This is a genomic window from Methanomassiliicoccales archaeon (assembly GCA_036504055.1).
Taxonomy (GTDB): Archaea; Thermoplasmatota; Thermoplasmata; order Methanomassiliicoccales; family UBA472; genus DASXVU01.
In genome coordinates, this window is record DASXVU010000021.1 from 1 (window position 1) to 44,191 (window position 44,191).

The following is a 44,191-nucleotide window of genomic DNA, read 5'->3' on the forward strand; positions in this document are numbered from 1 at the left end:
CTTTTCCGCTCATTTTCCTCCTCCTGTACGAGTTTCGTCGACGTATATCAGAATATTCGCCGACGCCTGAAAATTGAATCAAGATTTATGGTATTTAATATTTACTATTGTCAAAGTTTGTTCATTTTATTTAGTATATAAACATATCTTTTTATATGTTATGACCTGTAACATCTATATTTAAAACTATCTTTTAATAGCTTATAGTTATTAATACTAAAATGAAGATGATAGTTTTGCAACTAAAAACCCATTCTATGTGGAGGAGTGAAAAGTGGACAACAAAAAGGAGATATTGGCTAACCTGAAGAAGTCAATCGAAACGTGGAACATCGAACTGGCTAAGCAATCGGCTCAACAGGCTCTCGATGCCGGAATCGATCCGGCAGACGCCGTCGAAAAGGGGCTTGGCATGGGCATGCTAACAATCAGTCAGCTCTTCGATGAGGCTAAGATTTACCTGCCGCAGGTTCTAGCTGCATCCACCGCAATGGAATCCGCGTTGAAGGTTCTCGAGCCCGCCATGGCAAAGGGTACGACCCTATCCAAGGGAACGATCGTGATCGGCACGGTCCAGGGTGACATTCATGAAATCGGCAAGAATGTCGTCGGTGCGATGCTCCGCGGTGGCGGGTATAACGTCATCGACCTAGGGAGGGACGTCTCTCCGGAGAAGTTCGTTGCAACGGCCCGTGATATGAAGGCCAACCTTGTAGGGGCTTCTGCCTTGATGACTACCACCGTAACGGTCCAGAAGGACATCGTTGTCATGCTGAAAGAGGAAAACGTGGTCGTCAAGACAATCTTCGGAGGCGCACCATGCAACCCTGAGTGGGTCGAGAGCATCGGCGGAGACATGTACTGTCCTTCCGGAGCAGAAGCAGTAGCCCTAGTCAACCAAATGATGGGGAGGTAATCAAATGTCCGCGCAGAGACCAATCGACATCTTCGAAACCTATGAGCGCTCTAAGGCCGGAAAGAAATGTCCAGAGGCTGACTGGGACTACAAGGTCATCCCGACCAACGCCGCGTTAATGAAGGAAAAGTACCAAATCAAGTTCGGCAAGGAGATCATTCCAGAGGACAAAGGCCTAATGAACAGGCTATTCCAGGCAGGTCTGGATATGCTGGTCACCAGTGGGTTCTACAACTCCGATCTGGGAAGGGTCATAACCTTCACTGAGGACGAGGTTTGGGAAGGCATCAAGAAGACACCAAAGAAGTTGGTTCTTGGAGAGCACAAGGATGCCGTCGACTTCGTCCCGCGCCACGGCAACGAGGCGAGAAAGCCGGTTATTCAGGGTGGACCGACAGGTGCACCAGTGTCCGAAGAAGTATTCATCCAGATCATGCAGAGCTATGCCCAGGAGGCAACCGTCGATCACCTGGTGAACGGCGTCATGGCTACCATCGAGGGACACCCAGCCACCACTAACACCCCCTGGGAGATTCGTGCCACCATGGCCGAGCTAAGGGCAGTCAGAGAGGCGCGTATCCGCGCTGGCCGCCCGCACATGGGCATATAGGGCCCGGAGACCCCGCTGTCCGCAGCGGGACGTCTCGCTGGTGATCTACTCGGCGGTCAGAGGAACTGTGACGCTCACGAGGTATCGCAGCTCAACGAGCTCAAGATAGACATGGCCGGATTGAACATGATCGCAGGATGGACGGCAAACGGTGACACCATTATGGTCGAACAGATGCCGATCTTCGGAGGATATTGCGGCGGCATCGAAGAGACAGCCATATGCGATGTCGCTACGACGCTGGCATCATTCTCGCTGTTCAGCGGGAACTTCCATCTGGATGGACCAATCCACATCCGCTGGGGCATCACCACTTCAAGGGAAACCTTGCAGATCGCGGCCCATGCGGCGGCGGCCATCGATGCCAACACCGACCTCCTACTGGCCAACCAGTACTATCCGGTCGCAGGACCATGCACAGAGATGTGTCTGCTCGAGACCGCCGCACAGGCGATTACCGACACAGCGTCTGGCCGTGAGCTACTTTCGGGTTCCGCGGCTGCCAAGGGCGTCGTGATCGACAAGACCACCGGTATGGAAGCGAGAGTCATGGGAGAGGCGGCAATGGCGACGGCAGGCATGAAGATCTCCAAGGTCAATGAGATACTGGAGAACCTGATCAGCAGCTACGAGAAGAACTACAACAAGGCTCCGACAGGCAAGCGCTTCCAGGAGTGCTACGACGTCAAGACCGTCAAACCGACCGACGAGTATCTTAAGGTGTATGATGACGCCAAGGCGACCTTGAGGAACTTCGGTCTGAATATGAAATGAGCTACAATAGATATGTCTATCCCCCAGATAGAAAACTACTCCAACAAACCCTTTATGTAGCTCAATTTTTTTCCTGCACCTCGGAGGTCCCTGGCAAGGGGCCAGGGACCTCCCCAACCATTTATTGATTTGTTAAAACAAATCAAGACGAAAATATAATCGTCTGGAGTAAAAAGCAAGGGGATTTCGTAGAACAACAATGAAACCGTTTCGGTCATTGTATATCGAGACCAAGATTTCTCAGTGCGATGCAGGTCTTCTCGTATATCTCCAAGTACTCTTTGTTGGGGAGCACTTTCTTTACATTGTAGCATTCCTGGAACCGTTTTCCCTGAGGGGCACGAGGGAAGGACTTCTGGTATCCGCGGACCAGGTTGTCAAGGATCTTGTTAACATCGTCGATCTTCATGCCGGCGGTGGCGATAGCCGCCTCACCCATCATTCGGGCTTCCATGCCGGTGGTATAATCCTCCGCCACTCCCTTAGCAGCAGCGCAGCCGGATACGAGCTCCCTCCCGCTAGCGGTATCTACCATTGCCTGAGCCGCCGTTTCCAGAAGGCACATCTCAGTGCATGGCCCAGCAATCGGGTAATATTGGTTAGCTATCAGAAGGTCGGTGTTCATATCAATGGCGGCGGCGACGTTGGCTGCGATCATAAGCGTCTCCTTGGCCGTGGTTATTCCCCAGCGGATATGGATGGGGCCGTCCAGATGGTATGACGCATTCAGAAGGGTGAAGGACGTCAAGGTGGTGGCCACATCACATATGGCCGTCTCTTCCATGCCTCCGATGTAACCACCGAAGATCGGCATCTGCTCCACCATGATGGTATCTCCATTGTGCAGCCATCCCGCGATCATGATGAGGGCAGAATTGTCGATCTTCATCTCATTCAGCTGAGAGACCTCATGGCTGTCCCCCGGTCTTAGGCAGTCCTTGAGGTCGCTGGCGAGACGCCCCGCAGCGGAGAGGGGCGTCTCAGGTCCCTATATGCCCATGTAGGGTCGGCCAGCACGATTGCATGCCTCGCGGATCGCCCGGATCTCTGCCAAGGTGGCCTTGATCTCGAACGGGGTGTTGGTAGTTGCAGGCATGCCGTCGATGGTTGCCATGACCCCGTTGACGATGGTGTCGATAACCGGTTCTTGAGCATAGCTCTGGATCATCGGGAGAAAGACATCTTCCGAAACGGTGGCTCCAGTCGGACCCCCCTGGATCACTGGTTTTAAGGATGAGTTACCCTTCCGAGGCTCCATGTGCGCCGCATCCCGGTACTCACCGAATACCAGTCTTTTCGGGGCCTTCTTGATGCCCTCTTTGACCTCGCTCTCAGTGACCTTGACCACCCTGCCAGTGTCTGCGTTGAAGATGCCCGTGGTAACCAGCATCTCAAGCCCCGCCAAGTAAAGGTTCTTTATTAATTGCTTATCCGTAGGGATGATCTCAGAGCCGAACTTTATCTGATATTTTTCCTTCAGCATTGTGGCTGTTTCGGGGACAACTTTGTTGTCCCAATGGCTCTCCGGCATTTTGATGCCTTTCTCGGACCTGAGATACGTCTCATAGACCGTCAATGCCTTGTCCACGACGCTCATTTCAATCCTTTGCCTTTCTCAGTAAACTCTCAACAGTGGCTACGACCTCTCCGCCGCTTGGGCAGTAGGCGTCACCCCCAATGCTGTCAACCCATCGCTGGGTGACCGGAGCTCCCCCAAAAATCGTTTTAACGTTCAAGCCAGCCTCCTTAATTTGTTCCACTATTTGAGCCTGACCCAACATTGTCGTGGTCATTAACGCAGAAGCCCCTACAACATCTGCCTTAAATTTGATTGCCGCTTCTATGTAATTTTCCGACGGCACATCACGACCGAGGTCGATGACATTGTACCTGGCCCCACGGAGGAATGCACATACGACATGTCTGCCGATCTCATGAACGTCGCCCTGTACCGTGCCGATTACGATTGTTCCATTGGTCTGGACCGGTGAACCTTTCATCAGCGGGGCGAACTCCTCCAAGGCCGCTTCCATCGCTTTGGATGCAGCCAATACCTGAGGCAGGAAGATCTTAGCCTCATCGAACCTCGCGCTGATGCTCACCATTCCCTCTCCAAGCCCGTTGACGACCGCCTCGGTAGGATCGATACCCTGCTCTATCGCCTGCTTGGCAGCGAACCTGGCCAAATCTATGTTCCAGGTCTCGACGGCTATCTTCAGCCGATTCAGTATCTCCTCTTTCCTACTCATCTCAGCGATCCTCAGCCATATCGGGCTATTATTTTCCCCAGGCGATTCAATTTCAAATGATGTTCATTCCTCGGGATGTTATTATGAATCGCGATTTTGGTATAAAAAGAAGATAACCTTTGGGCTTTTTAGGTGGCTCCCTCTTGAGGATACGAGCATCCGAAAATGGAGTCAGGGAATTTGAAATGTCTCAAACTAGCCAAGTTTATATGCAACTTCAATTTCGAGCCTTGGTTCTTGCCATATCCAAACCATTCTCAAGCATCCGCAGGTCGCAGGAGCGGCACTCGTGCCGCAGTTCCAATTGGTCAGCGAATTCCTTGGAAAGCGATTCCCATTTATCCCTCTCCGGCACACCAGTATCCAGGAATAGGCATCGTTCATACCCCTCGAACATCATCCTCAGGAAGTAAATCGGTTCATAGCCCTGATCCTTCAGACAATCGAGATGGAGCTCTCTGTTGGCACCTTCTAAGCCCAGCTCAGCCCAACGCGGGCTGTTGAACCAGGTTCCAGGGCATTTTTCCTTTTCGTTGGCATATTCGGCAGGAGTAAGGAAGACACCTATGCAATCATCTGCATCCAGCATGACCGTCGGAATAGGAAGCTCGTTGACGATGCCCTTCAGGGATTGGCACACCGCATACCCTAGGAAGACAGCGTCCGCCTTGCCCACCAACGCATTGACCTTCTCCACTATCCTGGCCTTGAGGTCATCAGGATGATCGTGCAGAGCGAACTCCAGGTATTCCTTGTGGACTATGTTCGGATCGTTCCCGATCAGCAAATCAAGCTCCTTCTGGAATATGTCGCAGGCGATCACCGCAATTCTCAGGAATTTCACCCCGATGATAATACAAATTACTATCCTGAATTGGTGATATGGATATATGGTAATATCTGGAAGAATGGAAGATCAGCTGTCGATCCCGCACGTCATTCCGTTCATCTCATTGGCGTTCCAATCCTTCACTCTTTTATGGTGCTTTCCGTCCGGATCGCTCTCGGTCTGGATTGCTTTCTCGAACCTCACCTTGACCATCAGCCTCTCGACCATCTCCACAACCTCAGCTCCATTTGGACAATATACATCTCCGCCAAAACTGTCCACCCATCTGTGGTTGCAGGGAGCGCCTCCGAAAATGGTGCTGGTTCGCAGACCCTCATCCCTGATGCCCTCAGCGATCGCCCTCTGTCCCCATAGGGTCGTCGTCATCAGCGCAGAGGCTCCTACCATGTCAGCGTCCGATTTCTTACACTCATCAACGAACCGCTTGATCGCTACGTCCCTTCCCAGGTCGATGACCCGATAGCCAGCGCCACGAAGCATGGCGCCGATGACGTTCTTTCCGATCTCATGTACGTCCCCTAGGACGGTGCCTAGGACGACCGTTCCCTTCCCAGCGACACTATTGGCACCCATTACCGGATCCAATATCTTCATCGCCTCTTCCATGGCGTTCGATGCCGCCAGTAACTGAGGCAGGAAGATGACCGCTTCGTCAAACCTCTGGCTTATGCTGGTCATGCCTTTGCTAAGCCCCGCCTCGATCGCTTCCGAAGGAGAGATGCCAAGGTCCAACGCTTCTCGTGCTGAGCTCCTGGCCAACTCCACATCCCAGCATTCGACCGATCGTTTAAGATTTTCGAGTACTTCTTTCTTGATCATCACGGAATCCACCTCATCACGTGCTTCCGACCCTTACAGAATGGCACATACCATCTGCCAGCTGATTGGAGAGATATGAATTGAAAAAGGGAAAGGGTTTGATTAGGGGGTCAGAGTTACTTCGAGGTCACCTCGCCTGTGCGGATCCTGATCACCTTCTCGACCGCGCTTATGAAGATCTTTCCGTCGCCGATATCTCCGGTCCTGGCTGAGGCGACCAGCGCATCGACCACCTTCTGGCAGTCGGCATCGTCCACGACGATCTCGATCTTCGTCTTTGGAAGCAGGTCGACCCGGTACTTGCCCGCCCTGTGGGTGAACTCCAGGCCTTTCTGCTCTCCCCGGCCATGCACCTCGTAAACGGTGATTCCGAGGACACCGATCTGTTCCAGTGCGGTTTTTACGGGATTGAGCTTCTCGCTCCTGATTATTGCTTCGATCTTCTTCGACATTTCAGGTCACCTCTCAGCTGTAAGCGCTCTCCCCGTGCTGGATGATATCAGCACCGATACGTTCCTCGTCCTTTGTCATCCTCAGCGGGGTTATCTTGCCCAGCACCTTCAGTACGATGAATGTCACACCGAACGCGAACGCCCATACCGTTGCCACAGCGATCAGCTGATAGCCCAGCAGGGTGAAGCTCCCGCCAATGAACAGGCCCTGCGTAGATTCGGATACCAATCCGTTCACTGAGTGGGAAGCGAACAGGCCAGTAGCGATGGCACCGAAGGTACCGCCGATACCGTGAACGCCCCATACATCAAGCGAATCGTCGAATCCAAGGCGCTTTCTCGCCAGAATGCCACCATAGCAGATCACACCCGCGCCGATACCGATGACAATGGCGCCAGTTGTGTCAACGTAACCGGATGCCGGTGTGATGGCGACCAGGCCTGCTATGCCACCAGATATCAGACCAAGTACGCCCGGTCTGCCCTGGTGCAACCAGGATACAATACCCCATGTTATGGCAGCCAATGCTGCTGCGATGTGGGTATTGGCGAATGCCTGAGACGCGATACCGTTGGAAGCCAAAGCGCTGCCGCCATTGAACCCGAACCAGCCCATCCACAGAAGGCCGCCACCTAGGACCACCATCGGGATGTTGTGCGGGTGTTCGCCATTGCCTGCCTGGGCTGAGAGTCTCTTGCCAAGGACGATGGCTGCCGCCAATACCGAGACACCTGCGGTGATGTGCACAACTGTACCGCCTGCGAAGTCCAACGCCCCCATCTTCGAGAGCCAGCCGCCGCCCCATACCCAGTGGGCCACCGGTATGTAGACAAGGACAGTCCATATGCCTAGGAACACGACCATGGCTTTCAGCTTCATCCGCTCCGCGACACCGCCGATGATCAGAGCAACGGTGATGATGGCGAACATCAGCTGATACATCGAGAACAATATCGCTGGAATCGAGACAGCATAATCCGTGTTAGGTAACTGCCCAACGCCATGCAATCCGACGAAGTCAAAGTTACCTATCAGGTCTGACTTGAACCCGCCGAATGCGAGCGAGTAACCGAACAGGACCCAGATCAGAGTAACCATTCCGGTGATGATTATTGTCTGACCGAGAATGGAAAGGAAACTTTCCTTCCTCAGCATACCGCCGTAGAAGAAGCCTACAGCGGGTGTCATGATAAACACCAGTGCAGTCGCGACTAACAACCATGCAGTATCGCCGCTGTTGATATCGGTAGCCAGCCCGTCCGTTGCCACTGCAGACGTGGACAAGGCCGGCAGTACCATGACCACCAGGGCCAATAACAATCCGATTTTTATTGCGTTGGACTTTTTCATCTTGTCACCTCAGCCGACTCCAGGTCGGAACGTGCGAAACAACGAATTCACATTCCAAGTACTCCTTTAAGGGGTTATCGGAAGAGAATCCGGTGATTGTCTCACACATTGAAACATCGATAGACAAAAGGCTAATAAAAGCTTTTCGTGCGCATCAAATGAATAGTAGGCTATTAAAAACTAGACAAGTGTACAATAAGAATCAGTCGGTTATTAGAAGAAATTATGAAAAATACCAAGAAAATTAGATATCTGGCTGTCGGAGGCAATTGAATGTTCTCATTATTCTACATAATCTTCGACCGTTTGGTTTTTGATTCTTAACGGAATCCATGCGTTCTGCATCAGAAAATGCAACGGGTTTGGACAAAAAGAAAGGAAGTTGTGTGATTCCTTTTCGGTATCTCAATTGTGAACAATCCTATTCCGTTCCAGGCAACTTTTACCTCATCCTTACAGAATCGGACCATCAATGGAATGTTGTCAGGCGATTCCTGATGGCTGGATCGGCCATCTTTTCCATCGGTCTTTGTCTTCAATGAACTGGCATCGGATAGAATAACCCAGAACGATGGTGGGTGCTCATTTGTCGAGGAGGAAATCAATTAATGCTAACAGATACAATAGAAGGCCGGTTTGATGAAGGAATATGAGCTTATCGTGATCGGGTCCGGAGCCGGGATGAACGTCGTCTCGAAGGCGAGGAACGCCGGTCTGAAGGTAGCCCTGGTGGAGAACTGGGTCATGGGGGGGACGTGCCTCAACCGAGGCTGCATACCGAGCAAGATCCTCACATATCCAGCCGAAATGGTCCGGCATATCGAGCATGCAAAGGAGATCGGAGTAAACGCCAAGATCGAATCGCTCGACTATGAACTGGTCCGCAAACGCATGTGGGAGCTGGTACTGAGGGACCGGCATGGAATGGAGGAAGGAGTGGCGGCTGATTCCGGTCTGGATTTCTACCATACCACTGCACGCTTCATCGGACCATACACTTTGCAGGTCGGACAGGAACAGATCAAGGCACCGAAGATCGTCCTGGCCATTGGAGTCAGGACGTTCATTCCCAACATTCCCGGGCTCAGGGAAACGGGTTTCGAGACCTCCGAGAGCATATTCGATATGCAGGCCCTTCCCCGCTCCCTGATCATTCTGGGGGGTGGCTACAAGGCATGTGAGTTCGGACATTTCTTTTCGGCATTCGGCACCAATGTCTCTATCGTGGGACGCAATCCCCGCATCCTTCCCCGCGAAGAGGAGGAGGTCAGCGACCTGGTGCTGGCCAAGATGATGGAATATCTGAACCTGAAGGTCAACCAGGAGGTGATATCGGTCAGGAAGGGGGTGAAGGGCAAGATCGTCGTGATAAAGGACCGAACGACCGGCATCGTGGAGGAGCTGGAAGCGGACGAGATCCTTCTTACGACCGGCGTTCAGAGCAACGCGGACATGATTGACCCGGAAGCCACGGGCATCAAGACCGATGTGGGCAGATACATCATTGTCAACGACTTCCTTGAGACAAACGTCCCTGGCATCTTTGCGATGGGAGACATAATCGGAAGGACGATGTTCCGTCATACCGCCAACTATCATGCCCAGCTAGTATGGGTCAACGCCTTTGCCAAGAACAAGATCAAATTGGACGAGCACGCCGTACCCCATGCGGTCTTCGGCTATCCCGAGGTGGCCTCGGCAGGAATGACCCTAGCAGAGGCCAAGGCCAAAGGCATCAAGGTGCTGGTCGGGCTGAGCGAATACTACGACTGCGCGAAGGGATATGCAATGGGTGAAAAGGATTCCTTCGCCAAGGTGGTGGTGGACATGACATCCTTCCAGATCATCGGTGTTTCCGCCGTCGGCACGAACGCCTCGATATTGGTGCAGGCCATGGTCTACCTGATGAACGCTGGCGACCGCACCTACATGCCATTGGCCAGGAGTCAGACGATCCATCCAGCCCTCAGCGAAGTGATGGTCAATGCCTTCGGGAACCTGCATGATCCCGATCATGTGCATGTCCATGAGCATAATGATGACTAGAAAAAGGCCCTAGGGCGAGAGAGTAGGGTGCCCGGGGAAGGGCGCTCCCGCCTTCGGAATCAGTTTGTTCAGCTTCATCCCAGTGTGTTATATTTATACTGGAAATCGCGCTCCTTGATCAGGTTCTTCAGTTCTCCATCGGCGATCAGCTTGAACCCGTAACGGATGACGGCCTCATAGAACTCGCAGTAGGGGGATTTGGCCATGATGGTGCCCTTCTCGGCGAACACCTCTCCCGGGCAGGGTGCGCCGCAAACGTTGCGCAATGCACACGACTGACAGACCGGTATGTTCTCCGCCCTGCGCTCCCTGACCATCCTGAGCCTCTCCGATTTCACCGCCTTTTCCACCCCGTTGATCTCGAAGACGCTGTGTGTCTGGAACTTCTCCAGGCCGAGGAACTCGGAACAGGGGTATATGGTGCCGTTCGAACTCACCGAGACGAAGCAGCGCGCCCCGCCGCATGGGGTGATGTCACACATCAGCCGACGGCCCATCGGGGCCACTATTCCCAGGATGAGGTTGGAGAAATCGGCGATGGTGATCCGATGCCCATTCTTGGTGTGGTACACCGCACGGTCGATGGCGCCGATGAAGTTTGGGATCAGGTATTCGTTGGCCGGCCGCAGCTTCCGGGCCACTTCCTGCGTTCCCCTCACCGGGTTCATCAGGACGCTCGGTACCTTCTTGTCCACCAGGAAATCGATCATCTGGGGCAGCGTATTGACGTTCATCGAGCTGATGGTGCAGATGACGCTCATCGCCCGGTATCCGTTAAGGTGTTCGATGGCGTGCACTGCTGAGTCATAGGTGCCACCGCCACCGCGCAAAGGCCGTATCCGGTCGTTGACCTCGTTGAACGGAGAGTCTAGCGATACGCCCACCGATACCCGGTGGTCCATGAAGAAGTCGGAGGTCTTGTCATCAAGATGGTATCCGTTGGTCTGTACACCGAAGGAGAAACGATCCGAGAACTCCTCCACCGCTTTCATGATGTTATCCTTGACCAGCATCGGCTCGCTACCATGGAAGACGATCACTGGCTTTTTACCGTCCGCATTCCGGGAGACCGATCCGGGATAATTCTCGAAGAAATCATGCAGATTGGTAAGGGCCATGTGGATCTGGGGATATGACATATGGCTGGGCTTGGCCCTTAGATCGTCCGGAAGGTAACAGTACTGGCAGTTCGCATTGCATGTCCCTGTCGGATTGAAGTAGACCGCGCTGAACCTTTCCTCAGACCGGAACTTTTCCATTTCCTGGGACATCGCCGCGGAATGGAGCCGGTAGTTAGGCAGGACCTCCTCCTCCATGACCTTACCCATGTCCGCCCTCTTCGGGACCATTGCCCAGAACATGCTTTCGGGTTCGATCAGAACCCAGGAGTTACCTACGTCCATCAGGGATAGTTTAGGTCCCTCGCCGGAGTTCAGTCTCAATGGCATTATCGACGCGTTTTCCGATTCAGTGGTCGTGGTTGAGTTCATCGTAAGCACCTGGTAAAAAAAAGGTTTAGAAGGGGAACTCCCCTTCTGCCGCATCGTAGATGATGTAGTGGCTCAGTCCGTTGCCATCCACTTTGCAGTCCAGTCTGCACATTATTGCCGACATTTCTTTCAACTCCTTGCTGGTGTTGGATTATACATCCAACTCCAAAAATATCGAAGTCGAGGTTAGTATATGATGCTATCTTTGGATAGATTGGATGGAACAAATCTACCACAATTTGTCTCCATCATGCAACAAATGACGCAGATCGATTTTCCCATAGGATCTGGAAAAAACCATTTATTGAAATATCATTTATGGCCAGACACAGAAAATGATGGGAGCGGCAAAATGCTTACTTTGTTGCACTGTGCTTTCTGGTGGCCTCGGAGTTCTTCGCATCCACCGTATGGTTCCACTTCTTCAAGATCTTCTCCGAGGTGATGCCTACCAGGTACGGGATCGGCGGGGTAAGATATAGGAGTGAACCGAATAGGGTCATGATCTTCTTCGAGAATGCCATGTTCTTGACGATCTTGATGATGGGGTCATCGGGATCATCCTCTCTGAGCATCCCGAAGAACGACTTGAGAACCAGCTTGTCGGCGTAAATGACGACCCCTATGCTCCACTTGACACCCCGGTCCAGGGTGGTGCTCGACCCATAGGGTTGTGTGGTCTTGTTGAGGATGGATGCTCTGAGGTCCGCTGCGGTCTTACCTTCGAACATGGTACAGCAGCATCCCAGCTGACCAAGGGCATGTGCGTCGCTGCCAGCAACGCAGGCCCATCTGCCGCATTTGGACCGCTCCAATGCCTTGTTGTTCGCGATGCCATCGATATGTCCGCCGTTTATGACCTCGATGCCGTCGATATCTAACGTTTCGATCAGGTTTCCGATGGCCGAGACATGCCCGGAATAGGGATGGGGCGCGAGCACCACTCCTCCCTGTTTCCTGATCCTTATTATGGTCTCTTCGGCAGATAGGTCCATGGGTATCTCCTCGGTCAGGAAGAGCCCGATGATCTCCCCGTCCCGGGTGCTGACCTCTTCGCCGATGACGACCTCGATCTCCGGGTCGTTCTTGGCGTACTCTGCCGCTTTCAATGCGCCTGCGATGCTATTGTGATCGGTAATGCAGAGAACGGACAGCCCGACCTGTTTGGCGATCTTCACCACGTCCTCCGGGTTTGATGCTGACTCCGGGAACTTCAGGAACTTGTAATGCGCCAAGCCTGAGTACTTGGTGTGGACGTGGACATCCGCCTTGCTGAGCATCGCCTGGTTCAAGGTGGTTCTGCGTTTTAAAGCATTCGGGAAAGACATCGATCCCTGAGCCATGTTACGAACTTTAGAAAATGGTTAAGGGCGGAAGCTATGCTGCTATGATGTCTTTGAGCCACCAGAACCCCTAGCCTATCGACTCAGCCGTTCAATATCTTCTGGGCTATCTGTTTCCCGAAATCCCGGCACCTGTTCCTAGCAGCTTCGTCCGGCACGAACTGGACCTGCAGGTCCTCGAACGGAAGTTCCATCCCGCTCCCGTTGAGCAGGTCCCTCATCTGCTTGGCCGTGCCCGCCCCCCAACCGTAGGAGTTGAAGATGGCCGCATAGTGGCCTTTGGGCTTGAGGCCCTTAATATACGTCCCTATGTCAGCCACGGACGGGAACATGCCGTTGTTCAGGGTGGGCGAGCCAAGTACTACGGCCCGGGACATCATCACCTCTCTCATGATGGTACTGCGCGGTGTGTCGGATATCCTCATTACCTTTACCGGGACGCCTTCCTTAGCAATGGCTTCAGCTATCGTCTCCGCCATGATCTGGGTGGAGCCCCACATGGTGTCGTACACGACCACCGCCCACGGTTCGGTGTGGTATGTCGCATAGGCCACGTATTTGTCTACTATCTTGGTTATGTTCTTGCGCCAGAGGATCCCATGGGCGGTGGCCAGGAGCTTCAGGTCCAATCCCTTCAGGCGATCTAGGGCCTTGATGACCTGAGGCCCATATGGCATGACTATGTTGGCATAGTATATCTCTGCCTCTTCGAAAAGGACGCCTTCATCGACCTCGTCATCGAAGCGCTTGGAAGAGGCAAAGTGCTGGCCAAAAGCATCCATGGAGAACAGTATCCCCTTTTCCGGGACATATGTCATCATCGAGTCCGGCCAATGCACCATCTGGGTATAGACGAACTTGAGAGTGTGCTTGCCGAGCTTCAGTTCCGAACCGTCCTCCACAACGGTCACATCCATTTCCCCGAAGTTCATCCTCAGGTCCTCCTTTCCCATCTTGGAGCAGAACAACTTCGCCCCGCCGGTAAGGGTCTGGGCCATCCTAAGGCCGGATGCGTGGTCGGGTTCGGAGTGGTTGGAGATGATGTATTCGATCTTGCGCGGATCGATTACCGACCGAATCCTCTGGGCAAGCTGGGAGAAGAACGGGGCCTTGACCGCATCGATAAGGGTGGGATGCTCGTCCAATATCAGGAACGAATTGTAGGAGGTGCCCCGGGGCGTGTCATACCCGTGGAAATTTCTTGAGTTCCAATCGATCGCCCCAACCCAATAGATGTCCTCAGCTATCTTTACTGCTTCCATTTGTTCACTCGGCGAAATATTGCACGAGGGCATATCTATCGTTTGCTGTCCTCGCCCCGATTTCTTCATGTCTGAAGTTGACCGGATATGTTTATAGGCGTAATCTTGATTGCCTGTCCGATGGGAATAATCGAATGGGCCATCGAGCTGATCAAGCAGCTCATCGAGATCGGCGGATACGGCGGCATCTTTGTGCTCATGGCGCTGGAAAGCATGTGCCTTCCTATACCCAGTGAGATCGTCCTGCCCTTCGGAGGATGGTTAGCCTTCGATGGAAAGATGGATTGGATCCTGGTCGGATTGGCCGGCACCTTGGGTTGCACGGCCGGTTCCATACTGGCCTATTGGGCCGGAATGAAGGGCGGCAGACCGTTCATATGCAAGTACGGCAAGTACATCTTCCTGAACGAGGGACACCTGGATTCTACCGAACGCTGGTTCAAGAAATACGGTACCCCCATGATCTTCCTGACCCGTGTCATGCCCATCGTCCGCACCTTCATCTCCCTTCCAGCGGGTATGGCCAGGATGGACTTCAAGAAATTCGTCGTCCTGACGATAATCGGGTCGGCCATCTGGTGTATGGCACTAGCTTACGTCGGATTTGCCCTAGGCACCAACTGGAACACGTTGGAAGTATGGTTCCGGCAGGCGGACATCCTTATCCTCGTGGCCTTCGTGGCATTGCTGGGATGGTGGTACCTGCGCCGGAGAAAGAGGCAGAAGACCCGAGAAGAGTATTGCAAGGTCGACTGAACGCACAGGCCGTAAAAAGAATGGCCTGGCTCAATCCTTCTTCTGCAGTTCTTTGAAATAGTAGTATTCCCCGGCGGATTTCTGCTCGCGGTCCAGCCTTGATCCGGGCTTGTTGATCCTCGGGCGGTTCGTGTCATTGTCGCGGCGGAACGTGACGTCCACGTGCTTGAGGAACATGTTCATGCCTCCCCGCATGTCGAACGGACCTTTGCCGTGGCCGCTCAGTCCGGGAACGCCATCAAACACCATCATCGAATCGGAGACCATGTCCAGGAAGTATATGTCGTGGTCGACGACCATGGCCGAACGGCCTTTCTTCTCCATGACGCGGCGGATCGTCTTGGCCGCCTCCATCCTCTGGTTGGAATCGAGGTAGGCTGACGGCTCATCCAGCAGGTAGATGTCCGCTTCCCTCGCCAGGCATAGGGCGATGGATGTCCTCTGCAGCTCACCGCCGGACAGGTTCTTGACGTTCTTCTCAAGGAGCGGCTTCAGTGTCAGCGGATGCTGGATCTCGGTCTGGAAGAAACCGGACTCGAAGAAGTCCTTGACGTAGGTGTTGAACAGCTCGGCTACGGTGCCGTCGAAATCGGGTGTGATATACTGTGGCTTGTAGCTGACCTTGACCTCCTGCTCGACCTTCCCCGAGGTCGGTTGCTGTACTCCTGCCAGCATCTTGACGAAGGTGGTCTTGCCGATGCCGTTCGGACCGACGATGCCTACCGTCTCTCCGACCTTGATGGCCCCCGCGTCGACCTTCAAGGTGAATGCCGGGTATTTCATCTCCAGCTCCGGGTACTCCAGAAGATTGACCGATTGGAACGATTCTCGCGGAGGATGGGATTCGAACCGGATCGGCGTGTCCCTGAACCGGATGTTCTCCTCCTTTGCGTAGCCGTCCAGATAGACGTTGATGGCAGACCGGACCTGGCGCGGTTGGGCGAAGATACCATAGGCCCCTTCGGAACCGAACACCAGGTAGACGTTGTCGGCCAGGAAATCCAGGATGGCCAGGTCGTGCTCGATGACGATGACCATCTTTTCCTCGGCCAGCTTCTCGATGATCTTGGCCACCTTGATCCTCTGGTAAATATCGAGGTACGATGAGGGTTCGTCGAAGAAGTAGATGTCCGAGTCCTTCATGATGGTGGCCGCGATCGCCACCCGCTGCAGCTCGCCGCCGGAGAGGTCGGTCATGTTGCGCGTTATCGCCTCCTCCAGTTCCAGCAGCTTGACAGCCTCATCGAGCTTCATCCGTTCTTGGACCTTGGAAAGAAGGTCCCTGACCGGTCCCTTGACCACCGTGGGCAGTCTGTCCACGTACTGTGGTTTCATTGAGGTCTTGAACCCTTTGGTATAGACCTTGACCAGGTAATCGTGCAATTCGGTCCCGGCAAAGTGGGCCAGCACCTCTTCCTTGGAAGGGGGATCGTCGAAACGACCGAGATTGGGAACGATCTCGCCAGAAAGCAGCTTGAACGATGTGGACTTGCCTATCCCGTTCGGGCCTAGGATACCGGTCACCTGGCCTGTCTTTGGTGTGGGAAGCCGATAAAGCCGGAAGGCGTTCTCTCCATACTGGTGCACCATGTCCTCCTTCAGTTCGTCCGGCAGGCCGATGATCTTTATGGCCGTGAAGGGGCACTTGTGGACGCAGATGCCGCAGCCGGCGCACAGCTCTTCCGATATCTCGGCCTTGGAAGACTCGTTGAGCCAGATGGCCTGGACCCCGGTCCTGACCTTGGGGCAGTATTTGATGCACTCGGTGTTGCACTTTTTGGTCTGGCACCGGTCCTTCAGGACGGCAGCTATCCGCATGGTACTCAGCAATATGGAACCCCGATAAAAAGCTGTCCATCATATCGGTCGTCTTCGGGAAGGGATACGCAGTCGTTCATCCAGACCAACATTTCAACAGGAATCGGCATCCATCTGGACCATGGAACCGTCATGAACCGAACTCGGTCCGTCTGGCCACTGAACGCTTAAATCGGTGTTCGGACATTCTGACCTCGATATTATGGTAAAAGTATTGGTATGCGTTGCTTGGCCCTACGCCAACAGCCCGCTTCATCTCGGACATGTGGCAGGGTCTCTCCTGCCTCCCGACGTGTTCGCAAAATATCACGCGTTGAAAGGGGACGAGGTACTCATGGTGTCCGGATCGGACATGCACGGCACCCCCATAACCGTAAGGGCGGAAAGGGAAAAGACCACCCCCGAGGAGGTGGCCGAACGATACCACCGCATGAACAAGAAGGCCATCGAGGACCTCGGCATCAATTTCTCACTGTTCACCAAGACCACGACGCAAAACCACGCCGACGTCACGCATGACGTTTTCAACAAGCTGATGGAGCACGGTTATCTTTACCGCCACGGGACCATGCAGTATTATTGCCCCAAGTGCGGCAAGTTCCTTCCGGACAGGTACGTCGAAGGCCGCTGCAAGAAATGCGGCGATGAACGGGCCCGGGGAGACCAATGCGAAAAATGCGGCGCCACCTATGAGGCGGGAGAGCTGGGCAGCCCGCGCTGCACGGTCTGCGGGACGACCCCCGAACTGCGGGAGACGGACCATTATTTCCTCAGGCTCTCTGCGTTCCAGCAGCCACTTATCAACTGGGTCAAGGACAAGGAATACTGGCGCCCGAACGTCAAGCTCTTCACTCAGAACTGGCTTGAAGCGGGACTGAAGGACCGCGCCATAACCAGAGACATGTCCTGGGGGATCTCCGTGCCGGTGCCTGGGATGAACGATAAGGTCATCTATGTCTGGTTCGAGGCCGTCATCGGCTACCTTTCCGCTTCCAAGGAATATTCCAAGATCATCGGCAGACCGGATTACTGGAGGGAATTCTGGGAGGATCCCAAGGTCAAATCGTACTATTTCATCGGCAAGGACAATATCCCGTTCCATACCATCATCTGGCCGGCGATGCTGATGGGCTATGGCGGACTGAACCTGCCTTACGATGTGCCGGCCAACGAATTCCTCAACTTCCAAGGGGAGAAGTTCTCCAAGAGCCGCGGCATCGGCATCGATGTCCAGGACATACTGAAGCAGTTCGACGCCGATGTGGTGCGTTACTTCCTCGGGGCGAACATGCCGGAGCAGCGCGATGCCGACTTCAACTGGGAGGAGTTCGAGACCAAGGTGAACAACGAACTGGTGGCCACCTACGGCAACTATGTGCACCGGGTCCTCTCCTTCACCCAGAAGAACTTCGGCGAGATCCCGGAGATGAGGCTCAAGGACACCGAGAAGGAGAGGCAGGAGGTCTATGACGCCATCATCCTGGCCAAGACCGAGGTCGACCTTTATCTCTCCACCTGTCAGTTCAAGAGGGCGCTCAAGTCGATCATGGACCTGGCACAGTTCGGCAACCGCTTCTTCGACTCGGTTGCGCCCTGGGCACTGCTGAAGAGCGACAAGGCCAAGTGCGGTTCGATGCTGAACCTGAACATGGAGATAGTCAAGGCACTGGCGGTGCTATCATGGCCTTATCTCCCGAGCAGCTCACAGAAGGTCTGGAAGATGCTCGGTAACGACGCTCCCCTAGGACAAGGCTCATGGACCCTGATCGATGTCGTCCTGCAGCCGGGAACGAAGCTCGTGGAACCGAAGCCGCTCTTCTCCAAGGTGGTGCTGGAGAAACCGGTGGAGAATCCGTTCGCTGCCATGACCAAGCTCAACCTCAAAGTGGCAAAGGTGGTCAGCGTGACGGACCATCCCAACGCCGAGAAGCTGTACGTCGTTCAGCTCGACGCTGGAAAGCCGGTCCAGCTGGTGGCAGGGCTCAAGGCCTACTACACAAAAGAGCAGCTTACCGGCAAGAAGATCGTGTACATCTCCAACCTGGAGCCTGCAAAGCTTCGTGGCGTCGAATCCCAGGGCATGATGCTGGCAGCCGAAAAGGACGGCAAGGTCCTGGTGCTGACGCCGTCAGGAGATGCCGAACCGGGAGAAGCGGTCGATTCGGGAATGGGGCAATCTGAAAAGTCGATCTCCTTCGACGAGTTCAAGAAGTTCACCATCCGGGTAGGTAAGCTCGAGAATGGCAGCGTCGACATTGGCACGAAAGTGCCGGTCAAGCTTCCGGAGAAAGCCACCCCACCGGCGCAGGCGGCGGTACTGTTGCCCTCACCCGAGGGTAAAGAAGCTTTGGCCCTTGCCACCTCCAAGGGCGTCATCATCACCGTCGACGGCGAGATCGGGAATGGGGCACAGGTCAGATGAGGATCGATATGCATGTGCACACCGTTTATTCCGGTGATTCCCGCAATTCGGTACAGGACATCATAGACGCATGCAAGCGGGTGGGAATGGATGGGGCGGTGGTGCTGGACCACAACTCGACCCGCGGAGGGAAGGAGGCCCTGGCGATGAAGAGCGGCCTTCTGGTCATTCCCGGAATAGAGATCTCATCGGCCGAAGGTCATATCCTGGCCTTCAATGTCAACGAGGCGATCCCCCGCGACCTTTCCGTTGCGGAGACCATCGACCGGATCCATGCTCAGGGAGGAGTGGCGGTGGCCGCCCATCCGTATCGGGTATGGTCAGGACTTGGGGAGTCGAACGTGATCGGTCAGAAATTCGATGCCGTCGAATGCCAGAATGGCCGTTCGACAAGAAGGGGGAACCGGAAGGCGGTGGAACTGGCGATGGAGTTGATGAGGCCCCGCACCGGCGGCAGCGACTCGCATGAGCCGGAGACGGTGGGCAAGTCCTACACGGTCTTCCCCGACGACTGCACCGATGTCGATTCGGTCATGAAAGCGCTGCTTTCAGGCAAGGCCAAGACCGAGGGGACCGACCGGGATGGCCCTGCGACGATCAGGTATGGCAAAAAGGCAATCAGCGAATGGATAGGCCGCGGCATGAAGAGGATCTAGCGCTACACCATCACTTCGCTCAGGACCGTCCTCGCGGCGTTGGCGATCATGTCCTGGTCGGCCTTTGTGTCCGTAAGGATCCCGACCAGATGTTTCGGTCCGGCTCCAACGACAATGAGCTTCCTTTCGCTCATGTTGAGCAAGACCGAGTCTAGGATCTCATCCATCTCGTTAGCCATCTGTTCAGCCGCACCCAGCATCATCGAGGTGATGGCGGTGTACACGCCCCGATCGGTCATCTTGGGTGTCTCGCCATAGGTGAAAACGCCTGCCCTTGATGTGACGAAGACCGTTATGACATGTTCTGTCTTCAAAAGACGTTCAACTGCTAAATCGAATTGAGCGATTTCTGCCATATGGCCAACCCATCTGGCATCGTATGCCCAGCAGTAATTATATAACTTTTGACCTGAAACTGAGAAATGAAATCAGCAATGGCCAGATATCATTCCGAGGCCTATTATCACACACCGGAAAGATTGAGGAAACCGATATAATCCGATAGGGATTTACACGAGCGATGGCCCCCATCTCCTTCAAAAGCTTGTTCACCGGTCCCGAGGACCTGAGATCGGAAGCGGCAAGAATGGAGCCGGGACTTTTAGATTCGTTATCATCCTTCTTCCCTGGAGAGAGAAGGAGGGCCGAGGCGAGGGTGCTTAAGGTTGCCGAAACGGAACCTAGGCAGATGGTGACGGTTCTTCTGCGTTTTTATGATCAGGAAAATGAAAAGGTCAGGGAATCGGTCAGGAGCCTGATGGGGCAGATCGTCCAGACCAGGGCCGGCAGGGAAGCCATCATCGACAACGTCTCGAACATGAACCGGGATGTGCGCCGAGGCGTGAAGCTGGTCATACAGGATATCTGGGGTCCCCAGGCAGTCCCCTATGCTTCGTTGTACGAACAGACCCTGATGCTGATCGGATTCGCCCGGAAGAAAGAAGTCCCGGTCGATGACATCGAGCGACTGGCGATCACCACCAAGTCCTCATTCATGGAAGGGGAAACGGTCAGGGCGATAGCGGACATATCGCATTGTCTTGATCTTGTCAAGCTCCGATATCGCAATGTGGAGACCCTCAAGAACTACCTTGCGGAGATGCTCAGGACGATACCGGAACTGAACAGGAGGGGAGTGCCCACGGAAAGGATGGAGGAGTCTCTAAGGGCGGCCCTTACCGTAAGCCGCAACCGGCGGTTCGATTACACCACAGGTCTGATCGATGATCGCATGCGGGAGCTGGAGATCAGAGACGAACTGATAGCCATCGGAGAGGTCGTGAAGGCAAACGTCACGGTACGGCCGGAAAAGCAGATATCAGACCTGAACGGAATGGACGTATGGGCGTTCGAGAAGATGAGCGAGATAATTCAGATGACCATGGCATCGAACCTGACCGACTCGCGGTCCATCTCCCTGAAGGTGCTCCACGGCTTCCTGATGAACGAATTCTCCAGCTATTACGAGAACAACGCTAAGGCCAGGATCGCAAGGCAGGACGCTTCCGCCCTTTTCACGGTGTATGTGATAGGGCTGGTGTCCCTGAAGCTTGTTTCCGATCTCATACCGGTGGCCGCCGAGGACACATATCAAAGGTATTACCGCGGTATCGAGCGGGACCCGAGCATACTGCTGGTGACATGGCCCGAGGTGGTCATGCTCCTGGCCAAGTAGCCAGGCATATTCGGGAACTGTCCGAGACTTCGCATCTTTTCTTGCCACCCAGTTTGAAAATTTTACTAGCAATATTTATATTATGGAATAACGTTTCAGATGGAGAGGGATGCACTTATGCCAAGTTCATTGGTAAAAGAAGCGCTAGCTAACGCTGGAATTAAGCAGCCAGCAAACGGAAGTGTAGGTAACCAACAGGCAGCTCCGGTCCAACCGGCACCACAGCCAGCACCGGCACCAGCGCCACAGGTGAGCGCTACCGACGAGGAACTCCTCAGGATTGCCGCACAGCTGGATGTCTGTATCAAGATCATCGGATGCGGCGGTGGCGGCTGCAATACCATCAACAGGTGCGTCGACGCCGGCATCAGCGGAGCACAGCTCTGCGCCATCAACACCGATGCCAAGCACCTGCTGACCATACGCGCCCCGAAGAAGATCCTCATCGGCAAGTCAAAGACCAGAGGACTGGGCGCAGGAGCGAGGCCGGAGGTCGGAGAGGAGTCCGCCCGCGAGAACGACAGCGAGATCAGGGACTTCCTCAACGGCGCGAACATCGTCTTCGTCACCGCTGGTATGGGAGGAGGGACCGGTACCGGCTCTGCACACTATGTTGCCAGCATAGCCAAGGAGCAGATACGGGCATTGACATTGGGGATCGTCACCCTGCCGTTCAAGGCGGAAGGCACCGTCCGTATGGAGAACGCCCTGTCTGGCCTCAACAAGCTGAGGCAGGTGTGCGACACCACCATCGTCGTCCCCAACGACAAGCTCCTCGAGCTCGTCCCGAAACTGCCGGTAGATGCGGCCTTCAAGGTCGCCGACGAGGTCCTGATGCAGACCATCAAGGGACTGACCGAGATCATCACCAAGCCTGGACTGGTCAACCTGGACTACGCCGATATCCAGACCGTCATGAACGAGGGCGGAGTGGCATTCGTCGGCATCGGCGAGGCCAACAACGACTCGGACGACCGCGTCAAGGCGGCCGTGCATGAGGCGCTCACCTCCCCAATGCTGGGAGAGGTCGACCTGAGACAGGCCAAGGGTGCCTTGATCCGTGTGGTCGGAGGACCGGACATGACCGTCGGCGAGGCCCAGAAGGCTGCCGAGATCGTCACCCAGTCAGTCAGCGAGAGGGCCCGCATCATATGGGGATGTTCCATCGACCCGGAGCTCGAGGGGACCATCAAGATCCTGCTGATCGTCACCGGCGCCAAGAGCAAGTACATGCTGGACGCGAGAGGAATGGGCGGAATGAACACACAGGCGGCGCCAAGGGCTGCACCCCAGTACGCGCCGAACCCAGCACCCCAGCAGTATCAGCAGCCCCGGCAGCGCAGCAACGACGACGACATCGACTTCGTGCGCTGAACCTGGGGGCGAACGAGCTGCGTCGGCTGGACGCCTCCCCTTCCTTTTTGGAAGGGGTCGCGTTCAAAAATCGAAGGTGGTGTCGCCGAAACTGACGGCAGGGCAGGGTTCCATGCATTCGCCGCAATGGATGCATTTCGAGGCTATGACCTGAACCCGGTCTTGTTCCAGTACAAGTGCACCCTCTTTGCATCTGGCGACGCACACCCCACAACCGACGCATTCCTCGGCCTTGACCACTGCTCTGCGCACCTTTTCCACTTTTTCTCTTATCGCCTTTTGGTCATTGCCTTTAGCGATGAGCGCGCCTTCGTCGAACAGGGTCACTCCATCGATGGAGCACCATCCTTCCTCCTCGTTGATGGTGACCTCTCCCACCATGTTGAGCAGGTTCACCACTTTGAGCAGGTCCAACTTACGAGAGAATGCCCCCTCGATGCTGAAACCGAGGACGCATGGCGAGAAGCCATCCTGCATCCTCAGTGACAACAGCCTTGAAGCGGTCTCCTCCATTTCCTTCCTCTGCCGGTCCGGGATGGTTATCCCGGTACGGGCCAGCTCCTCCCTGACCGAGGCGGGAATACGCTTCCAGCGCCACAGGCCCAGCTCCACCCACTCCTTCGGCTGGCCGATCGATTCTGCGTACTTATGCAGGTATGTGTCCCATTCTTTCGAACGGGCCGATTCCTCTTTCACCAGTTCCAGCTCCGCCAGGTCCGATGCCGGGCATAGGAAGCAGCCGATGCGGTCCAGGCCATGCTCGTACCAGGGGTTGTAAGGTGCCTTCCGCATGAAAATGTAGATCCATACGTGCAGTGCGGTCCAATGTTGGATGGGGGAGGCTCCTATCTGTCCGGGCGTCCACGGGTTCCGCCAGATGCGGGGCTTGTCGGCCCGCTGCTCTGACTCGTATTTACGCTGGCCTATGAATGAAAGGACCCCGTCTGGGAAATGCTCCATGATGGCTTTCACGGTCGGGCCGAGCTTGTTCGTCTTGCAGCACCAACGGAAATCCCTCCCCGGCGGCCCGAAGTAGTTCAGGTTGCCGAAGAACGCGTGTTCCGGGGCATGCTCGACTATCAACTCCAGGTCATATTGTTTGGCCACATCGTACACATATTGCACGGTCTCGGGGAATTCCAATCCGGTGTCGATGAAGAAGGATGGCAGGTCCAATCCGGCATCCTTGGTGAGCAGCATCGTTGCCAGGCTGTCCTTCCCCCCGGAGAATGAAACGACAGCCGGGACCTTGAACTCGGCCACGGTCTCCCTGATGAACTTGATCGCGTCCCAGATCCGGCGTTCCATGACCGGAGAGTTCGCCCTCAAGACCATGTCCCAGTCCTGGACATCGATCCTAGGAACGTATTCCGAGGGAATGTCCGCCCATCTGGTCTTAACGGCCGCTCCTTTTTCCAGCAGCGACATCTCCTCGGTGGACATCCTGGCGGTGCCGGTGGCGAAAGCGAAATGCCTTGAATCGACAACGATGACCTCGTCGCCCTTCTTGATTCCGTCCACCGCCGAGACCACGCCCGGCACCATCAGGCTCGAGCTCTTCTGGATCGGGGCGATCGCACCGTCATCGGCCACGACGACTCCCTTGGAGGCGACGTTCTGCATCATCCTTGCCGCAGCCACCCTGAGGATCATCTTCCAGCCGAAGCCGATGTCGTACCTGGCAGAGGCTATGACCGTTCCATCCATGATAATCTCCTCCATCCGATCCAGCCCAGGGACTTTGTTTAGAAGTACGATCCGACCCTCCGGCAGTAACGCCTTCCCGCAGCCGGGACCGAAGTCCCTCTCTGCCAGGGAGCGCATGAATTCGATGTCATGGGCGAAGGCTGGCCTGACGTCGCCCGGCGGCGTGATGCTCACCGGCTCGGTCCTACTATGGCAATTGCCGCATTCCGTGGATTCCAGGACCGGCACGTTGCACTGTTTGCACCAGCGGAGGTGCATTTCCCCAAGCCTGACTATGCCCATGTCCCGCTGAGTCCTCATACCGATATTTTAAGGTATTCTCAAATAGGCTCAGATGAGCAATGGAGACTGTCACCTTCCAGGCCTGGGATGGTCCAGACCCCTATCCCTTACTTATTATCGAACCTAGAAATAGTAGTACACTAATTTAGGCTCGATTTCCATGAAGCCAACGAAGCGCACGCTGGGCATAGAATACGCCATCCGCGACATCCTTCTGCCGGCAAGAGAGCTGGAGAAGAAGGGGGTCGAGGTCCTGAAGCTGCACATCGGGGATCCAAATAAGTTCGATTTTAGGACCCCGAAGCACGTAAGGGACGCCCTCTGCGCTGCCGTGGAAAAATGCGATAACGGTTATGAGGAGTCGGAAGGCAATCTCGAATTGAGGCGTGCCATCGTCGAAAAGGAGCGAAAGAAGAACCTGATCGATATCGATGAGACCGACGTGATCGTCACTAACGGTGTTACCGAGTCGATCCAGATGATCACCGCCGCGACCATCGAGTCCGGCGATGAGGTCCTTGCTCCCGGACCGAGCTACCCATCCTACGTCGAGTTCACCAAGTTCTTCGGCGGAGTGCCGGTATCCTACCGCACCATCGAAGAAGAGAACTGGCAGCCGGACATCGATGACCTGAGAAAGAAGATCACGCCACGCACGAAGTACATCGTCGCCATCAACCCGAACAACCCGACCGGCGCCCTATACTCGGACAAGGTCCTGAAGCAGATGGCCGACCTGGCAGGAGAATATAACCTGTTCATGGTGTCGGATGAGATCTACGACCTGATGACCTATGACGGCGGAGTGCACCATTCCCCCGCCACGCTCGCGCCGGACGTACCGATGATCCTGGTCAACGGGTTCTCCAAGGTGGACCTGCTGCCAGGATGGAGACTTGGTTATTCCGTGTTCCGCGACCCGACCGGCGAACTGAAGGAGATCAAGGAAGCTGTCAACAAGCAGCTCCGTCTGAGGCTCAGCGCCAATGCCCCATGTCAGATGGCGGTCATCGAATCGATGAGGCACCCGAAGGACCATCTCAAGGGAATGATGGACAAGCTGGAGGATCGGCGCAACTTCGCCTATAAGCGGTTCAACGAGATCCCCGGCATAAGCACCAAGAAGCCCCAGGGAGCGTTCTACATATTCCCCAAGATCGAGTCGAAGAGATGGAAGACCGACAAGGAGTTCGTGCTCGATGTGCTGAACAACGCACACGTCCTGTTCGTTCCCGGCTCCGGGTTCTGTCCGATCTACGGAAAGGGCCACTTCAGAGCGGTATTCCTGCCGGACCGGGAGATCCTTGGAAAGGCATTCGACCAGCTCGAGGACTACATGAACAAGGTGGCGTGAACAGCCAATTCCACTTCCTTCGTCTGTTGCGACGAAGGATTGACCTTTTCCACACTTTTTATTAGTTAATCTCAGAGCATGTTGATGATGTCATAGCAGAGAACTGGGTGAATAGAAAAAAACGGAGTGCCCGAGCACTCACTACTTTGCATTCTTTATCAGGTCTAGGGTCTGTTGGTGGTCCAGGACCGGGAAGACTCGTCCAACACAGAAGGCCAATGGCCCCATCATTTCCGGTTCCATCATGCACTTCATCAGGACGTCCATGCTCGGTGTGTCATATAGAGCAAAGACCTTGTGGGCCATATGGTCATCCCAGGAACCGACAAATTTTATACCGTACTTTGCGGTGATCGGTCCCACGTTCTCATACCACTTCAAGGTCAATTCCCGATATTTCGGGTTATGTGCTGGACATAGGTCGGCTGGATGTTTTGTCACCTGCATTACTAACATTGTCTTACCTCCATATTCCTGATCCGACAGACCACATCGAACGTACATCCATGGAATTTCGTTTACGTTCGATTATTTGAGTCGGATTAATTATTAACAAGATTTGTATTATATTTATATAATATCCAATGGCAAATTAATTACTAAAATTATGAAATATTGACGATTGATGTGTAAAAATTAGGTTTGAAAATATCTCAAAGGAAGGATATACCACTCCCTCAAAGGTCCTGAGGGAGGGGATGAAGAACGGTCTTAGTCCTCCAGTCTCTTCAGCATCTTGACGACGCTCTCGACCGCGTCGCGTCCCTTCTCGATGCGGTCCTCCGCCTGCAACCTGGTCATGCCCGGACCGGTGATGCCTAGCGCTATTGGCTTGCCGTATTCGACCGAGAGGTCGGCGATCTTTCTGGCGGCGTTTGCGATGACGATGTCGTCATGCTCCGTCTCCCCCTCAATTACGCATCCGAGAGTGACAATCGCATCGATGCCCTTGTCCAGGCACATCTTTTTGATGGCCAGCGGCATGTCGAAGACGCCTGGGACCTTGATGACCTTCACTACGTTCACTTCCAGGAACTCGGCATGCGATTTTGCCCTTTCCAGCATCATTTGGGTTATGTCAAAGTTGAATTCCGAGACCACTATTCCTATGTTGTACTTGTTCATCTTCATCTCTCCTTGAGCGAGCCCACGCTCGCATATCCCTGCCTTCTGCCCATACCTGCCTGAGCGATCAATGCCTCTGGCTTGAACAGCATGTTGTACGCGTTTCTGGCATGGTCCCTTGACCGATGCTCGAGAAGGAATGCCAGTTCTTTCTCGTCGGTTGCCTCCCCCTCGTGCACGAACACTTCGATGATGTGCCTGTTCGTCATCAGCTGGGCAGCGATCAGGCCGGTCGATGCCTCATGCGCACATTGTTTGTCTATGGCCTGGGCACCGGGCATTCCCAATGCAATGACGATATCGCACTTCTCCTCTTCGATGAGCTTCTTGGCCTCAACCGGCAGGTCCTTAATGCCCGGTACCGTCCTGCGGATGACCTTGAAACCGGTGCCCATTCCCTTGAGCTCATCGATGGCCGCACCTCCCATATCCAAACGGGCGAACATCGTGTCCACCACCCCGATCAGTTTCAATTTCTTCCCTCCTCGTCGGACCTCTTGTTTACGGTATACCAGTCGATTATCTTCTTGATGATCTTTCTGGTGCCATTTAGGTCCTCGCCATATTTCGAGAGGCGGACCACTCTTGCTCTCAGGCCCCTTTCGGCAAGCTCTTTCTCCAGCTTCTTCTCGTCGAAGGCTTGGTCGTATCCCAAAACGATGATGTCCGGAGACACCTCCCTCACGATATCGAACATATCGCCTTCCTTCCCGAGGAATGCATGATCGACCGGCTTCAATGCCTGAACCAATTCGAGCCGCATCTTCTCCGGTGTGATCGGTTCGTGCTTCTGTTTCCTGACCGTGGCATCAGTGGCTACGACCACGATCAGTTCATCCCCGAGCAATTTCGCCTCCTCGAGGTATCTTAGATGACCTGTGTGCAATATATCAAAAACGCCTGTGGCCATCACTCTGGTCATTTAGGCTTCTCCCATTTCTTCCAGGAATCGATGATTTGGCGTCCTTCAAGGAAGCACAGGTCGTTCTTTTCGGCATATTCCTTTGCCTTCTCTTTGGACAGAGCATGGCCGTCGTCGCCCATCATTTCACAGACCGTCGCTGACGGTATCAGCCCGGTCATCACCAACAGTACGGTCGAAAGCTCGGTGTGACCGAAACGTGTGACCAGCAATTCCTTGCTGGCATTGAGGAGATGGACGTGACCGGGTGCCCTGAACATCCTGCCGAACTCAGCCCTGGCCTGTTCGGTGGACATTCCTTTTGTCCTCTTCGCCAGCTTGGCGAACTCAGAGATCGTCAGGGCCCGGTCCGTATCGGTGATCCCGGTAAAGGTGGCCCTATGGTTGATCGTGATCGAGAAGGCGGACTTGGTATCGTAAGGGATGTCAGTCGGCGACAGAAGGTCCATCACCGGGTGCGCCTTGGCGGAACAGGAGAAGACGTCGACCAGGAAGGGAAGGTCGAACCTCTCCTTTATATCGTTGTGGGCGGCGGTGCAGATAAGTCCCCCTGCCTCCTTGCGCATCTGCATGATAACGCCTGGCGTTACGAATTCCGATGCCACGACCATGTCGGTCTCCCGCTCACGGTCATCTGAATCGAAGACCAGCACGATCTTGCCGGCGCGCAGGTCCTTTAACGCCTCTTCCACAGTGCTTTTCATTTTTCTCCCGTCGATACGAATCGAAGGAATGATATTATTCGTTGTGTAAGTACAATCGGAATGGTTAGACGCATTTCAGGACCCCAATATTTTGGATAGAGGGTTGATTTACAGGTAAACGCGCTAAAAGGCTTATAGTACGAGTAAATGAATTCGGTCCCATGGTAGAGAAGCTTGACGACCTCCAAAATTATCCCGTCTGGGACCGTTTGGACATGTTGTCCCAGATCAATGGCTTTGTCAATAACATCAAAGAGGCCATCGGTTACAAGGTCGCGCCTTTGTCGGACATAAGTAACATATGTCTATGCGGAATCGGCGGATCGGCAATGTGCGGTGATATCCTTATCGACTATTTGGCCCCCATCAGCGACAAGCACGTGACCGTGGTCCGTAGCGTGTCGCTTCCCAACTGGGTGAATAGCCAGACTCTGGTGGTCGTGATCAGCTATTCAGGAAACACCAAGGAGGCCCTGGACGTCTTCCAGGACGCGCTCTCCAGAGGGTTGAAGGTAGTATCCGTCTCCTCCGGCGGGGAATTGCTCAAGAAAGCAAAGGAGAACGGCATCCCATTCATCCAGGTTCCCTCCGGTATTCAGCCGAGGGCAGCTCTGGGATACCTCCTTGGATCGGTGGCGGTCATTCTGCAGGCAGCCGGGGCGTGCGCTCCAGCCGGGGCTCTGGGCGAGGTTATCCAGTTCGCCCAGTCCACTCAGGAAAGGCTGGCGCCAGGCATGACCACTTCAACGAACGCGGCCAAGAAGATCGCTTTGGCTCTCGATGGAAAGGTACCCGCAGTATACTGTCCACGTTCGATCCGCAGCGTAGGCGTACGCTGGCAGAACCAGATATGTGAGAATGCGAAGGTGGTCGCTTTCTCGGGAGAGATCCCGGAGATGAACCATAACCAGATGGTGGGATGGCTAAGCGGGAACGGGGTCAACAATCTGAAACCGGTCTTTGTGGTCCCCAGTGCACTGGAGCCCACAGTCAAAAAGATGACAATGGTCAGCATCCAAATGTTCAACGAAAGAGGATTGGACCCGATCGTTGTTCAACTCGAGGGAAAGACCCTGATCGAGAACCTCGTCTACGGGCTGATACTGGGAGACATGATCAGTTATTATATGGCGCTGTTAAGCGGGGTGGACCCGACCCCAGTCGATGTCATTGGAGAGTTCAAAAGGCGCATCAGCACCTGAGCTGGTGTCGAGCATAAATCCAGAAATATGCCTGACATCCATCAGCAATACCTTTTTTTAAACGTTCATGAATGTCCCCATGGGACTCCGCATGAAGGAAGATGCATACTGGATTATTGAACAGGTCAAGGAGCACAACAAGTGGTTCGAGGAGTGTATCCCGATGATCGCCTCGGAGAACCTGATGAGCCCATTGGCCAAAGAAATGATGATTTCCGATTTCCACGACCGCTACGCGGAGGGCATGCCGGGAAAGAGGTACTACCGGGGTAACATCTACGTCGACAAGGTCGAGATCAGGTGCATGGAGCTGGCACAGCGGATATTCAAGTGCAAGTTCGCCGACGTCAGGCCCATCTCGGGCACCGTGGCCAACATGGCGGCGTTGTTCGCCTTGACCGAGCCAGGCGACACCATAACCACCGCCTCGCTGGACAATGGGGCGCATATCTCCACCGCCAAGTTCGGGGCCACCGGGTTCCGCGGCGTGAACACGGTCACTTATCCGTTCAACACCAAGGACATGGTCATTGACATCGATGGGGCCAGGAAGGTCATCGAACAGACCCGGCCGAAGGTGGCCCAGTTCGGCATGTCACTGTTCCTTTTCCCGATCCCTCTCAAGGAGCTGAAGGACACTTTTGACGAAGTAGGATGCACCGTTTGGTACGACGCTGCCCACGTGCTTGGCCTAATCGCCGGCGGACAGTTCCAGGACCCGTTGCATGAGGGGGCTCACCTGATCTCCGCTTCCACCCACAAGACCTTTCCCGGACCGAACCATGGGGTCTTGCTCGCTGACAACGTGACCGACGAGATGGAGAAGAAGCTGAACAAGGCAGTATTCCCCGGTGTGACATCGTCGCACCACCTGCACGAGATGGCCGCCCTGGCCGTCACCCTCGCCGAGTGGGAGATCTACGGGCAGCAGTACGCAGCCCAGATCTGCAAAAATGCTAAGGCCCTCGGCCAGGCGATGTACGAGTTAGGTTTCGACGTTCTCTGTGAGCACAAGGGCTTCACCGCGTCCCACACCATTGCGGTGAACGTCGGCGCCCATGGCGGAGGGGACCAAGCCTCTAAAGACATGGAAGCAGCCAACCTCATCTGCAACAAGAACATGCTCCCCGGCGACGAATCGTCGATACGCCCCAGCGGTATCCGCCTCGGAACCCAGGAGCTGACCCGGGTGGGCATGAAGGAGGGCGAGATGAAGGAGGTCGCCAAGCTCATCCACCGCGTCGTGGTGAAGAAGGAAAATCCCCAGGTTGTAAAGCAGGACGTCAAGGCGCTGAAGAAGAACTTCACCAAGATCCGCTATTGCCTGAGCGAAGGAGAAGAGGCGTACAAGTTCCACGAGCTGGTCTGAGCTCGCTGAATATCCTTTCCAAACCTTTTACCCACTTTTATTTTCCAGAGCTTTTCTAGCCCTATCGACCATCTCGCAGGCCATGCACCGTTCATTGCATGTGGGCTCCCCGCATCGGCAAAGTCCTAGAGCGGAAGCTGGGAACCGGTCCTTCAGCATCGGACGGATGGCGTCATAGCTGGCCACGATCGAGAACTTGGTTCCTGGATGTTTATGCTCCATCTCATCGATCATTGCCCGGTAGTCGTTCCGGAGCGCTCCCCCCGCATAGGGACATTCGTCCTCCGAGAACTCGATGCCGTTGATCAGGGCATAGAGGTAGGATTCTTTCTCGGGGATCAGCCGCAGCGGTTCGATGCGCGGAACCAGGCCGGGTTGGACCCTCAGATGGGGGCCGAGCCGGGCAAGCCTCTCGACGTCGCCGCGCATGAAGTTCATCAGCACGCTCTGCGCGGTATCGTCCAGGTTATGACCGGTGGCGACGATGTCCGCCCCCAGCTCCTTGGCCGCCTTGTTCATGCAACGGCGGCGGAACACCCCGCAGTAGGAACAGGGGGATTGGTCCTGAGATATCGGGGCAAGTTCGTCCATGGTCGTCCCGACCTCATCCTGGAATCTTATCATGTGGTGCTCGATCCCCAGCCTATCCGTCAACTCGATGACCTTTCTTATGGTGGCCGGACGGTAGCTGACTATGCCCTCATCCACCGTGAAGGCGCTCAGCCTGATATCCCGCCGATCTCCCAGAATCTTGGCCATGGTGTGCAGCGTTACCGAACTGTCCTTTCCTCCAGAGATGGCGACCGCGATATGCTTACCTCGACCTATCTCCAGCTGCGATCTGATCTCTTTCTTGATCCGCCTATCCACATATTCCGTGAAGTGCAGGGGGCATAGGCTGTTCCCATTGTACCGTATGTATGTCACCGCCTCAGCGGAACATTTCGAGCAGCGAACCACGAACGCTCAGAGGCGGTCCGGTTAATAATCTTGTTCGTGGATTCCTTCTTCAATTGCGTCATTGGGTTATTCTTGGTCAGAGGGCCGAGGCATGCTAAGGGCCACTTGCGCCGACCCTACCCAAAGTATTTTCATGGCCGCTGTCATTAGCAGGAATCGGTTGCCATGAACGAGATATGGATCGAGAAGTACCGCCCCAAGACGCTGGATGACATCGTCGGGCAGAGCCAGATCGTGGAAAGGCTGCGCTCTTACGCTCGGTCCGGGAACCTGCCCCATCTCATGTTCGCCGGTCCCGCCGGCACTGGCAAGACCACATCCGCGCTGGCTTTGGCCCGAGAGCTCTTCAAGGATAGCTGGAGGGATAATTTCGTGGAGCTCAACGCATCCGACGAGAGGGGAATAGACGTTGTCCGGGGCAAGATAAAGGATTTCGCGCGGACCGCGGCCATCGGCGGCTCTTCGTTCAAGATCATCTTCCTGGACGAGGCGGATGCGCTCACGTCAGACGCGCAGGCGGCGTTGAGAAGGACGATGGAGAAGTACTCGGCCAACTGCCGTTTCGTTCTATCGTGCAACTATTCATCGAAGATCATCGAGCCGATCCAGTCCCGTTGCGCCGTCTTCCGGTTCAAGCCGCTCAAGGCGGAGGACGTCAAAGAGCAGCTCAGGCACATCGCCAAGGCAGAGAACGTCCCCATCACCGAGGAGGCGCTGGACGCCGTGGTCCACGTGGGCGAGGGGGACATGAGGAAGTCCATCAACGCATTGCAGGTGGCAGCGGCGATCGGCACCGAGGTCACCCTCGAGGTCGTCTACCAGACCACCGGGAATGCCCGGCCGGACGAGGTCCTGGCCATGATCGAGACCGCGCTTTCTGGCGATTTCGTCGGTGCCAGGAACAAGCTGGATGAGATATTGCTCACCTACGGGCTGAGCGGCGAGGACATCATCAAGCAGATCCACCGCTCGTTCTTCGACCTCAGCATACCGGACTATGACAAGGTGATGCTCATAGACAAGACCGGAGAGATAGAGTTCCGCATCGTCGAGGGTTCCAACGAACGGATCCAGCTGGAATCCCTCTTGGCGCACCTGGTCGTGGCGGGGGATAAATTGCGGGGCGAACGCTAGGAAAGGTTCCGGCGTTGCCAACGTTTTTATATTCCTTCTATGTTTCAAGGCGGAGAGGACTCATATGGCACGATTCAAGGAAGCTGATGCTAGGCTTCTTAACAAGATGGTCTGCATGAACTGCTACGCGAGGAACGCCCCCCGGGCCACCCGGTGCAGGAAATGCGGATACGATCACCTTCGCCTCAAGGCCAAGGAATCGAGAAAGGCGTAAACGCCTTTCGTCAACCGTTTTTCCATTTTCGAATTTTTACGGTCGGTCAGATGCCCGGCCGCAAGCTTATCCTTATGGTTTATCCGTGTCGATTATTCAGAGGATAAGTTTTTAGCGTTCAATTCAATCTCATTGGATTGCATGATACTTGCAGTGGTGATGCTGTGAAGAAGGTCCTGATAGTCGATGACAATCCGGCAATTCAGGAAATAGTCTCGGAGCTGGTTTCTTCGGCCGGCTACATCCCGATCACAGCCACTGGAGGCAAGGACTGCCTTGATAAGGTGGCGTCAGAGCAACCCGACCTGGTCCTGTTGGACATCAACATGCCGGACATGGACGGATGGACCGTACTTAGAAAGCTGAAGGAGGTGGGTGCGACCGATAAGCTAAAGGTGATGATGCTGACCGCCACCACCGAGATCGGAACGGACATTTTCGGATTGCAGGATGTGGTGTCAGGCTACATTCGCAAACCCTTCAACAACCTGGAGCTCATCGAACGGCTGAAAGCGGTGCTGGAGACCCCGTCTCAGATCGTCATCGAGCCTGAGGTGAAGAAGCAGAGCGGCCTGTACAAGATGTTCTCAAAGATCATCCCGACGCGCACGCCGCCGGCCGGTATGGAGAAGGCCAAGCGCTCGGCCAAACAATACGAGCTCAGGAAAGGATTCGGGTACGTGGTCAAGGAATCCAAACCTGAGAAATCCTTCGAGATATTCGTCGATCAGGTCACCCATAACATCCAAGGTCTCTGCGTGACCCGGCAGCATCCGACCACCATCAGGACCACTTGGAAGATAGAAAAGACCCCCATCATCTGGCTGTCGAACCAGCTGGGCAAGGTCTATGTCAACCCGACCAACATCGGGATCTTGTCTGATACGATCATACGTTTCGTGGAAAAGTCCGGTGAGTCGGTTGTTATCATCGACGGGATAGAGTTCCTGATCGTGAACAACGACTTCGAGAAGGTGCTGAGGATGATGCACCACATCGTCGAAGCGGTCATGGAATACAAGTCCACCCTGATCATCTCCGTCGATCCACGCACCTTGAGCGTGAGGGAGATGGCCCTTCTTGAGCGCAACATGGAGATCATCGATACCACCGCCGAGGACCAAGCGAAACCTAAATAGGTAATCTACCATGCTTCGGGGTCAGTTCCTGACGAGGAGTAGGTCCCGATGTCCGATCATAAGATCACCAAGGTTTGGGCCAGAGAGGTCCTTGATTCCCGAGGCAATCCGACCGTTGAGGCTGAGGTTAGCACGCCGACCGTTACGGTCAGCGCCATAGCACCATCAGGTGCGTCGACCGGAACGCACGAGGCCGTGGAGTTCAGGGACGGCGGTCCCAGATATGGGGGCAAAGGCGTCCTCAAAGCGGTGGAAAACATCCGGAAGATCATTGCCCCGGTATTGGTCGGCATGGATGTCACCGACCTCAAGGCGATCGATCTGGCCATGATCGCTCTGGACGGCACGGAGAACAAATCCCGGCTAGGGGGCAATGCCACCACGGCGGTCTCGTTCGCCTGCGCCAGGACCGGGGCCATCGTGAAGGGAGTGCCGCTGCATGAGCACTTGGGTAAGGGAAGTCATGTGTTGCCGGTCCCGTCAATGAACGTGATCAACGGCGGCAAACATGCTGGCGGCAATCTTCGTCCCCAGGAATTCATGATATCGCCGGTTGGGGCCAAGACCTTCGCCGAATCGCTGCGCTATGGGGCCGAGGTCTACCAGGCACTCAAATCAGTGCTGAAGGATGCGTACGGTGTCGGCGCCATCAACGTTGGCGATGAGGGAGGTTTCGCTCCCCCGATGAACACCGTCAGGGAGGCGCTGGACACTCTCGTCAAGGCCATCGAGAAGGCCGATTATGTTCCGGGCAGGGATGTCTCCTTGGCCATGGACCCGGCGGCAAGCGAGTTCTTCGAGGATGGCGAATACGTGATAGACGGCGTCCGTCTGGACCCAGGTCAGATGGTCGGTTTCTACGAGGACCTCCTGAAGGACTATCCGATCGTTAGCCTGGAGGACCCTTTCGACGAGGAGGCCTTCGATACCTTCGCCCAGCTGACCAAGGACGTGGGGAAGAAGCTGCAGATCGTGGGCGACGACCTGTTCGTCACCAATGTGAGGATGCTGCGGAAAGCGGTGCCAATGGGGGCGGGTAACGCTCTCCTGCTCAAGGTCAACCAGGTGGGAACGATCACGGAAGCGCTCGAAGCATCCGATTTCGCGTTCAAGAACAGGTATAACGTCATGGTATCCCATCGATCCGGCGAGAGCGAGGACACCACCATCGCCGACATCGCGGTGGCCATCGGTTGCGGGCAGATCAAGACCGGAGCGCCGTGCCGGGCCGAGAGGACCTGCAAGTACAACCGCCTGGTGCGCATCGAGGAAGCGCTGGGACAGAAGGCCAAGTTCGCCGGGGTCCAGGCGTTCAGGTCCCAATAGGGCGGGCCTCCAAACCATTATTCCCATTTTTCTGCCAGAACATTTCTTTAGTCAGATATCGTTGCCTTCCGGGAGGCGGGATATTGGGTAGGTTCTTCGGGGCTTCTGACCAGGACATTGCCGAGGGCAGGACGACTGACATATATTTCGAGAGGACCATGGAGGTCCTCAAACAACAGGGCCTGCTCGGCGTCGACACGCTATCGGAATTCACAGTGGCATCGCTCCCGGATTCCTGGCCATGGGGGGTGTTCTGCGGTTCTGAGGAGGTCATACGGCTCTTCGAGGGCAAGAACGTCGACCTGGTGGGCATACCGGAAGGGACGATATTCCGCTCCCGCAGCTATGATGGAATAAAGGTACCGGTCATGAAGCTGGAAGGCCCCTATGGCGAATATTGCCCGCTGGAAACGCCTGCGCTGGGTTTCATGTGCTTCTCCAGCGGGGTGGCGACCATGTCCGCCCGGTGCAAGATCGCCGCCGAAGGCAAAACGGTCCTGTCGTTTGGCGTTCGCCGCATGCATCCGGCGATCGCACCGGTCATCGACCGTTCCTCGTACATCGGTGGATGCGACGCGGTTTCATCCGTCATCGGGGGCGAAACGGTGGAGCAGGAACCCTCCGGGACGATGCCCCACGCACTTGTCATCATGATCGGTGACCAGCGGAAAGCCTTCAAGGCCTTCGATGACATCGTGGAACGGGACGTGCCTCGGGTGGCGCTGGTCGATACCTACTGTGATGAGAAGTTCGAGGCCATCATGGCCTGTGAGACGGTCAAGGACCTGTTCGCGGTCAGGCTCGACACACCCGGATCGAGGCGCGGAAATTTCGCCGACATCATCCGAGAGGTCCGCTGGGAGATGGACTCCAGAGGATATCAAGGTGTCAAGATCATCGTTTCCGGGGGGCTGTGTGACAGCACCATCGGCGAACTGTCCAAGGCGGGCGCGGACGGTTTCGGAGTGGGCACGAGCATCAGCAATGCCCCGACCGTCGACTTTGCCATGGACATCGTGGAGAAGGAGGGTAAGAACGTGGCGAAACGAGGCAAGTTCGGAGGCCGCAAGTTCGCATTCAGATGCGAGAATTGCTTCGAGTTCGGAGTAACCCGTTCACAGGACGAGGTCCCAGTATGCCCCCACTGCAACCAAGATATGACGTTGGCAGAGGTGAAACTGCTGGAGAAGGGGAAAAGGGTCTGTGGCCATCCTCATCCCAAGGAGATCCGGTCAAGGGTCATGAAGCAGATCGAACGCATGGAACTGGGGAAGTGAGAAAATGGAAGAGGAGACGTTCAAGGTCAGCATGGAGATGGTGGAAGGTTACCGGTTCCGCATCGACATGAACAGCGCACAAGAGATATTCATGGACGAGCCAAAACCGCTGGGCAGTGGGCTATATCCCAATGCCGGCAAGTTCCTGGCAGCGGCTGTCGGCAACTGCCTGTGCGAAAGCCTTTCCTTCTGCGTAAGGAGGACGCACACCGAAATGCTGTCCATAAGCGCCGAGGTCTTCAGCAAGATGGAGAGGAACGACCATGGCCGCCTGAGAATAACCCACATCCAGGTCATTCTCCATCCGATACTGTCCGACCCTACCAAGCTGAAACTCTGCCAGGAGATCTTCGAGGACTTCTGCATCGTATCGCAAAGCGTGAAGGCAGGCATACCCGTGGACGTCGAGATCATCTCACCTCCATGATTCTTAATCCAAGCTCATCTCTTCAGACCATCGATGGTTGAAAGGAAAACCCTTAACAGCCACATTTTTGATACTGATTCATGCTAGACGAGAAGGACAAATCTATCCTTAGGGAGCTTCAAAAGGATGCCAGACGCAGCACCAAGGCGATAGCTAAGGATCTGGCGATCCCGAGGGCGACCGTACACGAAAGGATCAGGAGGATGTCCGAGAAAGGGATCATCAAAGGATTCACTGTGGTCCCGGACTTTTCTAAGCTGGGGGAACCGATCACCGCCTTCATCCTAATGTCCTTCCTTCCCAACAACAAGATGTCCCAAAGGGAGCTGGCACAGAAGATCGCCGCCTTGGACGGGGTGCACGAGGTGCACCTGATCTCCGGCGAGCACGATATCCTCATGAAGGTTAGAGGTCAATCGATGGAGAGCATCGGCTCCCTGGTCATCGATAAGATAAGGCAGATGGACGGTGTGGGCAAGACCCTTACCTGTGCTTGCTTCGCAACCGTAAAAGATGAGTAGGACCGAAAAAAAGTGTCTGCCACTTCCGCTGCCAAGACATATGACGTAACCGACAATATATCTCTTCAAGACATAAAACGGAACTCGCAATAAGGAGATGCCATTCGATGGTGAACAGAGGCTTTTTCAGCATGTCCGGCAAGACCTTAACGCCCTTGCCTTATGGTCGGTAAAAAACGGTCCGTCAGACATCTGGCATACAACGAAAAATGAGGTGCGAAACGTTTAATACACTCAGAAGTGTTAGTGCTTTTCACTCGGGACATAACCAATATTTCCTGCAGTCCAGTAGCTTGTGGGCGAAGCGGACGGCTGAGGTTTATTTCTGAGTGGGGAGGGATAGGTTGTATAACGTTCAACTAGCGGAAGCTGTGTTCGGTCATGTGGCTGATAAGATCGAACCAAAATTCGGGATCCTCGGGAGAAGGGATGATCTCATGGCCACCACTAGATGTAGGATTCGAGGTGCTGAGCCGTCCGAGATGCTCATGGTGGAGCATGTTGAGACCTCACGCATTCTATGTTCATGCGGGGCAGTGACCGAGCTTGACCGATCGATGGTGGGCATCAAGCACAAGCTTGGGAAGACGGTCGAATGCAGAAAATGCAGAAACGCCCGCATCGCCCGAGAGAAAGAGGAAGAGGAAATCGCCTTCACCGGGATAAAAGAGGATGAAGAGTGGTGACCCATCCTCGAAAACAATAGTCCAGAACTAGTCTGTTCTAAACCTGATATGGCTACCGGGGGAGACCATCGACTTCAATTCGGGTCCCTGGGTCCAAATCGCCTTACCTTTATATACGCCTCATCGGATAGCAACCGACCCGGTAACCTATTGGGAGCTATCCATTATGGACATGTTAGTCGTATCGGGTTTTCTAGGTTCTGGCAAGACCACCATGATCTTGGCGACGATTGGAAAATATATCGAGACCACTAAGAAGAAGGTGGTGATCATCGTCAATGATTTTGGCAAGATCGGGATCGACGGGGCCGTTATGAAAAAATACGGTCTGAATGTCCAGGATATGCCTAGCGGTTGTATCTGTTGCACTTTGGGATCGGACTTCCTGGAAACGGTCAACACCGTCGCCAGCAACTTCAGGCCGGACCTGATCCTGGTAGAGCCCACTGGCATAGCCGATCCCGCAAATATCGTCGACACAATGAAGATGTATCGGGGGCCGAAGGTCGACCCGATACGTATCTTTGTGGTGGTCGATGCGGTCAGGTTCCCGCTTATCCTCAGGGCGCTGACGGTCCCGCTCAAGAACCAGCTCAACGCCGCTGACCTCATCGTAATCAACAAGATCGACGAGTCTGGCCCGGAGGCGGTACAGGTGGTCAGGACCAGTCTCGAAGAGCTGGGGATAAGGAAAAGAACGATCCAAATATCAGCGGCCACCGGTGAGAACCTCGATCAGGTCGTGCAAGCGATGGTGGGCGTATGATGGCGGAAGATTTCTCGGCCTGCGCCGCCAAGGTCCATGTGGCCTTCAAGCTGGGCGTTGACCCGGCCGAAATGCAGAGGATGGTCGAATCGCTGATGTCCCGGATCGCGTTGGATTGTGTCAAGGCCGGGACCCGGCTGATCGGTCATATCAAGTGCATAGCAGAGGTCGGTACAGGAAAGTATATCGCCTGTTCGGTGACCACACCAGATGGAAAACCTCGCTGTACCGGCTCATTCGACGTGTCATCGGACAGACTGGAGATCGTGGTGAACGTTCTGCAATACGGCCTGGACAAGCGGACGATCGAGGACATCGTCGAAAAGGCGGCGATCACTGGCTTCGGTGACGTCTCCAGGGTCACGGTCGAAGACCTGGACGAGCACGATCATGATGCCTGCTCAGATCACAGGCACTGAAGAGCTCAGGGTCACTCAGGCTTGTTTTCCGGGACTGCCTTTTTCTTAGCCGCTGCCTTCTTCGTTGTTTTCTTGGCGGCGACCTTCTTGGCGGGAGATTCCTCGCCTGGAATGGCAGCCTTCTTCTTCGCAGGTGCCTTCTTCGCCGCTTTCTTGGCTGACTTCTTGGCCGTTGCCTTCTTGGTCTCTTCCCCTTCCTTCTTCGCACGCTTGTTGGAAGTGCACTCCATGTTCGCGCAGAACTGCCATGACCGGGCGCCCTTGACGCCCATGACAGGGGCGCCGCACACCTCGCACTTGGCACCGGTAGAATAGACGGTGCCGAGCTGGGGCAATGGATATGTCCGTTTGCAGTTCGGGTATCCGGAACAGCCTATGAACCTCTTGCCGAACCGTGAATAGAGGATCCTTAGATCCTTGCCGCAATCCGGGCATTGGCCTACTGTGGTGGTGTCCCGGTTGCTCTCGCACTCCGGGTCGATGCATATGACCGCCGGAGGGCTGCCCCTGCGAATGACCCTAACCTTGGGAAGTTTGCAGAGGTCGCAGATCTGGTCGGTCGTCTGGACCAGCGCACCTCTTGGCTTGGGAAATGCCTTCTTGCATTCTGGATATCCTGAGCAACCGATGAACTCGGAGCCCTTCCTGCTCCGCAGCACCCTCAGGTTCCCGCCGCAAGCCGGACAGAGACCGATGAAGCTCTGCTCATGCAGTGCCTGCTTTATCTCATCCCCGATGTCCAGTTTGTTCTTGTCCATGACCTCCAGGATGTCAGAGAGCATGTCCTGGGATTCCTCGACCACCTCTGGCAACGTTGTGCTGCCATTGGCTATGTCCTCCATGTCCTGCTCCAAATGGGCGGTCATCTTGCTCTCGGTGACGATCTTGGCGTGTTTCTCCAGCGCACTGGCAACGGCGATACCTGACTGTGTGGGGATGAGGTCGTTGCCCACCGCGTACTTGCGGTCGTAGAGCTTCTGGATGATATCATGCCTGGTGGACTTTGTGCCCAGGCCGAGTTTTTCCATCTCCTGGAGCAAAGTGCCTTGAGAGTATCGTCGCGGCGGTTGGGTCTCCTTGCGTTCCACGTCGAAGCCCTTGGCCTCGACCTCGGTGCCTGGGACCATGGCTGGGAGGAGGACCTCCGAGACCCTCCAATAGGGGTAGTATTTTCTCCATCCCTCGAACAGGATCCGGTACCCCTTGCTGTCGAAAGGTTCGCCCTCAACGTTGATCGTCACGTCGATCCCCTCGGACTTGGCCGCAGGCGCGACAGTGGCGAAGAAACGGCGAACTATAAGCTCATAGAGCTTCCATTTCTCGCCCTTGACCTTGTCCGGGGAGGCCGCCTCGGTCGGGTAGATCGGAGGGTGGTCAGTGGTCTCGATCCTGCCTCTCGACGGGCGTATCGATTCCTGTCTGAGTATCTCCTCTGCCTCCGACTTGAACGGAGATTCCTTGAGCTTCTCCAAAATGGTCTTAAGTGACAGAGACCGGGGATAGACGGTGTTGTCCGTCCTAGGATATGATATGTAACCAGATGTATAGAGGTCCTCGGCCAGCTTCATCGCCATCGAAGGCGAGATTCCCATCTTGTTGGCCTCAGCCATCATCATGGTGGTGTTGAACGGGGCGGGAGGGTACTCGTCCTTCTCCTTCTTATCGAACTTCTCCACCTTTCCCGATTTTGCGTCTTTGACCTTTGCCAACGCGGCGTTCGCGTCAGCCTCCGACTTGAACGGGTTCTTCTGATGGACGCCGCCGAATGCGGTCTCTTTGAAGAAATTGGCTGTGACGTTCCAGTATGGCTCTGGGACAAAGTTGGTGATCTCCCGGTGCCGGTCCACGATGAGCGACAAAGTAGGGCTCTGGACCCGCCCGACGGAAAGGAAGTTGGACCCGACCTGGCCGGAGTTCAAGGATATGAAACGGGTCAGCGCCGCTCCCCACGCGAGGTCTATGTACTGTCTCGATTCAGCCGCCTTGGCAAGCTTCTCGTCGGGATCGGTCAGGTTGCTGAACGCGTTCTCGATCTCGACCTTGGTGAAGGCAGAGAACTTGGACCGCTTGACCTTTGCCATGTCCACCCCCAACAGGTGAACCGTTTCCAGACCGATGAGCTCACCTTCCCGGTCGTAGTCGGTCGCGATGATGATCTGGTCTGCGATCTTGCCCAGGTCCGTCAGGATGCCGATGATATTCTTGGCCATGACCCGTTTTTCCGGGACGGCATAGACCAGTTTCTTGGGATCGACTGCGTTCCAGTCGTTGTATTCATCGGGGTAATCTATCTCTATGATATGACCGCGGAGACCTACGACCCAATATTCGTCCCCTTCTCTGTTGAACTCGAATACCTGGACGCCGCCCATATTCTTCCTCTTGGTCGAAGCGTTGGAAAGAATGTAAGAAATCCTGGCGGCAGCGTTCGACTTCTCAGAGATTACTAGTATTTTCATCCGAAGCGCACAAACAAGGTATCTCTTATAAGAAAGTATGGTATACTGGCTGCGCTTTTCCTGTGATTCCGCCATTGCTGGACAGCGCATATCAGCAGGTCATTTTTAGATCAGCGTTTCACATGTGGTGGTGCCCTTCGACTCTTCAAATGGAGGTGTTCCATGATGGTGATGATCTTGCACTTCCGGTGGTCGAATAATGCCCTGGTTCCGGGCGCATCGTGCCGTTCATTCTCTCCAAGATCAAGATCAGCGTGCCGAATATTCCAGTATCGTCATACTTGACCTGTTCCTCTTGAATAAAGATCAATAATCCATCGGACAGACCTTGTGACTCTTCCCGCGATCGGTTGGTAGCACATCACCAGAGGTTCCGGCCAACAGATACTCGGATCCTGGTCACGTTTTCATCGTGCTCACATGTCGAATAGTGATCGGTCAAAAATCTCTCTTGGCTGTCATGGCAGAGGTGAAATAGGGCCGAGTGCCTTCCTTTCGGGTGTGAACCGGATAGACCTATTGCTGGGAACATTGGATGAGGCGGTGCGGGACAGGATATTCACCGGAAATACCGGCGTTCTTTTCTCTGGAGGCATCGACAGCAGTGTGGTCGCAGCTCTGGCGGCCCGACATTCCAGTCCATCCCTGTACACCGTGGGCGTGGAAGGCGCGAGCGATCTGACCGTGGCCAAGAGCACGGCGGAGGGGCTCGGCCTGGATTGGGTCGGGGTGGTCGTGGGCGAGGAGGAGATCCGTCAGGCCATCAAAGGCATGGTGCCATTCTTCGGGTCCTCACCCCTGACGCTCTCCTTCGAGATGCCTCTCTATCTGATTCTCGGTGTGGCGGCGGAGGACCTGCTTTTATGCGGCCAGGGGGCGGACGAGCTATATGCTGGATATTCCAGATATCGTTCGATGGAAGAGGCTCAGATGAGGGCGACCATGTCCCACGACCTTGAGGCATTGATCGCCCATGGTATGGGTGCGGAGAAGCAGGCCGCGGACTCGTTCGGAAAGATGCTAATCCATCCGTTCCTGGACCCGGAGGTGGTCAAGGTGTCGCTCGACCTGCCCCTGGAAATGCTATTGCGCGGCGATGAGAACAAAGCCATCTTACGCGATGTCGGCCGTGCGCTGGGACTTGGGCCGATCGCTGACCGGAAGAAGAAAGCCGCGCAATACGGGTCAGGCATCATGAACGCCATGAAGAAGATGGCCAAGCGCGACGGCCTTACACTGGGTGAAATGGTGGACAGGCTGGCAGAAGAGCAATGATTAAGCCTTTCACCGATGTAACTGAATGCATGGAATATCAGGAGACCTTGGACTGGCTTT

The 44,191-nt window shown here is 55.0% G+C and carries 39 protein-coding genes and 2 pseudogenes; 22 read left to right on the forward strand and 19 right to left on the reverse strand.

Annotation, left to right across the window (positions count from 1 at the left end; all coding sequences use genetic code 11):
- The first annotated feature begins 274 nt into the window (after positions 1-274).
- Complete coding sequence (locus VGK23_05020; GenBank protein HEY3419897.1) at positions 275-916, forward strand: corrinoid protein; 642 nt, start codon at positions 275-277, stop codon at positions 914-916.
- Positions 917-920: 4 nt separating this feature from the next.
- Positions 921-2,300: pseudogene (locus VGK23_05025) on the forward strand (monomethylamine:corrinoid methyltransferase).
- 214 nt (positions 2,301-2,514) lie between these two features.
- On the opposite strand, the pseudogene VGK23_05030 reads toward VGK23_05025, so the two are convergent.
- The 6 genes and pseudogenes from VGK23_05030 to VGK23_05055 form a co-directional block, all read right to left on the reverse strand.
- Positions 2,515-3,897, reverse strand: a pseudogene (locus VGK23_05030) (monomethylamine:corrinoid methyltransferase).
- Position 3,898: 1 nt separating this feature from the next.
- A complete protein-coding gene (locus VGK23_05035; protein ID HEY3419898.1) occupies positions 3,899-4,549 on the reverse strand; it encodes a corrinoid protein in 651 nt (216 codons plus the stop codon).
- Positions 4,550-4,766: 217 nt separating this feature from the next.
- Positions 4,767-5,393 (reverse strand): DUF1638 domain-containing protein, encoded by a 627-nt coding sequence (locus tag VGK23_05040; GenBank protein HEY3419899.1) that lies wholly within the window; start codon positions 5,391-5,393, stop codon positions 4,767-4,769.
- Positions 5,394-5,465: 72 nt separating this feature from the next.
- A complete protein-coding gene (locus tag VGK23_05045) occupies positions 5,466-6,218 on the reverse strand; it encodes a cobalamin-dependent protein (GenBank protein HEY3419900.1) in 753 nt (250 codons plus the stop codon).
- Positions 6,219-6,334: 116 nt separating this feature from the next.
- Complete coding sequence (locus VGK23_05050; protein HEY3419901.1) at positions 6,335-6,670, reverse strand: P-II family nitrogen regulator; 336 nt, start codon at positions 6,668-6,670, stop codon at positions 6,335-6,337.
- A 13-nt stretch (positions 6,671-6,683) separates the two neighbouring features.
- Complete coding sequence (locus VGK23_05055; GenBank protein ID HEY3419902.1) at positions 6,684-8,021, reverse strand: ammonium transporter; 1,338 nt, start codon at positions 8,019-8,021, stop codon at positions 6,684-6,686.
- A gap of 639 nt (positions 8,022-8,660) precedes the next feature.
- On the opposite strand from VGK23_05055, the gene VGK23_05060 reads away from it, so the two are divergent.
- Positions 8,661-10,067 carry a dihydrolipoyl dehydrogenase gene (locus tag VGK23_05060; GenBank protein HEY3419903.1) on the forward strand — a complete coding sequence of 469 codons (1,407 nt, stop codon included), beginning with the start codon at positions 8,661-8,663 and terminating at the stop codon, positions 10,065-10,067.
- A gap of 74 nt (positions 10,068-10,141) precedes the next feature.
- Here the strand turns inward: VGK23_05060 and cbpB are convergent, their stop codons facing one another.
- From cbpB to VGK23_05075, 3 genes are all read right to left on the reverse strand, one after another.
- A complete protein-coding gene (cbpB, locus tag VGK23_05065) occupies positions 10,142-11,557 on the reverse strand; it encodes a peptide-modifying radical SAM enzyme CbpB (GenBank protein ID HEY3419904.1) in 1,416 nt (471 codons plus the stop codon).
- Positions 11,558-11,913: 356 nt separating this feature from the next.
- A complete protein-coding gene (locus VGK23_05070; protein ID HEY3419905.1) occupies positions 11,914-12,837 on the reverse strand; it encodes a PHP domain-containing protein in 924 nt (307 codons plus the stop codon).
- 146 nt (positions 12,838-12,983) lie between these two features.
- Positions 12,984-14,162, reverse strand: a complete 1,179-nt coding sequence (locus VGK23_05075) for an FprA family A-type flavoprotein (protein HEY3419906.1) — start codon at positions 14,160-14,162, stop codon at positions 12,984-12,986.
- A 120-nt stretch (positions 14,163-14,282) separates the two neighbouring features.
- On the opposite strand from VGK23_05075, the gene VGK23_05080 reads away from it, so the two are divergent.
- Positions 14,283-14,918: a DedA family protein gene (locus VGK23_05080; protein ID HEY3419907.1), complete on the forward strand. Its 636-nt coding sequence runs from the start codon at positions 14,283-14,285 to the stop codon at positions 14,916-14,918.
- Between the two features lie 30 nt (positions 14,919-14,948).
- On the opposite strand, the gene VGK23_05085 is transcribed toward VGK23_05080, so the two are convergent.
- The gene (locus tag VGK23_05085; GenBank protein HEY3419908.1) at positions 14,949-16,736 is read right to left on the reverse strand and encodes a ribosome biogenesis/translation initiation ATPase RLI; all 1,788 of its coding nucleotides are present in this window, start codon (positions 16,734-16,736) and stop codon (positions 14,949-14,951) included.
- 202 nt (positions 16,737-16,938) lie between these two features.
- Between VGK23_05085 and metG the strand changes: the two genes are divergently transcribed.
- Together metG and VGK23_05095 are read left to right on the forward strand one after the other, a co-directional pair.
- A complete protein-coding gene (gene metG / locus VGK23_05090) occupies positions 16,939-19,158 on the forward strand; it encodes a methionine--tRNA ligase (GenBank protein ID HEY3419909.1) in 2,220 nt (739 codons plus the stop codon).
- The gene (locus tag VGK23_05095; protein ID HEY3419910.1) at positions 19,155-19,814 is read left to right on the forward strand and encodes a PHP domain-containing protein; all 660 of its coding nucleotides are present in this window, start codon (positions 19,155-19,157) and stop codon (positions 19,812-19,814) included. The genes metG and VGK23_05095 overlap by 4 nt, the downstream gene beginning before the upstream one ends.
- Positions 19,815-19,816: 2 nt before the next feature.
- Here the strand turns inward: VGK23_05095 and VGK23_05100 are convergent, their stop codons facing one another.
- Positions 19,817-20,170 carry a roadblock/LC7 domain-containing protein gene (locus tag VGK23_05100; GenBank protein ID HEY3419911.1) on the reverse strand — a complete coding sequence of 118 codons (354 nt, stop codon included), beginning with the start codon at positions 20,168-20,170 and terminating at the stop codon, positions 19,817-19,819.
- Between the two features lie 164 nt (positions 20,171-20,334).
- On the opposite strand from VGK23_05100, the gene VGK23_05105 reads away from it, so the two are divergent.
- Complete coding sequence (locus VGK23_05105; GenBank protein ID HEY3419912.1) at positions 20,335-21,489, forward strand: hypothetical protein; 1,155 nt, start codon at positions 20,335-20,337, stop codon at positions 21,487-21,489.
- A gap of 117 nt (positions 21,490-21,606) precedes the next feature.
- A complete protein-coding gene (ftsZ, locus tag VGK23_05110) occupies positions 21,607-22,863 on the forward strand; it encodes a cell division protein FtsZ (GenBank protein ID HEY3419913.1) in 1,257 nt (418 codons plus the stop codon).
- A gap of 63 nt (positions 22,864-22,926) precedes the next feature.
- On the opposite strand, the gene VGK23_05115 is transcribed toward ftsZ, so the two are convergent.
- A complete protein-coding gene (locus VGK23_05115; protein HEY3419914.1) occupies positions 22,927-24,852 on the reverse strand; it encodes a phosphoadenosine phosphosulfate reductase family protein in 1,926 nt (641 codons plus the stop codon).
- Positions 24,853-25,012: 160 nt separating this feature from the next.
- Here VGK23_05115 and VGK23_05120 point away from each other — a divergent pair, with 160 nt between their 5' ends.
- Entirely contained in the window at positions 25,013-26,206 is a 1,194-nt protein-coding gene (locus tag VGK23_05120; GenBank protein ID HEY3419915.1) for an aminotransferase class I/II-fold pyridoxal phosphate-dependent enzyme, read from the forward strand.
- 141 nt (positions 26,207-26,347) lie between these two features.
- On the opposite strand, the gene VGK23_05125 is transcribed toward VGK23_05120, so the two are convergent.
- The 5 genes from VGK23_05125 to ribB all read right to left on the reverse strand — a co-directional run bounded on the left by VGK23_05125 (position 26,348) and on the right by ribB (position 28,957).
- Positions 26,348-26,662, reverse strand: coding sequence for a hypothetical protein (locus VGK23_05125; GenBank protein HEY3419916.1), 315 nt, complete (start codon positions 26,660-26,662; stop codon positions 26,348-26,350).
- A gap of 255 nt (positions 26,663-26,917) precedes the next feature.
- Positions 26,918-27,331 (reverse strand): 6,7-dimethyl-8-ribityllumazine synthase, encoded by a 414-nt coding sequence (gene ribH, locus VGK23_05130; GenBank protein HEY3419917.1) that lies wholly within the window; start codon positions 27,329-27,331, stop codon positions 26,918-26,920.
- A gap of 2 nt (positions 27,332-27,333) precedes the next feature.
- Positions 27,334-27,804: a riboflavin synthase gene (gene ribC / locus VGK23_05135; GenBank protein HEY3419918.1), complete on the reverse strand. Its 471-nt coding sequence runs from the start codon at positions 27,802-27,804 to the stop codon at positions 27,334-27,336.
- A complete protein-coding gene (locus VGK23_05140; GenBank protein HEY3419919.1) occupies positions 27,801-28,253 on the reverse strand; it encodes an adenylyltransferase/cytidyltransferase family protein in 453 nt (150 codons plus the stop codon). The genes ribC and VGK23_05140 overlap by 4 nt, the downstream gene beginning before the upstream one ends.
- On the reverse strand, positions 28,250-28,957 hold the full coding sequence (ribB, locus tag VGK23_05145; GenBank protein ID HEY3419920.1) for a 3,4-dihydroxy-2-butanone-4-phosphate synthase: 708 nt from the start codon (positions 28,955-28,957) through the stop codon (positions 28,250-28,252). The genes VGK23_05140 and ribB overlap by 4 nt, the downstream gene beginning before the upstream one ends.
- 161 nt (positions 28,958-29,118) lie before the next feature.
- On the opposite strand from ribB, the gene VGK23_05150 reads away from it, so the two are divergent.
- Complete coding sequence (locus VGK23_05150) at positions 29,119-30,159, forward strand: bifunctional phosphoglucose/phosphomannose isomerase (protein ID HEY3419921.1); 1,041 nt, start codon at positions 29,119-29,121, stop codon at positions 30,157-30,159.
- A gap of 91 nt (positions 30,160-30,250) precedes the next feature.
- A complete protein-coding gene (glyA, locus tag VGK23_05155; GenBank protein ID HEY3419922.1) occupies positions 30,251-31,528 on the forward strand; it encodes a serine hydroxymethyltransferase in 1,278 nt (425 codons plus the stop codon).
- Between the two features lie 27 nt (positions 31,529-31,555).
- Here the strand turns inward: glyA and VGK23_05160 are convergent, their stop codons facing one another.
- Positions 31,556-32,488, reverse strand: a complete 933-nt coding sequence (locus tag VGK23_05160) for a TIGR00269 family protein (GenBank protein ID HEY3419923.1) — start codon at positions 32,486-32,488, stop codon at positions 31,556-31,558.
- Between the two features lie 165 nt (positions 32,489-32,653).
- Between VGK23_05160 and VGK23_05165 the strand changes: the two genes are divergently transcribed.
- The 10 genes from VGK23_05165 (at position 32,654) to VGK23_05210 (ending at position 40,397) form a co-directional block, all read left to right on the forward strand.
- The gene (locus VGK23_05165; GenBank protein HEY3419924.1) at positions 32,654-33,622 is read left to right on the forward strand and encodes a replication factor C small subunit; all 969 of its coding nucleotides are present in this window, start codon (positions 32,654-32,656) and stop codon (positions 33,620-33,622) included.
- Between the two features lie 64 nt (positions 33,623-33,686).
- On the forward strand, positions 33,687-33,836 hold the full coding sequence (locus VGK23_05170; protein HEY3419925.1) for a 50S ribosomal protein L40e: 150 nt from the start codon (positions 33,687-33,689) through the stop codon (positions 33,834-33,836).
- Positions 33,837-34,000: 164 nt separating this feature from the next.
- Complete coding sequence (locus tag VGK23_05175) at positions 34,001-34,975, forward strand: DUF835 domain-containing protein (protein HEY3419926.1); 975 nt, start codon at positions 34,001-34,003, stop codon at positions 34,973-34,975.
- Positions 34,976-35,023: 48 nt separating this feature from the next.
- Positions 35,024-36,301 carry a phosphopyruvate hydratase gene (gene eno / locus VGK23_05180; GenBank protein ID HEY3419927.1) on the forward strand — a complete coding sequence of 426 codons (1,278 nt, stop codon included), beginning with the start codon at positions 35,024-35,026 and terminating at the stop codon, positions 36,299-36,301.
- A gap of 83 nt (positions 36,302-36,384) precedes the next feature.
- The gene (locus tag VGK23_05185; GenBank protein HEY3419928.1) at positions 36,385-37,578 is read left to right on the forward strand and encodes a nicotinate phosphoribosyltransferase; all 1,194 of its coding nucleotides are present in this window, start codon (positions 36,385-36,387) and stop codon (positions 37,576-37,578) included.
- 4 nt (positions 37,579-37,582) lie between these two features.
- Complete coding sequence (locus VGK23_05190; protein HEY3419929.1) at positions 37,583-38,005, forward strand: OsmC family protein; 423 nt, start codon at positions 37,583-37,585, stop codon at positions 38,003-38,005.
- A gap of 80 nt (positions 38,006-38,085) precedes the next feature.
- Complete coding sequence (locus VGK23_05195; protein ID HEY3419930.1) at positions 38,086-38,526, forward strand: Lrp/AsnC family transcriptional regulator; 441 nt, start codon at positions 38,086-38,088, stop codon at positions 38,524-38,526.
- A 383-nt stretch (positions 38,527-38,909) separates the two neighbouring features.
- Positions 38,910-39,212, forward strand: coding sequence for a hypothetical protein (locus VGK23_05200; GenBank protein ID HEY3419931.1), 303 nt, complete (start codon positions 38,910-38,912; stop codon positions 39,210-39,212).
- 166 nt (positions 39,213-39,378) lie between these two features.
- On the forward strand, positions 39,379-39,978 hold the full coding sequence (locus VGK23_05205; protein HEY3419932.1) for a GTP-binding protein: 600 nt from the start codon (positions 39,379-39,381) through the stop codon (positions 39,976-39,978).
- Positions 39,975-40,397: a hypothetical protein gene (locus VGK23_05210; protein HEY3419933.1), complete on the forward strand. Its 423-nt coding sequence runs from the start codon at positions 39,975-39,977 to the stop codon at positions 40,395-40,397. The genes VGK23_05205 and VGK23_05210 overlap by 4 nt, the downstream gene beginning before the upstream one ends.
- 11 nt (positions 40,398-40,408) lie before the next feature.
- Here the strand turns inward: VGK23_05210 and VGK23_05215 are convergent, their stop codons facing one another.
- Positions 40,409-42,856, reverse strand: coding sequence for a DNA topoisomerase I (locus VGK23_05215; GenBank protein HEY3419934.1), 2,448 nt, complete (start codon positions 42,854-42,856; stop codon positions 40,409-40,411).
- A 501-nt stretch (positions 42,857-43,357) separates the two neighbouring features.
- Between VGK23_05215 and VGK23_05220 the strand changes: the two genes are divergently transcribed.
- A complete protein-coding gene (locus tag VGK23_05220; protein ID HEY3419935.1) occupies positions 43,358-44,131 on the forward strand; it encodes an asparagine synthase C-terminal domain-containing protein in 774 nt (257 codons plus the stop codon).
- Positions 44,132-44,191: the final 60 nt, after the last annotated feature.

Bases quoted from the DNA above. Each gene is read 5' to 3' on its own strand.
- VGK23_05190 (HEY3419929.1), top strand. From the start codon at position 37,583: ATGGAAGAGGAGACGTTCAAGGTCAGCATGGAGATGGTGGAAGGTTAC.
- VGK23_05100 (HEY3419911.1), bottom strand. From the start codon at position 20,170: ATGGCAGAAATCGCTCAATTCGATTTAGCAGTTGAACGTCTTTTGAAG.
- ftsZ (HEY3419913.1), top strand. From the start codon at position 21,607: ATGCCAAGTTCATTGGTAAAAGAAGCGCTAGCTAACGCTGGAATTAAG.
- VGK23_05195 (HEY3419930.1), top strand. From the start codon at position 38,086: ATGCTAGACGAGAAGGACAAATCTATCCTTAGGGAGCTTCAAAAGGAT.
- VGK23_05035 (HEY3419898.1), bottom strand. From the start codon at position 4,549: ATGAGTAGGAAAGAGGAGATACTGAATCGGCTGAAGATAGCCGTCGAG.
- cbpB (HEY3419904.1), bottom strand. From the start codon at position 11,557: ATGAACTCAACCACGACCACTGAATCGGAAAACGCGTCGATAATGCCA.
- VGK23_05095 (HEY3419910.1), top strand. From the start codon at position 19,155: ATGAGGATCGATATGCATGTGCACACCGTTTATTCCGGTGATTCCCGC.
- VGK23_05080 (HEY3419907.1), top strand. From the start codon at position 14,283: ATGGGAATAATCGAATGGGCCATCGAGCTGATCAAGCAGCTCATCGAG.
- VGK23_05055 (HEY3419902.1), bottom strand. From the start codon at position 8,021: ATGAAAAAGTCCAACGCAATAAAAATCGGATTGTTATTGGCCCTGGTG.
- VGK23_05050 (HEY3419901.1), bottom strand. From the start codon at position 6,670: ATGTCGAAGAAGATCGAAGCAATAATCAGGAGCGAGAAGCTCAATCCC.
- VGK23_05085 (HEY3419908.1), bottom strand. From the start codon at position 16,736: ATGCGGATAGCTGCCGTCCTGAAGGACCGGTGCCAGACCAAAAAGTGC.
- VGK23_05115 (HEY3419914.1), bottom strand. From the start codon at position 24,852: ATGGGCATAGTCAGGCTTGGGGAAATGCACCTCCGCTGGTGCAAACAG.
- eno (HEY3419927.1), top strand. From the start codon at position 35,024: ATGTCCGATCATAAGATCACCAAGGTTTGGGCCAGAGAGGTCCTTGAT.
- VGK23_05210 (HEY3419933.1), top strand. From the start codon at position 39,975: ATGATGGCGGAAGATTTCTCGGCCTGCGCCGCCAAGGTCCATGTGGCC.
- glyA (HEY3419922.1), top strand. From the start codon at position 30,251: ATGAAGGAAGATGCATACTGGATTATTGAACAGGTCAAGGAGCACAAC.
- VGK23_05170 (HEY3419925.1), top strand. From the start codon at position 33,687: ATGGCACGATTCAAGGAAGCTGATGCTAGGCTTCTTAACAAGATGGTC.
- VGK23_05060 (HEY3419903.1), top strand. From the start codon at position 8,661: ATGAAGGAATATGAGCTTATCGTGATCGGGTCCGGAGCCGGGATGAAC.
- VGK23_05150 (HEY3419921.1), top strand. From the start codon at position 29,119: ATGGTAGAGAAGCTTGACGACCTCCAAAATTATCCCGTCTGGGACCGT.
- VGK23_05125 (HEY3419916.1), bottom strand. From the start codon at position 26,662: ATGTTAGTAATGCAGGTGACAAAACATCCAGCCGACCTATGTCCAGCA.
- VGK23_05120 (HEY3419915.1), top strand. From the start codon at position 25,013: ATGAAGCCAACGAAGCGCACGCTGGGCATAGAATACGCCATCCGCGAC.
- VGK23_05165 (HEY3419924.1), top strand. From the start codon at position 32,654: ATGAACGAGATATGGATCGAGAAGTACCGCCCCAAGACGCTGGATGAC.
- VGK23_05215 (HEY3419934.1), bottom strand. From the start codon at position 42,856: ATGAAAATACTAGTAATCTCTGAGAAGTCGAACGCTGCCGCCAGGATT.
- VGK23_05105 (HEY3419912.1), top strand. From the start codon at position 20,335: ATGGCCCCCATCTCCTTCAAAAGCTTGTTCACCGGTCCCGAGGACCTG.
- ribH (HEY3419917.1), bottom strand. From the start codon at position 27,331: ATGAACAAGTACAACATAGGAATAGTGGTCTCGGAATTCAACTTTGAC.
- VGK23_05205 (HEY3419932.1), top strand. From the start codon at position 39,379: ATGGACATGTTAGTCGTATCGGGTTTTCTAGGTTCTGGCAAGACCACC.
- metG (HEY3419909.1), top strand. From the start codon at position 16,939: ATGGTAAAAGTATTGGTATGCGTTGCTTGGCCCTACGCCAACAGCCCG.
- ribB (HEY3419920.1), bottom strand. From the start codon at position 28,957: ATGAAAAGCACTGTGGAAGAGGCGTTAAAGGACCTGCGCGCCGGCAAG.
- VGK23_05045 (HEY3419900.1), bottom strand. From the start codon at position 6,218: ATGATCAAGAAAGAAGTACTCGAAAATCTTAAACGATCGGTCGAATGC.
- VGK23_05075 (HEY3419906.1), bottom strand. From the start codon at position 14,162: ATGGAAGCAGTAAAGATAGCTGAGGACATCTATTGGGTTGGGGCGATC.
- VGK23_05140 (HEY3419919.1), bottom strand. From the start codon at position 28,253: ATGACCAGAGTGATGGCCACAGGCGTTTTTGATATATTGCACACAGGT.
- VGK23_05070 (HEY3419905.1), bottom strand. From the start codon at position 12,837: ATGCTCAGCAAGGCGGATGTCCACGTCCACACCAAGTACTCAGGCTTG.